Raw genomic sequence first — 54,937 nt, 5'->3', positions numbered from 1 at the left:
TCCTCAGCGGGGACTGGAGAAAGGCAAAGGCGCTGCTAAAAACTGTGATGCCAGAGACGCCGCCCGCAGAAACCGTCCGTATTCTCGATCTCCTTCAGAAGGGCAAAGATGCCCGCAAAGCGATCAGAGAGGGTGACGGTCTTGGACGCTCGGCATTCGGAGCTGACTGGCGCGGCGAAAAATCTGATCCACGTCCACTCGAGAGCCTTGTCCTTTGGATGAGGAGCCTACGAGGCGTGGGATCGGAAGCGCGGGCGATCGCGGGTAGGCTGACAGATAAATCAGCGGTGGCGTCTCGCTGTGAGCAGGTCCGGGCTTTGCTTGATGAAACTCGTCGAGCACTTCTTTCTCTTTGGACAGACATGGGATCGGGTAATACTGACTTTTTCGGCGGTTCGTCGGACGTCGATGAGATATCTTTGCTCCAATCCGCGCCTGCAATTACCGATCTGACGAATGCGGATGCGGCGTTTTCGGACTTGCTTCATGTGCCGCTTACTGATGCCGCAGCCCGGGTGAAAGCCCTGGGGACCCTCGCGACAGCGCAGCGTTGCAAGCAAACGCTGGAAACCAGCAGTGCCGTTGGCGTCGCTGCGTTCGGCTCGCTTTGGTCAGGAGCGACCTCGAACTGGCCGAAGCTCTCCCAAGTCTACGCTTGGTCGACCTCAAATGCTGACATTCGCAAGCTGGCGTCTCGGGTCGATGACCCAAGTTCGAATTACGCTCATGCCAAGGAAGCATATGCCCTCGGGAAAGAGTTCCTTGATCGGATGACGGAACTCTTGGTATTTCTGAAATCGGATACCGAGACGCTGTTCGGCGTGGGCGTGGTAGCTGATGCCCCACTTGATGAGATGATCCGAAAGTTAGGTGATTGGATTGCCAATGAGGAGCAACTTTCGAAGTTTGCGGCCTTTAACAGTAGAGCAAAGGAGGCTGCAGAGGCCGGCGTTGCGGAGATCGTTGCTCGCTTGGAGGATGGACGTCTAACAACGGCGAATGTCATTCCGTATTTCGACATGGCTTACTACGAGGCGTTGCTGAGGGACCAGCACGACAGGACCCCGGAACTCGCGCGGTTCGACGGGGAAGTACACAATCGGCTTGTCGCCGATTTTGCCAACCTTGATCTCGGCCGTATGAAGCACTCGAAGCTGGAAGTCGTCCGCGCCCACCACCGCAAGATTCCTTCTGTCAGTGGTATCGGCCCGGTAGGAGTCCTGCGTGGCGAAATGGCACGCCGTCGAAACCATATGCCGATCCGGCAATTGATGCAGCGCGCGTCTCCCGCAATCCAGGCGCTCAAGCCCGTCTTCATGATGAGCCCGCTTTCCATTGCCCAGTTTCTTCCCCCAGGTGTTATTGAGTTCGACCTTCTCGTGATGGACGAGGCAAGTCAGATACAGCCCGTTGATGCGTTGGGGGCGGTTGCGCGCGCGAAACAGGTCGTGGTCGTCGGTGACGAACGCCAGCTTCCGCCAACGATGTTCTTTTCGAAAATGACATCCGACGGATCGGAACAGGATGACGAAGATGACGGCGCGAAGGTGTCGGATATCGAAAGCATCCTTGGGCTGTTCTCCGCGCGAGGTCTTCCGAGCCGCATGCTGCGGTGGCACTACCGTAGAGAAGTATGAGGGTGCTATCGCATTGATCGGCGATGAGATTCTTCAACTCCATGCAGAATCCAAAAGCCGTGGAGGCATCATCGCAACGATCGCAACGTCCAACAAGCTAAATACCGCCCGGGCGGCCGTCCGGGATATTGCTCTTAGCCTGGAGCAAGATAATCCCGTGATCCATGCCATTGCCACGATTCAGGAATACTGTTGGCGACTTCTTGAAACCGATCTAGTTCGTATCCGGCACGAGATCAGTCGTATTCGGTCCGAACACCTTATTATTGATCCAGCGGCCTTACCTGATGTCGATGGAGTGAACGATTTGGCTCGGCGAGTCAATGAGGCAGTACATCGTAAGTTTGCGACCTTAAACCTGTGGCTGACGCAACCTAAAAACGTCAGCCCTTCAGCACCGTTGTCGCTTCTCTTCAACGCCGTTCTCGTTGAGGTGAAAGAGCAACTTCCCGGTTTCGATCCGACGATAGTATTCAACGAAGAGCGTGCACTCGACCTGTTCGGCCACCGATACCATTATGTCTACGACATGCTCTATATCCTCGTTTACAACGCAGGAAAACACGGGGAAAAGAAGGGTGTTCTTAGCTTCGACGTAACTGTCACAGACGATGGGACGTCAGCGCGAATTTCCATTGAATCCGAAATGAGCGAGAAGGCAACGGTCGAAAAGGTTAAGAAGCGCATTCAAGTCGCCATGGAGGCTGAAATAGAAAACGCCTTCAAAGTGGACAGTTTTAGCGGCATTCGCAAAATCCGGGCGCTGGAGGTTCATCTGGGGGAAGTCTCAAATTTCGGCGTTACCTACAATGGACGTAGAGTTCGGTTTTCCGCATCCCTTGCTCTAACTGCGATCTAACTCATGGCAAAAGTTTTGATTGTTGAAGACGATACCTTCAAATATGGCGAGATGCTTCGTGCGATTGCAGGTTGCTGCGATGTAACCGAGGTGATTTCTGCACTTTCCGTCGGCGAGGCGGTTGCGGCGCTTGCTGAAGCGGAGTTCGACTGCATTCTCCTGGACATCGCGCTGCCGAGTCATGGACTAAAAAAGGGTGAGGGGGCCCCGCATTCATTTCCTTCGGGCGGCGTTGAAGTGCTATTGGAGTTAGACTACTTGGGTCGAAAGGATAACGTCATTATCGTCACGCAATACCCGGAGTTGGAACTTGAAGGGAAACTCTATCCTCTCGGGCGGGTAAAAAAACGGGTCAGTGAACTTATGCGCGTCAACTTAGCCGGCGTCGTGCAGTTCGACAGGTTGTCGGAAGGTTGGAAGAAAGACCTCGATACGTTGCTCAGGAGAATTTTGTGATACGTGCATTGATTATCGAGGACACCGAGTCTAAGCGCAGAATGATCGAAGCTGAAGTCACCCAGTATTTTGCGGGTTATGAGGTGGATTTTACTAAAGTAGATTGCCTCCAGGCAGCAGTGAAGCCTATTTTTGAAACCTCCTACGACCTCATCGTGACTGATCTTCTGCTTCCACGACGGAGAGGAGATAAGGAAATCGATGTCTCGGACGAGATCGTGTCTCACATTCAGGACAGCGCAAAGAATTCACGCGCGGTTGTAGTCGCGCTTTCCCAGTTCGAAGACCTTGTTGACGCGCGTCGGAAACGTTTTGTCGATGCTGGGATAATATTGGTTCACTTCGATGGCAATGGAGGTTCGTGGAAAGCTAGCTTGAACGTTATCCTTCAGCGTATCGAAAGACGCGTGCGGATCGATTTCGTGATCGTATGTGCATTGGAAAAAGAGCGTAGTGGGTTCAAGCACACAGAGGCAACAATTGGCGAGCTTGAGATCATCTCAGAACTAGATTGCCTCCACCTAGAAATCGATGGACTGAAAGGCGTATGTGTTAAACCACCACGAATGGGACTTGTAGACGCGTCCGTCATTTCCGCGCGCGCAATTGAACTGCTCAATCCGAAGCTGATTTGCATGGCGGGCATCTGTGCCGGCTTTTCGGAGGAGGTTGAGGTCGGCACACTCATCGTTTCCGACGTGTGTTGGGAACATCAAGCGGGAAAGTGGTCTGGTGACACATTCAAGCTTGAGCACTACGACATCACACTCGAAAATGACGTGCGTGTCCGCCTCAGCCAGTACATCGAACGAAACGCTCCTTTCGATCATTTAAAGGCCGGCCAAATTGCCAGCGATAAAGTCCTAAAACAGAGTGTGTTGCTTAAACCCACCGTCACCGGTTCGGCCGTGATCGCGTCGGAACAGCGCATTTTAGAAATTCGCGATCAACATCGCAAACTTGGCGGTCTCGATATGGAAATGTACGGGTTATATCGCGCCCGCGAGCTGTCCATGAGCAAACCGATTTGTTTTGGAGCAAAGACCGTCGTTGACTTAGCCGATTCGGCAAAAGCTGACGATGTTCATGAGTACGGCTCTGTTCTTTCGGCGCGCTTCGTTGTCGGGGCGATCAAGGAACTACTGAGAAAGACCTAGAATAGTCACGCTCAAGCTTAGAAGGTGGGTGTCGAATTGCCCCCTCGTTTCAAGCCGCACCCGGGTTAAATTTCTTCTGACGCTTTACAAAAGGAGTGGTGGAAGAATCTCCCGGTCAGCTCATGGACAAAGAAAGCTCGCGATGTGACGAGGGACAGACCTATCGGAACATTTCGCCCCGACCAAGTGAAATAGCGACAAACCTACGGAGCGGTATCACCGAAGAACAACCCACGGGTTGTCGGCTTCGGTGGCGGGTTGTTAAAGCCTAACCGCCTGGCGACGCTCAAGAGTAAATCACGCCTATCGCCATGTGAAAACCGTTCTTCAGAAATGCAGTGCGACCGCAGGACCCTCTGTTGTGAGCGGAAAGTCGAACATGCCCAATTCAAATGCCGCGAGTTGCCCCGATCAGTCAGCGCAGGGACAAACCAAACCCGCGAAATCACGCGATCTGGATCCCGAAAGCGGCAGTTTAGATGGAGATGGCGACCCCTGCAGGATTCGAACCTGCGACATTCGACTTAGAAGGTCGACGCTCTATCCAGCTGAGCTAAGGGGCCGTCGTGCCGGACTATTGTTACTCCGGCTGAAAATCGTTCAGTGCGTCTTCTTCAATGCGTCCAGGGCTGGGTGCGGTTGAAGCGGAAATTATCCGTGTAGGATACAACTTTGCGGGTTGCTTCCTTTGGCTGGATGACGCGGTATTCGATGCCCTTGCGCTGCGCATAGGCTTCGGCCTGTTCCTGCGTCTCGAATGTCAGCTTTACCTGCTGCTTCATGTCGGATGTCGAGGTGTATCCCATGATCGGATCGATCTTGCGCGGGACCTCAGCGTCGAATTCCAGAACCCAGACATTGGTTTTCGCCTTGCCGGATTGCATGGCGGTCTTTGCAGGGCGGTAAATCTTCGCAGACATGTCGAAACTGCTCCGGTTGGGCGGTGGGGCATGCGCCCCGGATTACTATTCACGTACCTGAATAGAATAACCAAATCGTGTCAGGAACGCTGAATTTGAAATGGACCGACTCCATGTGAGAGTCAAGACGATTATCCTTTGCGACCTCTTCACGGTCCCACCGCGTTGCATGAGTTTTCAATAATCGAGACAATGGGCTCAACAAAGATGAATTTCCCTGTTGCGGACTGCGGGTGAACCGTGTATTCCCCAGCCATCGCCTCGGCGGAGTGTAGCGCAGTCTGGTAGCGCATCTGGTTTGGGACCAGAGGGTCGGGAGTTCGAATCTCTCCACTCCGACCATTTAAAGCGAAACATTCGCTTGTCGGTGTAACCCCTTCAAATAAAAGCTTCCGTTCAGTCCGCTGAAGGTCCGGCCAATGTGCTTTCGGCCGTGCCGATCGTCATGACATTGCCGCGCCATGCAACCGCGCTGCCGATCCAGCTGCGTACCCAGACGAATGGCATGATGACATCCCGCGCGACCATTGCCGGAAGGGTATAGAGTGATACCGGCCACCGGTTGAGAGCTGCGAGCGCCAGTTCCGGGCCATACATGATGGCGAGTACGGCAATCGCGGTGACGGCAAGGTTCGCATCCGCGGCAACGGCGGCAGCGAGCGCGAAGAGGAGCGGGGGAAGCGCGCCGGTGAGGATTTCCGGGGCGAAATATTGCGGGAAGGTGACGCGCCGCAGCCGCGCCCAGCGGGTCTGCCGCGACCAGATCTCACCGGCATGGCGCTGTCCGAGCGGCTGCTCGAACGGGGCCGACACCAGGTGTACCTTGCGACCGGCGTTTCTGACCAGTTTCGTGGAAGCGGCATCTTCGGCGATTTCGGCGGCGAGCGCGCGGATGCCGCCGCGCTCTTCCAGGAACGGCTTGTTCCACAACATCGATTTGCCCTGCGCGAAGCCCATGCCGATGGCTTCCGCCGCATATTGCCAGCGGCCTTGCGAGCCGTTGAGGAAGGCGCATTCCACATGCGCCCAAAAGCCATCCGGCCGGGAGCCGAGCGGTGGCGAGCAGACCAGTCCGCTATCCGGCCGCCAGGCCGACATCATGGTTTCGATATAGGATTGCGGCATCAAAACATTGGAATCGGCCAGAATGACCCATTCGTGTCGGGCAGCACGCCAGCCCTTGACGCAATTGTTCAGTTTGGGATTGGCGCTGATGCGATCATCGCCGATGAGCAATTGCGCTGAAACTGCGGGGAAGGCCGCGCTTGCCTTGCGCACTTCCTCGATCACGGGATCGAACTCGTCGGCGACGCAGAACAGAAGCTCATAGTCCGGCCAGTTGAGCTGGAAGGCGCGCGACAGCGTCAGCGGCGTGAAAGTTTCGATGCCGCGCAGCGGCACCACCAGTGATACCGGCGGTTTCTGCCGGACAAGTGCGTTGTCCGTATCGCATCTTTTCAGCCGCCAGCCTGCCAGAACGACGCCGAGAAGATTGAAGGCGAGGAGCAGAATTGCGCAAAGGGCAAAAACAGTTTCCATGTTGGCCAGTTCCACTCCCAAGCTTTCAGCGGTTTACCCGCCAACCGATTCCATGGAATTCGTCATTGCGGATTATAACGTTTGCATGACAGTTACATGTCATGTTCCGCAGGCAGGATACGACTTCGGTCGTTCATGCGACCCTGGCGCACGGGTCGATGCCGCGTTTGTTACCGAGAAAGCGTGAACGGTTTTTGCAGACTACCTCTTCGCTAGGGGAGACGGTCGTTTGCCTGGTTGAATGCCATAACGACGAAGCGGGCGTGTCGCGCTATCAGGAATAGTCACGTCGAAACACCGATTGTAAGACAGAAATCTATCCGAGTATTGACTGCCGGTGCATGGGGAAAATTAAGACGGTGTATCTCACAGCAACCTCCCGATCCCTGTGCACCCGGCCATTTGAATAGGACGAAGTTCAGGCTTCAATCAAACGGGCGATCCACGCAGGTGGATTGCCCGTTGTTTTGACCTCTGGAGCCATGTTGATGACGGCAGATAGACTTGCCGCTCATCCGGTTGTCATCACCGTAAGTGATTGATATGTAGTCGATAATATTCACAAAGCCTTCCGCGTGACGACCTAGTGGATGTTCAGAATATGCGCGTGGCTGCTTGCGACCAGAAACGATTCCCGCGCTTTTTCGATGTCGCATTTTCCAGCGATAGCATCGAGACAGTTCCTGCGTGCGTCCTCATATTCCGGTCCGTGTTCATCCGGCCAGCGGTACATCAGCATGTCCAGCGCCACCAGAGGGCTGTAGATTTCCACCGCTGCGGATAACGGCAGGTGGATCGCCACCGGCTTCATCCACGAGGCGTGGTGACACGGCTCCGTTTTGTTAATCAGCATGTCATTCTCCTCCCTGTTTCATGCGCCTTGACGGCAAATTTCACTCCCATGCGCGAAATGCTCACCTCACGAAATGGTTCCCGATCACCTAAAATGTGATCGGGCAGGGGGTTCCAATTTGCCAAGATGAATGGAAGATGAACGAATTGATGAACCGGAGATGAACAAAACCGTGATTCGGGCGTTGTAATAGCCAAGAAGGAGAACGCACATGTTCAATTTGTCAGGCATTCAGGAAAGCTTCTTTGGAGACCGCATGGCGGGTGTATGCGAGGCCATCACCTCTGCATTGGCTTTCGAAAACGGTCTCGAGAAGTCGCGGATTTCCGCAACCGTCGAAAATGACGTGATCTATCTCGAAGGGACGGCGGATTCGGTCGAGGCAATCGACATTGCCATCAATCTTGCCGCATCTATTTCCAATTGCCGGATTTTGAGCCATATCGAGCCGGTCTACTGAGATCTTGCCGGCCGGGCGAAACGTCGTCCGGCCTTTTCAGACGCAGTAACGCGGCAATGTCATTTCCGGTTGCCGATTTGTGCACTGCGAACCACATCGCCTGGTTTGATGCCGTAGCGTTTGGCAGTGCCGCCATTCAGTTCAAGCACGAATTTGACCGACCCACGGGAGCTGATGATCGCTTCTGAGTGTGGCACGGCGTTCTCGTGGATATGGGTTATGCGCCCGTCCCGGGCGATGAACAGCATGTCGAGCGGAATGAGAGTATTCCTCATCCACATGGCTACATCCCGCTCCTTGCCGAAATCGAACAGCATACCGCTTCCAAGCGGCATTGACTTGCGAAACATAAGGCCCTGTTCGCGCTGGGCGTTGTCCAGCGCCAGTTCCGCAACAAATTCGTGGGTTTCTCCGGAGGCGGTCTCTATCGTCAGCGGTTCGGATTGAAACGTCTGCTGCTGTTGAGCCTGTGCTGCGCTTGAGAGCGTGAAAAAAAGAAGCGCCAGAACGGCGCTCTTCATCAAGTTGCGAAACACAGCGGCCATCAGTGCGACATCCCGATCGGGGCCGGGTTGTCGGGGTGGATTTCCGCCGCCATCAAACCCTTGTCGCCATCGCCAAAGCGCACCAGCACCACCTGGCCCGGACGCAGTTCCGTGAGGCCGAAGCGGCGCAGCGTTTCCATATGCACGAAAATATCTTCCGTGCCTTCGCCGCGCGTCAAGAAGCCGAAACCCTTGGTCCGGTTGAACCACTTGACGATTGCACGCTCAAGCCCGCTTGACGGCGTGACCTGCACATGGGTGCGAACCGGCGGCAGCTGCGACGGGTGAACGGCGGTGGACTGATCCATCGACAGGATGCGGAAGGCCTGAAAGCCGCGGTCACGCCGCTGGATGAGGGCAACGATGCGCGTACCCTCGAGAATGGTCTGATACCCATCGCGGCGCAGGCAGGAGACATGCAGCAGCACGTCCTGCATGCCGTTGTCAGGCACGATAAAGCCGAAACCCTTGGCAACGTCGAACCATTTCACCGCGCCGGTGATTTCGGTCAGGTCCACGGCATCGGCCGAAAGGTCCTCGACATCGACTATCGTTTTCGATGACATCCTATCAGCCATATCCTGCCAACCCCTCGATTACGCGCCACACACCGGTCAACTGATTCCTGTGTACCAGATTAACATCTTGGTAACGGTTCCACGCAAGCCCTAGTTTTTGATTTGCGTAGCTGCTTTTATGTCGCCGTCCTTGTCCGGGGCTTGCGATCATGCGTTTATGGCCCGGAAAAGCGTATTGGAGAGGAAGAAAATGCGGTATCTGCACACGATGGTTCGCGTCAAAGACCTTGGCGAATCAATGAAATTCTATTGCGACCTGATGGGTCTCGAGGAAATACGCCGGATCGAAAACGAAAAAGGCCGTTTCACTCTGGTTTTTCTTGCAGCGCGCGACGATATCTCTGCGGCGCGCGAAAAAAAGGCGCCTTCCCTTGAACTCACCTACAATTGGGACACCGAAGATTACACTGGCGGCCGCAATTTCGGGCACCTGGCCTATGAGGTCGACAATATTTACGACTTCTGTGCCCACCTTCAGCAAAATGGCGTCGTGATCAACCGGCCGCCGCGTGACGGTCACATGGCCTTCGTTCGTTCGCCCGACGGTATTTCTTTCGAAATCTTGCAGAAGGGCGAAAGCCTCGCGCCAGCCGAACCGTGGATATCTATGCAGAATACGGGTTCCTGGTAGGGGTTTTCCCGACCAGAAGCGACGATTTCGGTCACTCTTGCCTTGTCCGGATGGGTTGAGGCATAGTCCGCGAATCGAAACGGCATGTCCTGTTTTGAAAAAGCAGACGATTCCGTTCCCGTGCTGCTGTTGTAAATGCAAGATACGGAGGCCACCCATGAAAGCTGTCGATAGCGCGAAAGGACGCGTTGCCTGTCAGCGTCTTGTTGTCGCGGTTTCGTTGCTCGGGCTTGCCGGATGCGTTTCAGCGGTGACGGATGACGACATGGCTGCCAATAGCAAAAAGCCGGCGATTTCCGCCGAGCAGAAGGCGCAGGCGGCATCGGCGGTTCATAATCCGGCCGCCAAACAGCAGCAGGGGCATTACGTGGATCCCGCCGTGGCCTCCGCAACCGGCGGGGCCGTTGCGGCCCAGCCGCAGGCGCCCGGTGTCCCCGCACAGGGTTACGGTGCCGCCGCCGATATTGGCGGCCTGACGACGCAGCCGACGGCGATTTCCGCGGGTACATCAAGCATATATTCAAGCAGACCTGCCGTTGCGGCGGGGGCTACAGCCGCAGCGGGTGCACCTTCCCAGGGTATCGCACCCGCCGTCAGCAGCGTCTACTCGGCACCAGTGCAGGCGACACAGCCGCAACCGGTATCCGCAACGGGACAAGTGCCGACTGCCGTGCCGGTACCGGCAGAACAGCACAGCGAAAACCGTCAGGCGGTTCCCGTACCAGCGCCGCAAAATGCGTCGGAACAGCTCGCAGCTGCTTCAGCGCAGTTTTCTGGAGCCGGGAAACGGGCAGGCGAGGGGCAGGAAAGTGAGGGCACAGTCGTGCCGCTGGCAGCTTTCTTCGCCGGTGCGGCCAAGAAGCGCCTTCCGAAAATGATCGAAAACGGTACGGCGGAGAATACGCAGGTTGCCGCGCTTTCCGGCGGGTCGGACAGGACGATGGGTATAGCGCTTTCCGGCCGTTCGATGATGTCTGACGAATTCGACGATGCGCATCTCGAAGACGAGGATGACCAGCCGGCCGGCCTGATGAAGCTTGCCTCGCTCTCCGGCCTCACTCGAGTTTCTCCGAACGGGCTTTTCCTGCAGACCGATCATGTTGAAGTCGGTTGTTTCAAGCCGGAACTGGTGCGCATGATCAAGGATGTCGAGCGCCACTACAACAGCCCGGCCATCGTCACCTCGGGTTATCGCCCGCCAAAGGGCATAAGGCAGGGTTCCAAGCACTACACCTGCGATGCAGCCGACATCCAGATCAAGGGCGTTTCCAAATGGGAGCTTGCGTCCTATCTGCGCTCGATGCCGCAGCGTGGTGGTGTAGGCACCTATTGCCACACCGAATCGGTTCACATGGATACGGGCGAAGCCAGAGACTGGAACTGGCGCTGCCGCCGCACCGCCCCGCGTAAATAATCTCGCGCCGCATTCTCGAACCATCAAAGCTTGCGCGTTGCTCGCCCGAAATTCTGCCGGCGTGGAAATCACGGCATGCAGACATGGTGCGCCACATGCTGTAGGAGACGGTTTCCCGACCCTATGCGCATGGTGCTTTCCGAATGCTGCCGATATCCGCTTTTCCCGTTTACATCATCTCCATCGCCAGAGCGCGCGCCCGTCTTGAAAAGATGCTGAACGGAGCATCAGGTCTTGGGCTGGATTTGCGCCCGGTGGAAGGTGTTGACGGTAAGACCATTCCCGCTGCCGAATGGACGGATTTTAACAGGCGCGGCTTTGAGCTTCGCAACGGTCGTCATGCCTTGCCTGGGGAGTATGGCTGTTATGCCAGCCATATCAAGGCACTGGAGATTTTCCTCGCCACGGATGCGCCGGTGGCCGTGATCGTTGAGGATGATGTTGCCTTCACGCCTGACTTCTCCGATCGGGTCAAGGCAATGGTCGCGATCATGCCTGAGAATTCCATCGTAAAGCTGACCAATCACCGCCACAGAGGTTTCAGAGCCAGGAAGACCAGCGCTCTCGGAGACAAGCTGGGGCGCTGCATATACGGGCCACAGGGATCGTCGGCCTGCTATATCATCTCACGCGGTGGAGCGGAGGAGTTTCTGAAAGCGGCAAGGGTGATGACGCTGCCTTTCGACCGGGCGCTGGAATGCGGCTGGGGTTACGGCACGCATGTCTACGTCACCGAAAAGGATTTTCTGCCTTTCGGCGATCCGGACACGCTGGTCGGCACGCGCGCGGAATATCGCGGCAGCAAATTTGCCCGGTTGAACCGGGTGCCAGCCTATCTCTCCAGTTTTTATGACAATATTGCGCGGTATGTGTACGCCTATCTGTAGAGGGAGGCCGCTTAACGCACGAAATCTTCCCTCTGGACCGCTTTGCGGCCCGTGAGGCTTTCTTTTTGGATGCTGAAGAAAATCGGCTTGGTGGAGTCCGTTCCATTTTCGTGCGGATGGATCGTTGAGCCTCCCGGCTCCCACCAGTTCGGGTGTTTCTGGATCAGAGACCAGGCGTAGATCCGCTCGCTTTGCCATTGCTCGTTATCTTCAAGCTCCTGATAGAGGCCATGGAGAATTACGCTTGTCCATGTGCTGGTGTTTTTGACCTCATCAACCTGAAGGCAAACATGAGGGTTCAGGCGCATATTCTCTATCTTGGCTCCCATCATCGAGAAGCTGTAGACTCCACCTTCGTGAAACACGAAATGGATCGGCACCACATAGGGCCTGTCGTGATCGATACAGGCAAGATGCCCGAAGCTCATCCGGGAAAGGAATGCGATGCATTCCGCCGATGTCATTTCTTCCAGATGGACACTTGACGCCATGATGATCACTCCGTTCTGGGCAGGCGACAACGATCATCTGATCGCGCCGCCTTCATTTTCCCATCTCTCGACAGCCGGGCTTCCGGATTTTTGGGTAGACTGAAATATGTCCCGGTTCTTATGGTGAGGAGCCGACGCAGCCGGGATTGGTTTACGCCTGCCGGAACCACGTCGAATGGCGGCGATCAGAACTCGCCTGCACGCGTCGAGTTTCGACGAACCGCATAACGTTGCAGCATCTTTTTCAAGCCTGTCGATCGCCTTGACGAGCAGGGGCGCACGATCTGGATCGACATTTCGTTTTCGATTGATGGAAGACATTTCGTCCTCCTTTGGTTGGGGCCAAGGCAGATGCACCTTCACACAACAGCGCCCGCTTCAAATGCTGCGATTGATTTATTCTGCGCTCTATATGAGGGATGCGCAAGCACATAGCTTGTCTGGAAACCATCCATGAAGTGCTGCAGCTGCTACTGTACCACCGGCACACAAAGCGCGTTCCGTTGCACATGGAATCGGCGCGCGGGCGCGATTTTCCGTATTTTGTCGTAAATTTTCTAGCCTGTTTGTTTCAGCACGAGTTTTGTCAAAAGGTCGATCTGCTGCTGCTGTTTATCGACGAGGGCTTTCAGCTCGATAGAGCGCATCCGATCAAACTTATCGTGCAGCGCCATGATTTCGATCTCTGCCTTCAGATTGACCTCGTAGTCATGTGCGGCATCGATCCGATCCTTGGCCGCATGTCGGTTCTGGCTCATCATGATCACCGGCGCCTGAACCGCTGCGAGCATGGATAAGATGAGGTTGAGGAAAATGAACGGGTAGGGATCGAAGGCGTTCGAAGCCGCGATGATGTTTGCGCTCAGCCATATCGCAAGCAAAGCCGCAAATATAAGGATAAAGGTCCAGGAACCACCGAATTTGGCAACCGCATCCGCAAGCCGCTGGCCGGGCGTCAGTCTCTCGTCGAAAACCGCATTCGCGTCCGTCGAGATGGTGCGCCTTGCTGCAAGACGACGAAATATTGCTTTTTCCCTGTCCGGCAGCAGCTCAAGCGGTTTCCCCAGATAACGGCTCGCTCCCTCCGCCAGATCCTGAGGTATGAGCATGTCACTGTCGTCTTCGATATGGGTTGCCATTGTTCTTTCTCCCTTGGCTCGCGCCAATCCGACAACCGACTCCGGACCGAAGGCCGCCCCTACACGGATCAGGTATTAGCACACGCCATCGTACAATGCTTTGCATTGAGCGGCCTTATCGGCCGGTTCGCGAGCCAGGGGTCGGCGTGTGAGGGAGGGCGGCGATTTGCGTTCTTCTGGGAGGCAGTTTCAGGGACGAGATCTGTCGGGACGCAACTTCATGTCACGCGGCGCAAGCGCATATCGTTACCGCCAGCGAACATATCGATGAGCATTATGCGTCTTAACTTACTGATATCTTTGATGAAGGTGGTGAGAGCGCAGGGATTCGAACCCTGGACCTACTGATTAAAAGTCAGTTGCTCTACCGGCTGAGCTACGCTCTCCCGTGTCGGGGCTGGGATGCCCTTCGGAAGTGCGCGGAACATAGGTAGAGCGATCCGTTCGGTCAACCCAAAAAAAGCGCTTTCTACAATCAATCCGGTTTTTTTTGTCGCACCCCCGAAAAGGTGATTGGAGAGAGGGGGCGGCTGGGGATAAAAGCGGCTTCAGACATGTCTGGCAAACGGGTGAAATCGTTTTGCGGCAATGGCATGCGCCAAAATGAGAGCGTGAAACGCGGCGAATCTCGGGAATCGCGACGTGCCTTGCTGATCTTTTTGCGCGTGACGTTATCCCAAAACCGATTCCCGCTTTTGGGAGACATGCGTCAATGCGGAGTTCTTTCTTGTCGATTGCCGATATTTCCCTGTTCAGCGCGCTTCTGGCCGGTGCCCTGTCATTTCTGTCGCCCTGCGTCCTGCCGTTGGTGCCGCCTTACCTCTGCTATATGGCCGGTGTTTCGGTGGAGCAGTTCAGGACGGAGAATACCGCGCCGCGGCCTGAAATCCGCCGGGCCGTGCTGTTTTCGGCTTTCTTCTTCACGCTCGGTTTTGCCACGGTCTTCGTGGCGCTGGGTGCCGGTGCTTCGACGATCGGCACGCTGTTGCGCCAGAACCTCGATATTCTCGCCAAGATTGGCGGTTTCATCATCATTCTAATGGGTCTGAATTTTCTCGGCGTTTTCCGCATTGGCCTGTTTTCGCGTGAGGCGCGGTTTCAGGGGGCGGGCAAACCGGCCACGCTTTCCGGCGCCTATGTCATGGGCCTTGCCTTTGCCTTCGGCTGGACGCCCTGCATCGGTCCTGTCCTAGGCGCGATCCTCGGCGTTGCCGCCTCGCGTGACACGGTTGGCGATGGCGCGATGCTGCTTGCGGTCTATTCGCTTGGCCTTGCGGTGCCGTTCTGGATTGCTGCCGCCTTTTCCGGTTCCTTCATGCGTTTCCTTGTCCGTTTCCGCCGCCATCTCGGTCTTGTGGAAAAGCTGATGGGTGTGTTGCTGGTGCTCACCGGCCTCGCTTTCATGACCGGTTTCATCACCAATGTGGCGATCTGGTTCCAGGAGACCTTTCCGATCCTGATGAAAATCGGCTAAGCCTCCCCGCGTATTTTATACGCGGGGGAAAGACTGTGGCCGATATCGTCGGATTGCTTTTGCCGTTTTTCGGCCTGATCTTCATCGGCTACGGCGCGGCGCGCATAACGAAACAGCCGGTCGAGGCGATGGGCTGGCTGAACACCTTCATCATTTATGCGGCGCTTCCGGCGCTTTTTTTCAAGCTGGTGTCGAAAACGCCGGTGGAAGAACTGACGCGCATGGATTTCGTTGCCGCCAGTCTTGCCTGCACCTACGGCATTTTCTTGGCTGTGTTCCTGATCGGCCGGTTCGTGAGAAAGAACAATCTCGCCGAAACGACGATCCAGAGTTTCGCGGCAAGCTACGGCAATATTGGTTATATGGGTCCGGGGCTTGCGCTTCTGGCGCTCGGTGAAAAAGCGGCAGTGCCCGTCGCGCTGATCGTCTGTCTCGAAAACGCCGCCCATTTCATCGTCGCACCGGCGATGATGGCGGTTGCGGGCGGTGACAAGCGCTCTGTAGCAAGGCTTGCGCTGGATGTGGCGCGCAAGGTCATTACTCACCCGTTCATCGTGTCGGTAATCGCCGGTTTTCTGGCCGCTTCGCTGTCATGGCAGCCGCCGGAGGCGGTGCAGCGGCTGGTGGATTATCTGGCGCAATCGGCAGCACCATGCGCTCTGTTTGCCATGGGTGTCACGCTGGCGCTGCGGCCAATGAAGCGGGTGCCGGTCGAAATCAGCTATATCGTCCCGGCAAAGCTTATCCTGCATCCGCTTGCCGCTTATCTCGTGCTCTCGTCGCTCGGGCGGTTCGAACCGGTATGGATCTATTCCGCCGTGCTGCTTGCGGGCTTGCCGACCGCGACGAATGTCTTCGTCATCGGCCAGCAATATCACGTCTGGCAGGAGAGGGCGTCGGCGACGATCCTGATCTCGACGGTGCTTTCGGTCTTCACGCTGACGGGCGTGGTTTATTTCATCCAGCCTTTTTGAAGCTGCCGAACAGCAGCGAGGGCAGGGCCTTCAGCCCGCGCCCCGGCTCGATGCCTTCGCGCATGACCATGCTTCTGAGCGTGCCGATGCCGGATAGCACATGCAGACCAGCCGCACGCGCCATCTGCACCGGCAGTAGATCGGAAAGCAGCGACCGGTTGAGGAGATCGACGCTGAGGGTGCGGGTGTAGACATCCGCCCGCCGCTTGCGGTCGAAGCTGCTGCCGGCATCCGCCGCAATCGGGCGGTCGGAGACAGCGCCGAGCAGGTCGGTGAGGGCGATGATGTCGCGCAGGCTGAGGTTCAGACCCTGTGCGCCGATGGGCGGGAAACCATGTGCAGCCTCGCCGATCAGGGCGACGCGGCCCTTGCCGAAGCGATGCGCGGTCATGGAAGACAGTGGCCATGCCTGCACGCTGTCTTCCACCGTAACGGCGCCGAGCATGGATTGCATGCGCTCCTCCACCCTGAGGCTGAGCGCTTCAAGCGGCAGTGCCGTCAGCTCTTCCGCTTGCGCTGGAGTGACAACCCAGACGAGGCTGGAGCGGTCGCCGGGCAGGGGAACCTGCGTGAAAGGTCCCGTGGGCGTATGGAATTCTGTCGAGACATTGCCGTGCGGCCGGCTATGGCTGAAGTTCAAAACGATGGCCGTCTGCGGATAGGACCAGGATTTGACACCGATTGCGGCTGCATCCCGCACCATCGACTTCCTGCCATCCGCGCCGATAAGAAAATCGGCGGAGAGCGCTTCACCATCGCCAAGTGTTACCGATACACGGTCGTTGCCGATATCAATCGTCTCGGCGGTGGTTTCGAAGCGGGTAATATTGTGTTCCTGTTCGACCGCTTCGCTAAGCACGCCAAGCAGCGCCTCATTGGGAATATTCCAGCCGAATGCATCCAGCCCGATTTCAGATGAGCGGAACTGCACGGTGGGCGCGCGCAGCAGGCGGTCGGTGCCGTCAATGATCTGCATGGTGGAAAGACGGGCTGCGGCAGGGGCTATGCGCGACCAGAGGCCAAGACGGTCCATGAAGCGGATCGACTGGTCCATCAGCGCCGTCGTGCGCCGGTCCTTCTTTTCGCTGGGGGGCGCAACAAGCGCCACGTGGTGGCCCGACCGCGCAAGAGCTATGGCGGCAATCTGGCCCGCAAGTCCCGCACCGGTGATGGCGATATCGAAGTGTCTCATGGTCCTGATCCGTTGTTATTTCCAAGGCATCATAAAGGCTTTGCGTGGGTAAATCCACTTTGACCCCGGAACATCCCGGCGTAAACATTCGTTGGTTGTACCGCTATATTAGTCCTAGGATAAGCCAGATCAGCCGGTTGCAAAGCGTGGTGAATGGCCGCATACCGGAATGAACAGGGCGGATGAAAAGCGGGGCGCAGACGCTGACCATGAAAATTTTCAACTACAAGCGTGTTCCCTACGCGGAAATCCGCGCCTTTTCCGTTCATATTTTGACGGCATCCGGGTCCTTTCTGGCTTTTCTTGGCGTCGTCGCCGCTTCCGAACACCGCTTTGTCGACATGTTCTGGTGGCTGGGGCTTGCGCTGCTGGTGGATGGCATTGACGGGCCCATCGCGCGCAAGGTTCGGGTGAAGGAAGTTCTGCCCAACTGGTCCGGCGATACGCTCGACAATATCATCGACTATGTCACCTATGTGCTCTTGCCCGCCTTTGCGCTTTACCAGAGCGGCATGATCGGCGAACCGCTGTCCTTCGTGGCGGCTGGCATGATCGTGGTGTCGAGCGCCATCTATTATGCCGACATGGGCATGAAGACGGACGAATATTTCTTCTCCGGCTTTCCGGTGGTGTGGAACATGGTGGTGTTCACGCTGTTCGTCATGGATGCCAGCGCCACAACAGCCATGACTGTTGTTACCGTTTCGGTGTTCCTGACATTCCTGCCGATCAATTTCCTGCATCCGGTGCGCGTGAAGCGATTGCGGCCGCTAAATCTGGCAATCGTGTTCGTCTGGTGTGCGCTTGGCGGTTATGCGTTGCTGATGCATTTCGAAACGCCGACCTGGGCGGTGATCGGCTTTGTAGCGAGCGGGCTTTATCTCTATTGCATCGGCGGAATATTGCAGTTTTTCCCCGCGCTCGGCGCGAAATAAGAAAAGCGTAAAGCCGTTTATTGCTTGTGCAAATTGCATTTAAGCAACGTCTTTTTCAGTTGTGCGCAGCAGCAAAACAGTTATCAATAAATCATGATCGCGCAGCATTGCATACGTGTTGTAGCCTGATTGGGAACAATGACCACGGTTGCTGAAATGCTTCGAAGAAAGCATGGGTAGCCGGTGTAGAGAGGGAATTCGTGACTGGAACTATGGCGCCGGAGGCCGTGCCTCTCCTGTCCGTTCGCAAGCTGACCAAGCTGTTCGGCAATTTCGCCGCATGCAACGGCATCGACCTCGATATAGCGCCGGGCGAAATCCACGCGCTTCTGGGTGAAAACGGCGCGGGCAAGTCCACGCTCGTCAAGATGCTGTTCGGCGTGCTCTCGCCGAGCGAGGGTGATATCGTCTGGCAGGGTCAGCCGGTTTCCATAGGTTCGCCAAGCGAGGCCCGCAGGCTCGGCATCGGCATGGTCTTCCAGCATTTCTCCCTGTTTGAGGCGTTGACGGTTGCTGAAAACATCGCCCTGTCGCTGGACCCGAAAATTTCATTGAAGGAAATCGCCAAGGAAGCGGAACAGCTTTCGCGTGCCTATGGCCTGCCGCTCGATCCCAATGCGCATGTGGCCGATCTTTCGGTTGGCGAGCGCCAGCGTATCGAGATCGTGCGCGCCCTGTTGCAGAACCCGCGCCTTATCATTCTCGACGAGCCGACCTCGGTTTTGACGCCGCAGGAGGCGGACAAGCTGTTCGAGACGCTGGCGAAGCTGAAGGCCGAAGGCCGTTCGGTGCTTTATATCAGCCACCGGCTGGAAGAGGTGCAGCGTATCTGCGACCGCGCCACCGTTCTGCGCCATGGCAAGGTTACGGGCGCCTGCGATCCGCGCAAGGAAACACCGGCATCTCTGGCGCGCATGATGGTGGGTAGCGATGTCGCAAGCGTTTCGCGACCGACGGGCGATGCCCTCGGTCAACCGCAGATCGAAGTCATGGGGCTTTCCGTTGCGCCACGCACGCCCTTTGCCGTGGCGTTGAAAGCGGTTTCCATGACTGTGCGCGCCGGCGAAGTGCTGGCGATTGCCGGGGTTGCCGGAAACGGGCAGGGCGAGTTGTTCGATGCGCTTTCGGGCGAATATCCCGTCTATAATAATGATGCGATCCATCTCCGCGGCAAGCCGGTCGGTCGCATCGGCATCAATGGCCGGCGGCTGATGGGCGCCGGTTTCGTACCCGAGGAGCGCCACGGCCATGCCGCCGTTCCCGGCATGAGCCTTTCCGACAATCTTCTGCTGGCGCGGGCGCGCTCCGACCGCAAGGCATTTCTGACGGGCGGTTTCCTGCGCATCGTCAGGGGCTCAGCTATCAAGGCGGCGGCGCGGCGCATATCGGAAACCATGGATGTGCGCAAAAGCGGGGCCGATCCGCTGGCGGGATCGCTGTCGGGCGGCAATCTGCAAAAATTCATCGTCGGGCGCGAACTCGATCGTCAACCGGCCGTGCTTGTTGTCAACCAGCCGACATGGGGTGTGGATGCGGGGGCGGCGAGCCGTATCCGGCAGGCGCTTGTCGATCTCGCCAAAGCCGGCTCTGCCGTCATCGTCATCAGCCAGGACCTAGATGAAATCTTCGAGGTCGCCACCAATATCGCGGTCATTTCCGATGGGCAGCTTTCGCAGGCCTATCCGGTGGAAGACATGACGCTTGAAAAGATCGGCCTGCTGATGGGCGGCGTCCACACACAGTCAGGAGCCGCCCAGCATGCGCATTGAGCTTGAAAAACGGGCAGGGATCTCGAAGCTATTTACCCTTCTCTCGCCGCTTCTGGCACTGGTGCTGACGCTGCTCGTCGGCGCCATCATGTTCGCCATACTCGGTAAAAATCCGCTTGATGCGCTTTACGCCTTTTTCATCGAGCCACTGCTGGAGGTCTGGTCGCTGCATGAGCTGGCGATCAAGGCCGCACCGCTGATCCTGATCGCGGTTGGCCTGTCTATCTGTTATCGCTCCAACAACTGGAACATCGGCGCGGAAGGACAATTCACCATCGGCGCGATCACCGGTTCTATCCTGCCGGTGCTTTATCCGGATTGGCATTCGCCACTCATCCTGCCGTTGATGCTGGTTATGGGCGCCATCGGTGGCGCACTCTATGCCGGTATTCCGGCGCTGTTGAAGACGAAGTTCAACACCAACGAAATCCTCGTCAGCCTGATGCTGGTCTATGTCGCGCAGCTTTTTCTCGACTGGCTGACGCGCGGCATCTGGCGCGATCCGGGCGGCTATAACTTCCCGCAGACGAAACCCTTCAACGAGAGCGCAGTGCTGCCGGAAATGCTGGCATCGGGCCGGGCGCATTGGGGTTTCGTGTTTGCCATCGTGGCGGCCATCGCGCTGTGGTTCATGATGCGTTACATGCTGAAAGGCTTCGAGGTCACGGTTCTTGGCCAATCGGCGCGGGCAGGGCGTTTTGCCGGTTTCTCATCGAGCCGCATGGTCTGGTTTTCGATGCTGCTTTCCGGCGCGCTTGCCGGGCTTGCGGGCATTTCGGAAGCCTCCGGCTCCATCGGCCATCTTCAACCCAGCATTTCTCCGGGTTACGGCTTCACCGCCATCATCGTCGCCTTTCTCGGCCGCCTCAATCCGCTCGGTATCATCCTCTCCGGGCTGGTGCTTGCACTGACCTATCTTGGTGGTGAGGCGGCGCAGCTTTCCATCGGTGTGTCTGACAAGGTGACGCGTGTGTTTCAGGGGTTGATGCTGTTCTTCGTACTCTCCTGCGATACGCTGATCTTTTACCGCATCAGGGTCGTCTTCACCGGCAAGGCGCATAACAGCCAAGGAGCGGCATGATGGATATGCTTCAGGCCATCCTTCTCACGGTCATCACTGCCGCCACACCGCTCGTCCTTGCCGCCTCGGGCGAGCTGGTGGCGGAACGCTCCGGCGTCCTCAATCTCGGCGTCGAGGGCATGATGATCATGGGTGCGGTCTGCGCTTTCGCTGCCGCGCATATGACCGGTTCGCCCTATCTCGGCATTCTGGCCGGTATCGCGTCGGGCGCGGTTTTCTCGCTGCTCTTCGGTTTCCTGACTTTGACGCTCGTTACCAACCAGGTGGCGACCGGCCTTGCGCTGACCATTCTCGGTCTTGGCGTTTCCGGCATGCTGGGCGAAAGCTTCGTTGGCCTGCCGGGCGTCAAGCTGCAGCCCATCGTCTTTCCGGTGCTGTCGGAGATACCCTTCATCGGCCCCTTGCTGTTCCGGCAAGACCTGATCTTCTACATGTCCATCGCGCTCGTTGCCGGCATAAGCTGGTTTTTGTTCAAGAGCCGCACGGGTCTCAAGATCCGCGCCATCGGCGACAATCACGGTTCTGCCCATGCGCTTGGCATCAACGTCATCCGCACACGCTATCTGGCTGTCATGTTCGGCGGTGCGTGCGCGGGGCTTGCCGGCGCGCAGCTTTCGCTGGTCTATACGCCGCAATGGGTGGAAAACATGTCGGCCGGGCGTGGCTGGATCGCACTGGCGCTTGTCGTCTTCGCGTCCTGGCGTCCATGGCGGGTGCTCGCGGGCGGTTATCTGTTCGGCGCTGTCACCATCGGGCAGTTGCACGCCCAGGCATTCGGCATTGGCGTGCCGTCGCAACTGCTTTCGGCGCTGCCCTATATCGCAACTATTGTCGTGCTGGTCATCATCTCGCATAATCGCCGCACGACCTTGATCAACACGCCGGCATCACTGGGCAAATCCTTCGTGCCGGACCGGTGAGAAAAACTTCCAGTCTCCAAACCAAACAGGGGTAAAAATGAAAAAACTGGTCATCGCACTTGCTGCTTCCATAGCGGCTCTTGGAGGCGTCGTTTCTTCGGCTGAGGCCGCCGACGCAAAGAAGGTCTGCTTCATCTATGTCGGCAGCCGCACCGATGGCGGCTGGACGCAGGCGCATGAAATCGGTCGCGAAGAGCTGCAGAAGCATTTCGGCGACAAGATCGAAACGCCGTTCCTCGAAAGCGTTCCGGAAGGCCCGGATGCCGAACGCGCCATCGAGCGCATGGCACGTTCCGGCTGTGAGCTGGTCTTCACCACTTCCTTCGGCTTTATGGATGCGACCGTTAAGGTTGCCCAGAAGTTCCCCAAGGTGAAGTTCGAGCACGCCACCGGCTTCAAGACCGCCGAAAACGTCGCGACCTACAATTCGCGTTTCTATGAAGGCCGCTACATTCAGGGCCAGATCGCCGCAAAGATGTCGAAGAAGGGTGTTGCCGGCTACATCGCTTCCTTCCCGATCCCGGAAGTGGTGATGGGCATCGACGCTTTCGTTCTGGGCGCGCAGTCCGTCAATCCTGAGTTCAAGGTCAAGGTTGTCTGGGCCAACACCTGGTTCGACCCCGGCAAGGAAGCCGATGCTGCCAAGGCGCTTATCGACCAGGGCGTCGATATCCTGACGCAGCACACCGACACGACGGCTCCGATGCAGGTTGCAGCCGAGCGCGGCATCAAGGCCTTCGGTCAGGCTTCCGATATGATCAAGGCCGGTCCGGAGACACAGCTGACCGCGATCAAGGACACCTGGGGCGCTTATTACATCAAGCGCACGCAGGCCCTGCTTGACGGCACGTGGAAGTCCGAATCCATCTGGGACGGCCTGAAGGACGGCATCCTGACCATGGCGCCTTACACCAACATGCCTGATGACGTGAAGAAGATGGCTGAGGAAACCGAAGCCAAGATCAAGTCGGGCGAGTTGCACCCCTTTACTGGTCCGGTGAAGAAGCAGGACGGTTCGGAATGGCTGAAGGCGGGTGAGAAGGCTGAAGACGGCGTTCTGCTCGGCCTCAACTTCTACGTTGCCGGCGTGGACGACAAGCTGCCGCAATAATGTGACATGCAGGTACTAGCTGCTAACGGGACCGCGCATGCAATTCATGCGCGGTCTTTGTTATTTTGATGTGTTTTATTGTTCGAACGAAGTTTGGCTTTGCTTTTCACGCGCGTTGATGTTTTTCACTGTATTCTGCGTTGAAAATCGGGCTGCTTTCCTAGATTACACAAGTCAGGCGCGATTTTTACATCTTCAACCGAACGGAAGGACATGGAATTTGCAGCGCGGAATGCTCGATGCGGCGATCGGTTTTCGAAAGTTGCGGACAAATCATGCTCAGGTCGTTCACAAGCTCGGTCTCGATATCGTGTCCGGAGTTTTCAAGACGGGTGACATCCTGCCGGGCGATGCCGAGCTGATGGAGCGGCTGAAAGTCTCTCGAACGGTGCTTCGCGAGGCGATGAAGACGCTGACCGCCAAGGGCATGATCTCCCCCAAGGCGCGCATCGGTACCCGTGTGACGGAGCGCGAAAGCTGGAACATGTTCGACAGCGAGGTGCTGCTCTGGCACTTCGAGGCTGGTGTCAGCAAGGAATTCCTGCTGCATCTCTACGATATCCGCCAGGCGTTCGAACCCTATGGCGCGGGTCTTGCTGCCGCCAGGGCAAAAGACGCCGATATCGCAAGGCTTGTCGCTTACGCCAACGAGATGGGCAACACGGCTTATTCCAAGGAAAAGCGCGCGCTTGCGGATATGAATTTCCACGTTCTCATCACCGAAATGTCCGGCAACCCGTTCATGCGCACCGTCGGTTCGCTGATAAAGGCGGCGCTGGCGGGCATTTTCCGGATGAGCAACCCGGAAGCCGATCCCAACGAGATTTCCGACGTGTCTGCCTCTCACCTGCGACTCGTCGAAGCGTTTCGCCTGCGCGATGAGGGGGCAGCCCGGCGCGAGATGGAAAGGCTGATTGAAAACGGCCGTCAGCAGATACTTGAATTCACGGCCCGTAACTCCCGCCCATAGATCATGCCAGCCTGCCGCTGATCACGTTTGATGAAAATCGGCGTGGAAATTTGGTGGAGATTTGCATGGTTTCTTAAGTGGGGCGCCGTTATAGCAGTGCCGGAAAGAAATCACCCATACGCCCGTCCGCAATGCTGGCCGGCGTAAAGTCAAACATTGCCCCTGTCCGGGCCGCCTGTGGCCGGTGACGGGGTGTTGGAGGTCTTATGGAGCGCAGCTCTCTAGCCGTTATTCTCGCAGCGGGCGACAGCACGCGCATGAAGTCTTCGAAGTCCAAGGTGCTTCATCCGGTCGCTGGACGCCCGATGATCGGGCATGTGGTGGAGGCTGTTGCTGGAGCGGGCGTCGGCGCGGTGGCGCTGGTGGTCGGGCGCGATGCCGACAATGTCGCTGCTGCGGCAAGTCTCAAGGGCCTGCAGGTCGAGGCTTTCCTGCAAAAGGAACGCAAGGGCACCGGGCATGCGGTTCTTGCCGCACGCGAGGCGATCGAACGCGGTTTTGACGATGTCATCGTCGCTTATGGCGATGTGCCGCTCATCACCTCAGCCACGCTCGACAGGGCGCGCGAGGCGATTGCCGACGGTGCCGATGTCGCCGTTATCGGGTTCCATACCGACCGCCCCACGGGTTACGGGCGGCTTCTGGTCGAGAATGGCGAGCTGGTCGCGATCCGAGAGGAAAAGGACGCCACCGACGAGGAGCGCAAGGTCACCTGGTGCAACAGCGGATTGATGGCCATCAACGGCCGCAATGCGCTGGATCTGCTGGATCGGATCGGCAACAGCAATGTGAAGGGCGAATATTATCTGACTGACATCGTCGAGATCGCCCGTTCTCTCGGCCGCCGCGCCATTGCCATCGATGCACCGGAAAAGGAATTGACCGGCTGCAACAACCGCGCCGAACTCGCCTTCATCGAGAGGCTCTGGCAGGAGCGCCGCCGTCACGAATTGATGGTCGACGGCGTTTCGATGATCGCGCCTGAGACAGTATTCCTTTCCTTCGATACGAAGATCGGTCAGGATGTCCTGATCGAGCCCAACGTCGTTTTCGGTCCCGGCGTGACGATCGAGCCGGGTGCGATCATTCATGCATTTTCGCATCTGGAAGGGGCCTATCTGGCCGAGGGTGCGGTTGTCGGTCCCTTTGCGCGGTTGCGTCCGGGTGCAAACCTGCACGCCAACGCCAAGGTCGGCAATTTCTGTGAGGTCAAGAAGGCCGAGATCGGCGAGGGCGCAAAGGTCAACCATTTGACCTATATCGGCGATGCTTTCGTGGGTGCAGGCAGCAATATCGGCGCGGGTGCCATCACCTGCAATTATGACGGTTACAACAAGTCCGAAACGCGGATCGGAGCCAACAGCTTCATCGGCTCGAATTCGTCTCTGGTTGCTCCCGTCTCCATTGGAGAGCGGGCCTATATCGCCTCCGGCAGCGTGATTACCGATGACGTGCCTGCTGATGCGCTGGCTTTCGGGCGCGCGCGCCAAGAGGTGAAACCGGGCAGGGCGGTCGCCTTGCGCGAGCGGGCGAAAGCGCTGAAGGAAGCGAAGAAAAAATCCTCTTAGATGACGTTACCGAGCGATACTGAAAGTGACCGGCGGGATAATTGCCGATTTCAGAGAAACGGTTAAAGCATTTCCAGTAAAGGTGCGCAGCGGTTTTACGTCCGGAAATGCGTCAGAACAAAAAGGTGGTGTATTTTCGCATTCAGGGAAGGCGGAAATACTCTGGAAGTTTCGGTGAAGAGATCGCCGTCTGGAGAAATATATGTGCGGAATTGTCGGAATTGTCGGAACACAGCCCGTTGCTGAACGGCTTGTCGATGCGCTGAAGCGCCTCGAATATCGCGGTTACGATTCGGCGGGTGTCGCCACCATCGACAATGGCGCGATGGACCGTCGCCGGGCGGAAGGCAAGCTGTTCAATCTGGAAAAGCTGGTCTCTGAAAAGCCGCTGCCAGGTGTCGTCGGCATCGCGCATACACGCTGGGCGACGCACGGCGTGCCGAACGAAACCAACGCCCACCCGCATTTCGTCGAAGGCGTTGCCGTCGTTCATAACGGCATCATCGAAAACTTCTCCGAATTGCGCGAGGAACTGAGCGCCGAGGGTGCAACCTTCACCACCCAGACCGACACCGAAGTGGTGGCGCAGCTTCTGGCAAAATACACCCGCGAAGGGCTTGGCCATCGCGAGGCGATGCTGAAGATGCTGAACCACGTGACCGGTGCCTATGCGTTGGTGGTGATGTTTCAGGACGATCCCCATACGCTGCTTTCGGCGCGCTCCGGCCCGCCGCTTGCCGTCGGTTACGGCAGGGGCGAGATGTTCCTGGGGTCCGACGCAATCGCGCTTTCGCCTTTCACCAATGAGATCACCTATCTGGTGGATGGCGACTGCGCCATCGTGACCCGTGACGGTGCGGAAATCATCGATTTCTCCGGCAAGCCGGTGAAACGCGAGCGCCAGATTTCGCAGGCGACGGCTTTCGTGGTCGACAAGGGCAACCACCGCCATTTCATGGAAAAGGAAATCTACGAGCAGCCGGAAGTCATTTCCCATGCGCTTAGCCACTATGTGGATTTCGCCTCCAAAACCGTGAAGGATGCCGACACGGCAATCGATTTCGCCAGGCTTTCCGGCCTTGCCATTTCTGCCTGCGGCACGGCCTATCTTTCCGGCCTCATTGGCAAATACTGGTTCGAACGTTACGCGCGCCTGCCGGTGGAAATCGATGTCGCATCGGAATTCCGTTACCGTGAGATCCCGCTCGTTCCCACGCAGGCCGCGCTGTTCATTTCGCAATCGGGCGAAACCGCCGATACGCTGGCGGCCTTGCGTTACTGCCAGCAAGAGGGACTGAAGATCGGCGCGGTGGTCAATACACGTGAATCGACGATGGCGCGCGAATCGGATGCGATCTTTCCGATCCTCGCCGGCCCGGAAATCGGCGTGGCCTCCACCAAGGCCTTCACCTGCCAGCTTGCCGTGCTCGCTTCGCTCGCGGTTGCCGCGGGCAAGGCGCGCGGTACGCTTAAGCCGGGCGAGGAAAAGGAGCTGGTGCAGCAGCTTATCGAGATGCCGCGCATCATGAGCAAGGTGCTGAACCTCATCCAGCCGCAGATCGAGGCGCTGTCGCGCGATCTGTCGCGCTTCAAGGATGTACTTTATCTCGGCCGCGGCACCAGCTTCCCGCTGGCGCTGGAAGGCGCACTGAAGCTCAAGGAAATTTCCTATATCCACGCCGAAGGATATGCAGCCGGCGAGCTGAAGCATGGGCCAATCGCACTGATCGACGAGAACATGCCTGTCATCGTCATTGCGCCGCATGACCGCTTCTTTGAAAAGACCGTTTCGAACATGCAGGAAGTGGCCGCGCGCGGCGGCCGCATCATCTTCATCACCGACGAGAAGGGCGCCGCTGCGTCCAAGCTCGACACCATGGCGACGATCACGCTGCCCAATGTCGACGAGCTGATCGCGCCGATGGTCTTCTCGCTGCCGATCCAGCTGCTGGCCTATCACACCGCCGTCTTCATGGGCACGGATGTGGACCAGCCACGCAATCTGGCGAAATCGGTGACGGTGGAATGATCATCCGGCCGGAGCGGCAAGGTGATGAAGAGGCGATTGCTCGCGTTACGGAATATGCCTTCCGTAACGTCGACTACAGCGACAAGACGGAACATGTGATCGTCGAACGGCTTCGCAAGGCCGGTGCGCTGACTGTTTCTCTGGTTGCCGAGGACAGCGAAGGCATCATCGGCCATATCGGTTTTTCACCGGTAACACTGTCGGGAGGCGAGACCGGCTGGTTCTGTCTTGCGCCCTTAGCGGTGGCGCCGGACCGGCAAAGGCAGGGTGTCGGCTCAGGGCTGGTTCGGGAAGGGCTTGCCGCGCTGGACCGTCTGAGTGCTTCTGGCGCAGTTGTCGCTGGCGATCCGGACTATTACGGCCGCTTCGGTTTTCGCCATGTTGAGGGCGTGAGCGGCAAGGGGATTCCTGACGAATATTTCACAGTTCTTCGCTTGCATGGCGGAACTCCATCCGGCATTGTCGGTTTTCATCCGGGTTTCGATAGCGACAACGCTTAATTCCGAACGGTAAATGACCGATATTCCAGTCAAAATTTCATTCGCAGCCCGTCTGCGCAACAGCTTCCTCACGGGCGTCCTCATCCTTGCGCCTGTCACCATCACCATGTGGCTGGTATGGAGCTTCCTGCAATGGGCGGATAGCTGGGTTAAGCCCTATATTCCCGCCCGTTACGATCCCGAGCAATATTTCGATGTGGCGATCCCCGGCTTCGGCCTGCTGATCGCCGTCATCGGCATCACGCTCATCGGCTTTCTCGGCAACAACCTCATTGGCAAATGGATCGTCGGCGTCGGCGAATCCGTTCTCAACCGCATGCCGCTGGTGCGACCGATCTACAAGAGCATCAAGCAGCTGTTCGAATCCGTCCTGAAAGAGCATTCGAACTCTTTCAAGAAGGTCGGCCTGATCGAGTTTCCGTCACCCGGCACCTGGGCGATGGTATTCGTATCCTCGGAGGTCAAGGGAGAGCTTGCCCATCGCTTCAACGAGATGGGCCAGGAGATGGTTGCCGTCTTCCTGCCACCGACTCCGGTGCCGACGGCGGGTTTCCTGCTGTTCGTGCCGAAGGACAAGATCGTGATGCTGGACATGACACCGGAAGACGCGGCGAAACTGCTGATTTCAGGTGGACTGGTGGCTCCGGATTTCACGCCGCCGAAAATGATTGCGCCGGTTTGAGCGTCACAGGAGGCCGCTGATATCTGTTTGCGAAAAGTCGTTGCCGACATAAAGCAAAGGGCAGCCTTCAGCTTTTGCCAGTTCATAGGCAAAGCAGTCTCCGAAATTCAGCCCGGCGGGGTGGATACCCTTTCCCCAGATGCGATAGGCTTCCGAAATGCCACGGATTGATTTAGCAGTAACGGGTTTGATTTCGACGCTCAGCCCTTCGATCAGCATCTCGAGTTCCCGGCTGCGGCCACGTCTTTGCGCTACGATAACAGCTTCGGCAAGCGTACCGGCGGATATCAGCAATGGTTCATCCGTATCGAGAGCCATGGCACATGCATCTGCTGTGGGTTCATCAAGCAGGATTGCAAGCAGAGCAGATGTATCGATGACCATCATTTTGGAAGGCCGTGCTCGTCATAAAGGAAATCCTGACTATGCGCGGCATCCGGGCCATCGTCGCTCTTGGTCGCGACGGCCGCGCGCACTTTATCAAGCACGGCCCTGCGGGATTTTTTATCCGCCACAACAACCACTGGAACCAGCCGCACTGCTGCATGACCATGCCGGGTGAGAATGATTTCGTCCCCGGCCTCGGCGCGTCGTACCAATTCTGTCAGTTGGCCTTTTGCATCAGTTACGGATATCTGCATGGCTAACCTTAAGCGTTAAATCTCGCTTCAGATTAGTCTATTGAATGGACCAAATCAATCCTCGTCATCGAGATCATCCACCTCTGTTCCCGTCGTGGTCGCATGGAACACGGGGACGAAAAGCCGCATGTAGACCAGCCGCACGCTCCAGCCCTGTTCCAGTGCCTCGGTCCATGCCTTCTTGCGGCCGGGCTTTTTGAAGGCCTTGCCGATCGCTTTCTTCTGGCTTTTGGCGAAGGTGTCGGGTTGCAGGATGTTTTGCGGCGAGCAGAGCGCGTAGCCCTTTCTGAAGGCGGGCGGTGGGCGGCGTGGGTCGATCATGTTCATGGCGGTTCACTTTCAGCCGGCGTGCAGGAAGCGGATAGCTTCGTCGCGGCGGTGCAGATAGAGCAGGGTGCGCAGGCTTTCGCCGCGCGGGCCGGTCAGTTCGGGGTCGCGCTCGATGACATAGGCGGCGTCCTTGCGGGCGATTTCCAGGAGGTCGGCATGGGCTTCGAGGCTGGCGATGCGGAAGCCCGGGGTGCCGGACTGGCGGGTGCCGAGGAGTTCGCCTTCGCCGCGCAGCTTCAAATCCTCTTCGGCAATCAGGAAGCCGTCCTCGCTGTCGCGCAGGATGGAAAGTCGGGCGCGGCCGTTTTCGCTGAGCGGCCCCTTGTAGAGCAGGATGCAGGTGGAGGCCTCGTCACCGCGTCCAACCCGGCCACGCAGCTGGTGAAGCTGGGCCAGGCCGAAACGTTCGGCATGTTCGATGACCATGATCGTGGCGTCCGGAACGTCGACACCCACTTCCACCACTGTCGTTGCCACCAGCAGCCGGGTTTCGCCGTTCTTGAAAGCCAGCATGGCGGCGTCCTTCTCAGGGCCGCTCATGCGCCCATGGATGAGACCGATATTGGCACCGAGCATCTGCGAGAGAACCGCATGTCGTTCTTCCGCCGACATCAGGTCGGACTCTTCCGTCTCCTCCACCAGCGGGCAGATCCAGTAGGCCTTCTTGCCCTCCTTCAGCGCGGCGCGCAGCCGCTCGACGATGTCGCCGATGCGCTCTGTGGGGATTGTCACGGTCTGGATGGGTTTTCGGCCAGCCGGTTTTTCGGTGAGTTTTGATACATCCATGTCGCCGAAGGCGGCCAGCACCAGCGTGCGCGGAATGGGCGTGGCGGTCATAACAAGCATATGCGGCGTGATGCCCTTGGCGGTGAGACGCAGGCGCTGGTGTACGCCGAAACGGTGCTGCTCATCCACCACGGCCAGCACGAGGTTCTTGTAACTCACGCTGTCCTGGAACAGCGCGTGGGTGCCGATGACGATCTGTGCCTCACCGGAGGCCACGCGTTCTTCGATCTCGCGACGCTCCTTGCCCTTGGTGCGGCCGGTCAGCACCTCAACCGTAATGCCCGCGGCATTGGCGAGTTTGGAGATGGTGGCGAAATGCTGCCGGGCAAGAATTTCGGTCGGGGCCATCAACACCGCCTGTCCTCCGGCCTCGACGGCGGTTGCCATAGCCATCAGCGCCACCAGCGTCTTGCCCGCGCCGACATCGCCCTGTAACAGCCGCAACATACGGTCCTCGCTGGCCATATCGGTCAGGATATCTTTCACCGAGGCATTCTGGCTCGGCGTCAGGGAGAAGGGCAGTTGCGACAGGATTTTTGCAGCAATGTCCCCCTTGGCGCGGATCGGCTGGCCCGCGACCTTGCGCAGTCTTTGCCGCACCAGCGCCAGTGACAGCTGCCCGGCCAAGAATTCGTCGTAGGCGAGCCGTCTGCGTGCCGGGGCCTGAGGATCGATATCGGCGCTGTCGCGTGGGTCGTGCAACTCACGGAAGCTCGATGCCACGTCGCCGAACCCCTGCCGGGTCTTCAGCGTTTCGTCGATCCATTCGGGAAAGACCGGCAGTTTCGAAAGTCCGCCTTCAATTGCCCGCCGCAGCACCTTCGGAGACAGCCCGGCTGTCATCGGATAAACGGCTTCGACCAGCGGCAGGTTCTCGGCCTCGGAGAGTTTCACCATGAAATCCGGATGCACCATGGAGGCGCGGCCGTTGAACCAGTCCACCTTGCCGCTGACGAGAACCTCTTCATCGACGGGCAAGGCCTTGGAAAGCCAGTCTCCCTTGGCGCGGAAGAAGGTCAGCGCCAGTTCCCCGGTCTCGTCATGCAGGAAAACACGGTAGGGCGCGGAACGATTGCCCGGTGGAGCTGGCTGATGCCGGTCGACACGTCCCTGGATGGTGATAATGGCGCCGGGAGCGGCAAGCGCGATGCCCGGGCGGTTGCGCCGGTCGATGACGTTTGATGGTGCGTGGAACAGAAGATCGATCACGCGGGTGTCGTCGGCATTTTCCCGGCTCAGCAGTTTGGCCAGAAGGTCGGCAAGCTTCGGCCCCACACCGGAAAGGGTGGAGACGGAAGCAAATAGCGGATCGAGAATGGCGGGACGCATGCTCAGCAAAATCGGGGAAGGGGACGCGTTATGCAAGACGTGGCGCCCGACAAAGGCTGTTTATCACCGGCAGATTTTAGCCGCCGTGGCATTATTTCGATAAAAACCGGTTCCAAGCGTTCGCCTCCTGTTCTATAGGAGGGCGCAATCAACATCCTGTTGAATAGCCAACCGAAAGGTGAATGCGATGACTGGACTGGTGCGCACGAGCGCCGACCTCGATCCGAGGCGCAGGCGGATACTTTACCGCTGCTGGCACCGGGGCATTCGCGAGATGGATCTGGTGCTCGGGCAATTTGCGGAAGACAATATTGCCGGGCTTTCCGACGATCAGCTCGACGAGCTGGAAATCATCATGGCGGAAGAGGATAACGACCTCGTCAAGATGGTGACGGGTGCCCTGCCGGTGCCGGAAAAATTCCAGACCCCGTTGTTCGAGAAGATCGCCTCTTACCGTCCCGATTTCGATCTCGTCACAGCCGAAACCCTGAAGGCCTGAAACATGATAGCCGGATTCGATGCAAAGCTGGTGGCGTCGGCCGATACGCCGCTGACCATCGGAAACGTGCCCTCCGGCATGGAAGCCCTGCTGCTCGCCGATATGGCGCGGGCGGGAACATCGGTGGCTTACGTGATGTCGGACGGCCAGCGGGTCGCCGATCTCGAACAGATTCTTGGTTTTGTCGCGCCGGATATTCCGGTGTTGACGCTGCCGGCCTGGGATTGTCTGCCTTATGACCGCGTGTCACCGAGTGCGGACACCTCGGCGCGCCGGCTCGCGGCACTTGCCGGCCTCATCAATCACGCCAAGAAACCGCATCCGGCCATCGTTCTCGTCACCGTCAACGCCATGCTGCAGAAGATGGCGCCGCGCGACGTTATCGAGAGCCTGGGCTTTTCGGCCAAGCCCGGCAACCAGATCCGCATGGAGGACATCGCCGCGCGGCTGGAGCGCAACGGTTTCGACCGGGTGGCGACGGTGCGTGAAGTGGGTGAATTCGCCGTGCGCGGCGGCATTCTCGATGTCTTCGTGCCGGGCACCGAAGAGCCGGTGCGGCTCGATTTCTTCGGCGATACGCTGGAAAGCATCCGCACCTTCGATCCGGCCAGCCAGCGCACCATCGCACAGGCGCGCTCGCTTGATCTCAATCCGATGAGCGAAGTGACGCTGACGCCGGATACGATCGGCCGGTTCCGAAAGAACTACCTGTCGCTATTCGGTGCGGCGACGCGCGACGATGCGCTTTATCAGGCCGTCTCCGAAGGCCGCCGTTATGCCGGCATGGAGCACTGGCTGCCTCTGTTTTATGAAGAGCTGGAAACCGCCTTCGATTATCTCAGCGGTTTCCGTATCGTCACCGACCATACGGCGCGAGAGGCGGCGAAGGAACGCTCCAAGCTGGTCCTCGATTATTACGAGGCGCGGCGGGCTTCCGGAGAGACCAAGGGCTCGACGCAGGGCGCACCATACAAGCCGGTATCGCCTGGGCAAATCTATCTCGACGGCAAGAGCTTCGAGGCGGCGCTTGCGAGCGTCAATGCGGTGCGGCTGACGCCCTTCAACGAACACGATAGCGAAGGTCGCCCGGTCGCGACGCTTGATGCCCATGTTGGTCCGCGCTGGGCACGTCCACCGACGGAAGGCGACAGCGAAGAGCGGGTCAATGTTTTCGATCTGGCGGTAAAGCACATTGCCGAGCGCCGGGCCAAGGGCTGGAAGGTGTTGATCACCGGCTGGTCGGAAGGTTCGCTCGACCGGCTGTTGCAGGTCTTGAACGAACACGGGCTTGAAAAGATCAAGCCGGTGACATCGCTGAAAGAGGTGGAGAAACTCGGCAAGGGTGAGGCGGCTTCTGCGGTGCTGAGCCTCGAAGCCGGGTTTGAGACCGGAACGCTCGCTATCATCGGCGAGCAGGATATTCTTGGCGACCGCATGGTGCGCCGTTCCAAGCGCCGCAAGCGCGGCGCGGATTTCATCGCGGAAGTGGCGGGGCTGGACGAAGGCTCGCTCGTGGTTCACGCCGAACACGGCATCGGTCGCTTCGTCGGTTTGCAGACCATCGAGGCAGCGGGCGCGCCGCGCGCCTGTCTGGAACTGCATTATGCCGACGACGCCAAGCTGTTCCTACCGGTCGAAAACATCGATCTTCTCTCGCGTTATGGTTCTGATGCCGCGGAAGCCACGCTCGACAAGCTCGGTGGCGGCGCATGGCAGATGCGCAAGGCCAAGCTCAAGAAGCGCCTGCTCGATATGGCCGACGAGCTTATCCGCATTGCAGCCGCGCGTCTGGTGCGCCACGCGCCGGCGCTTATCGCACCGGACGGGCTTTACGACGAGTTTGCCGCCCGTTTCCCCTATGACGAGACCGAGGACCAGCTGAACGCCATCGACGCTGTTCGCGACGATCTCGGTGCCGGGCGGCCGATGGATCGCCTGATCTGCGGCGATGTCGGTTTCGGCAAGACCGAAGTGGCCTTGCGCGCCGCTTTCCTTGCCGCCATGAATGGCGTTCAGGTGGCGGTGGTGGTGCCGACCACGCTTCTGGCGCGACAGCATTTCCGTACCTTTTCCGAACGGTTTCGCGGTCTGCCGATCCGGGTGCAGCAGGCCTCGCGCCTTGTGGGTTCGAAGGAGCTTGCGCTCACCAAGAAAGAAGTGGCTGATGGAAAGACCGACATTGTCGTCGGCACCCATGCGCTGCTCGGTGCGGGCATCAGCTTCGCCAATCTCGGCCTGCTGATCATCGATGAGGAGCAGCATTTCGGTGTGAAGCACAAGGAGCGGCTGAAGGAGCTGAAAAGCGACGTGCATGTGCTGACGCTGTCGGCGACGCCCATTCCGCGCACCTTGCAGCTGGCCATGACCGGCGTGCGCGAGCTGTCGCTCATCACCACGCCGCCAGTGGACCGCATGGCGGTTCGCACCTTCATTTCGCCCTTCGATCCGCTGGTAATCCGTGAAACGTTGATGCGCGAGCATTATCGCGGTGGCCAGAGCTTCTATGTCTGCCCCCGCCTTGCCGATCTCGCCGATATCCATGCATTCCTGCAGTCGGATGTGCCGGAACTGAAAGTGGCGGTGGCGCATGGCCAGATGGCGGCGGGTGAACTCGAAGACATCATGAACGCCTTCTATGACGGCAAATACGATGTGCTGCTTTCGACCACCATCGTCGAATCCGGCCTCGACGTGCCGACCGCCAATACGCTGATCGTGCATCGTGCCGACATGTTCGGTCTCGCCCAGCTTTACCAGCTGCGTGGCCGTGTTGGTCGTTCCAAAGTCCGCGCCTTTGCGCTGTTCACCCTGCCGGTCAACAAGGTGTTGACGACGATGGCGGAGCGGCGGCTGAAAGTGCTGCAATCGCTCGACACACTCGGCGCCGGTTTCCAGCTTGCCAGCCACGATCTCGATATTCGCGGCGCTGGCAATCTGCTTGGCGAAGAACAGTCCGGCCACATCAAGGAAGTCGGCTTCGAGCTTTACCAGCAGATGCTGGAGGAGGCCGTGGCCGAAGTGAAGGGTGACGAAGAGGTGCGCGACAGCGGCTGGTCGCCGCAAATCTCTGTCGGCACCTCGGTGATGATCCCGGAAGACTACGTGCCGGATCTGCATCTGCGCATGGGTCTCTACCGCCGTCTCGGCGAGCTTGCGGATATAGGCGAGATCGACGGTTTCGGCGCAGAAATGATCGACCGTTTCGGCCCGCTGCCGAAGGAAGTGCAGCATCTCCTCAAGATCGTCTACATCAAGTCGCTCTGCCGCACGGCCAATGTCGAGAAGGTGGATGCCGGGCCGAAAGGCGTGGTTGTGCAGTTCCGCAACAAGGAATTCCCCAATCCGGCAGCGCTTGTCGGTTATATCGGCAAGCAGGGCTCGATGGCGAAGATCCGCCCGGACCACAGCCTGTTCCTGAACCGCGATCTGCCGACGCCGGAAAAACGGCTGGCGGGTGCGGCGATGGTCATGACGCAATTGGCGGAGCTGGCTCGGTCGTAGATTTAAGCCTTTGGCGGGGGCGGTGGGTGTGGCTTACCCCACCTCTGCCCTGCCGGGCATCTCCCCCACAAGGAGGGAGATCGGCAAGACGCGCTGTCACCACTTCATTCTCTAACGTTGATATAGGCAAAACCTTGCCGCATATCGATCTCCCCACCTTTGGGGGAGATGCCCGGCAGGGCAGAGGGGGTAAACCACACCCATCTTCGGCTCATTTCCGTTAGCCAATCCCTCGAAAACTACACTCACTGCCTTCAGCGAAAGTTACCGCGATGTAACGAGACGGACATGTATCGGTAGTCTTCGCGGGCGTAATCTTTCCTTCATACCCGGTGCGGCGGATCGGAAAGCCGCCGGGTCTTGAAGGAGCAGGACGATGTGGACCAACATCAACAGGTTTGCCACCGCTGGTCTGGTTGCTTTGACAATTGCGGGCACCACAATTGCCACCACCAGTCAGGCGGAAGCGCGCAATAATTTCGGCCGCGGCCTTGCCGCCGGGATCGCAGGAACGATCATTGGCGGAGCGCTCATCGCCGGGGCAAGGCATCCCGGTTACGCTTATGGCCCCGCCTATTATGCACCGGCCTATGGTCCACCCGTCTACGCCGCGCCAGCTTATGGACCGCCTGTTGTTTACCAGCCGGTTTATCCTCGCTGCCACGTGGCCTGGCGACAGAACGCCTGGGGCGACATGTATCGGGTCAGGGTTTGTGATTGATCGAATGCCATGCCAGCGACGCAAACATGCGTCGCTGGTTCTCATGCATTTTCGACTTTAGCGCTCGTCTTCCGGCGTGATCCCGACAGCCACATTCTGGTCGGTTGCGGCGATGGAGGCGGGAAGCGGCACTTTTCGCTGCTTCTCGCGGATCAGCGTCAGCAGGCCGGAGCCGACGATCAGGGCGATGCCCATCAACATCCAGCCATCAATACGGTCGCCGAAAATCAGGTAACCGAACAGGATGGCCCAGAGCATCTGGCTATATTGCGTTGGGCCGATCATGGCGGCGGGTGCATATTGGGCAGCATACATGACAAGCACGTTGCCAAGCGCGCCGAGCAGGCCGTATCCCGCCAGCAGCAACCATTGTTCGCCGCCCGGCATGATGAAGGTCGGCACCATGGCGATGCCGCTGATGGTAAGACAGCCCAGTACGCCGGCCCCATACAGCGAGACGTTCTTTTCCGACGGACCCATGGCGCGGAAGATGACGATGCTGAGTGCGCCGCTGAAGCCACCGATGATGGCGCCGATATGGCCGATGCCGAGTTCACGGAAACCCGGCCGCAGGATGACCAGCACCCCGAGGAAACCGATGATGACCGCAGACCAGCGGCGGATGCCCACCTGTTCCTTCAAAAACACCACCGACATGATGGTGACGAACGAGGGAAGCAGGAAGATCAGCGCAAAGGCTTCGGCCATGGAAAGATGGGTGAAAGCGGTGACGCTGCCGACGGCACCCGTACCGGCGGCAAAAAATCGGATGATCCATAAAGGCCGGTTGGTCGTCTTCACCACATCCACCCAGCGATCATTGCGCTTGCGGATGAAGGGCAGGGCGATGAGGCCGAACAGGGCGCCGAAGAAGGCCGATTCGATCGGCGAAATCTGGCCTTCTATGAGTTTAACGCTCGCGTCGCTCCAAGCGTAGGCAGCGAAGGCGGCAAAGGCAAGCAGAATGCCTTTCAGGGTCTGGTCGGACACGGGAAAACACCAACAGTTTATCGATTACGGCAAGCTGCCGGTGTTCGACCGTCAGTTCATCGATTTATGCTCGTCCGCCTTGATTTTTGCAATATCCCGCAGTGCAGCAATCAATACATCAGGCGTTTGTGCACCGCTGATGGCGTATTTCTGGTCAACGATAAAGAACGGTACGCCGGAAACACCCATTTGCTGCGCCGCGTCAATTTCGGCAATCACCGTGTCCTTGTCTGCATCCGACGCCAGAAGCCGTGTTACCACCTTGGCGTCCATGCCCGCCTTTTCGGCGATATCGGTCAGCACGGCGTGATCGCCGATATTGCGGCCTTCCTCGAAATTCGCCTTGAACAAAGCGGTGACGATCCTCTCCTGAACGTCACGGCCTTCAGCATGGGCCCAGAGCGACAGGCGATGTGCGTCGAGCGTGTTCGGGCCAATCTTGATTGCATCGAAATCGTAGTGGATGCCGACCTGTTTGCCGAGTTCAACCAGCGAGGCATGGGCCTGCTCGAGACGCTCCTTGCCGAGCTTTTCCTCAAGCGCGGCCTTCTGGTCAACGCCTTCAGGCGGGTAATCCGGGTTGAGCCGGTAAGGTCGCCAGTTCACGTCGACGCTGATTTCGTCCTGCACCTCGGCAATGGCAAGATCGAGCCTTGCCTTGCCCAGATAGCACCAGGGGCAGACCATATCCGATACGACGTCGATAACGATGCGTTCCATGGCTTTATCTTCCGTTGTCTTGGACCGGGCAGGGGCGGGTTATTGCGCCCTCGCATCCCACCAGGTCTGTTTCTGATTGCCTGATATCGGGGTCATATCCGGGCGGTCGATATATTTCCAGCGGGCTATCCATTGCGCGCCGATGTAGTAGAGCGGAATGACATAGTGGCCGGCGACGAGAAGACGATCATAACCACGCACTGCCGCCTGAAAATCCTCCGTGGATCGGGCCTGCAACAGGGCCTCGATCATGCGGTCGATGTCGGGGCTGGCCGCACCCGCATAGTTGAAGCTGCCCTGCGCATCCCGCGACAATGAACTCCAGCGGTTGAGCTGCTCGGCGCCGGGCGAGAGCGATGAGGGCAGGGACCGGATGATCATGTCGTAATCGAAGCTGTTGGAGCGTGCCTGATATTGGCCATCGTCAACGGAGCGGATGCCCATGGCGACGCCGATCAGGTTCAGCGAACGCTGATAGGCAAGCGCTATGCGTTCCTGCGCCGGGTTCTGCGTCATGATTTCGAATGCGAGCTGGCGGCCATTGGCGTCGGACATCCTGCCGTTCTTGATGCTGTATCCGGCCTCTTTCAGCTTATCGACGGCGAGCTTCAGGACCTTGCGGTCCGCGCCGGTCCCGTCGGTGGTGGGCATGGCATAGGTTCCCGCCAGAAGTTCCGGCGGCATGCTCTTGGCCGCATCGCCAAGCAGCGCAAGTTCGCGCTCATCTGCGGCATTGCCATAGGCGCCGAGCGCTGAGTTCTGCCAGTAGCTTTGCGTACGCTTGAAGGCGCCGCCGAGAATGTTCTTGTTCATCCACTCGAAATCGAGCGCATAGGACAGGCCCTCGCGCACCTTTTCGTCAGCAAAGACCGCGCGGCGGGTGTTGAAGACAAGGCCGAACATGCCCGATGGCAGGCGCGGCTGGAACACATCCTTGACGATATCGCCGCGATGAACGGCGGGGAAGTTGTAGGCCTGGCCCCAATGGGACGTATCGGAGGTGCCGTTGATGGCGTCGCCTTCGGGATAGATGTCGATATCGCCTTTCTTGAAGGCCTCGAACATGGTGGTGACCTGAAGGAAATAGGTGATGCTGATCTCGTCGTAATTCTCGAAGCCGACCTTGCTCGGGATATCCTTGCCCCAATAGTCCGGGTTTCGCTCCCAGATGATTCGTTCACCCGGCCGCAATGTCTTGATTCGGTATGGACCCGACCCGACAACAGCGCCGAGGCCCGCCTGCTCGAATTTTTCCGGATCGATCGCGTGTTTCGGCAAAATCGGGGTGGAAGAGGCGAGAATGAGCGGCGTTTCGCGGTTCGCCTTGTCGTTAAAGGTGAAGCGGACGCCGTGTTCGCCGATCTTTTCCAGCTTCGCCACGCCGTCGAGGCGGCTGTTGAACGGCGGACGGCCTTTTTCCTTCAGGAGATTGAATGTGAAGATAACATCGTCAGGCGTCACCGGCTCGCCATCCGACCACTTGGCCTTGGGATTGATGTTGAACTGCGTGAAGGTGCGCTCCTCGTCCCACTCCACGGTTTCCGCAAGCAGGCCGTAAAGGCTGAAAGGCTCGTCGCTCGAGCGCTGCATCAGCGGCTCGTAGAGGAGATTGCCGAATTCAGGGTCCCAGACGCCGCGCGCCGTGGTGCGCATTCCCTTGAGAACAAAGGGGTTGAGGCTGTCGAAGGTGCCGACGACACCGTATGATATGCGACCACCTTTTTTCACGTCCGGATTGACATAAGGGAAGTGCCGGAAGTCGGCGGGAAGTTCCGGCGTGCCGTGCATGGAAATGCCGTGAAGCGGCTGCGCTACGGCAATTTCCGGAGAAAGCAGGGCCGTTCCCCAAAGAAACAATGCGGGGATGAGGGCCGCAAGCTTGCGCATGTCACTATCCTGTCTCAACTGTCGGTCCGTTTTGTCGTCGTGGTCGGTTATCGTCATGATTGGTTTTTTGTTATGATTCTGGCGAATATGTAGCACAAGCCCATGGCTGGACCCATGCGAGGGCGGGAAATCTTGGGTTGCCTCAAGAAAAAGTTAAAGAAGTGCTGGATATCGCCGCGAACGGCATGTAACAGGGTGGCCGGAAGAGACGGGTCACGCATTTGCCTCATTTAAACGACAGTTGAACGGGCAGAAGGATACCGCCATCGGCGAGCAGGACCCGCGGTTCTGTTCTGGCAGACATTCAGGAGACGGAACTCTTATGATGCAAAAGGCAAACACATTCACCCGGACAGCTCTGTCCGCTCTCGTTCTTTCCCTGGGCGCGGTTTCCGCTCCGGCCATCTCGCAGGCACAGGATGCTCCCGCCAATCAGGGCGCTGGCGCTCCGCCGCTCGGCTGGTTCAAGACCTGCTCCAAGCAGGAAGACAACGATGTCTGCGTCGTGCAGAACGTGGTTCTTGCCCAGAACGGCCAGATGATCACTGCCGTCGGCCTCATCACTGTCGAGGGCAAGGTCAACCGCAAGCTGCTCCAGGTTTCCGTTCCGACCGCGCGCCTCATTCCCCCGGGTGTGATGATGCAGATCGACGGTGGCAAGGGTCAGAAGCTCGATTACGCTGTTTGCCTTCCCGACAAGTGCACGGCTGAAGTTCCGCTGACGGACGCCATGATCGCGTCGCTGAAGAAGGGCAACGAGATCGTCTTCACCTCGATCAACTTCCGCCGCGCGCCGAACCCTATCAAGATCGCGCTTACCGGCTTTACCGGCGCTTATGACGGCGCGGCTATCACCCAGTCGCAGCTCGCAGAAAGCCAGCGCAGCCTTCAGGAAGGCATGCAGAAAAAGGCCGAAGAGGCTCGCAAGAAGCTGGAAGCTGCTCAGGACGCCGCAAAGGGCGCGCCGAAGCCCTGATCTCTTTACGACAACACGAAAAAACCGGCCTGTTTTCAGGCCGGTTTTTTTATGCGCGGTTTTGATCCGACGTATTTTCAGTCAAAGCGCACAGCGCCCTTATGACTGTTGTCAAATCGGGCGTGCGCTAATGCGCCAGCGACATCTTCGGCCGCCACTCGCCGTTGGGCGCCTTGTCGAACATCCGCTCGATATTGCGGTTGCGGAGCGGCGCCTCGTTTTCATCGTGGACGAGGTTCTGTTCGGAAACGTAAGCGACATATTCAGTCTCATCGTTTTCCGCCAGAAGATGGTAGAAGGGCTGGTCGCGCTCCGGGCGAATATCGGCGGGGATGGCGTTCCACCACTCTTCCGTATTGGCATATTCCGGATCCACGTCAATCACCACACCGCGGAACGGAAACACCTTGTGGCGGACGATCTCGCCAAGCGTAAATTTTGCGTCTCTTTGTTTCATGGTATGAACTTCCTTTCCCACTAATAGTTGGGTGCGGAATGGGAAATATCAAGGGCTAGCGGTATCCGGCCCTTTTTCCCGTGATGCTCTTAAGCGACCCTGCGGCCGATCGTTGCGGTGGCGATGACGACGCCGCCGGTAACCAGTACGATCCCGATGGCGTGATATGTTTCAAACGTTTCACCAAGGAAAAGCGTGGCCATGACAATCGAGACGGGTGGCATCATGTAAAGCGTGATGCCTGCCGTGGCGGGGCCGAAAACGCGGACCGTATGGGTGAAGCAATAAAAGGCAAGCAGTGAGGCGAACAGGATGATGCCGCCGATCTTGGCCCAGGCGATGGCCGTGGCCGGCAGCAAGCCACCATGCGCCAGTTCGACCGCTGCCGGCGGGAGCAGGACCAGCGCGCCGGAGAAGGCGATGAGGCCGAAAAGGCTGAACGAGGCCATCTGCCGCGCCGCGGGATCGCGCAATAGTAGCGAATAGACCGCAAACGCAATCGCTGCCGTCAGAATGGCAAAATCGCCAATGTTGAATTTCATCTGCCAGAGAGCGGACATATCGCCCTTGAGCACGATTGCCGCCACGCCCGCAAAAGCGATGATCATGCCCGCCACTTCGAGCCTGCGGATCGGGCGGCCCTGAAAGATGCGCTGGAACAGGATGATGAATAGCGACGAAGTCGTATAGATCAACGTACCGTTGGCAGCCGTCGTCATTGTGAGGCCCCAATAGACCACGCCACCGCAAACGCCCATGCCGAGAATGCCAAGAACGAGCCAGAGCAGCGTTTTCTGGCGCACGAAGGCGAGGCAGTTCCGCCAGTCGGCGATCATGAACGGAGCGATGATGAGGCTCGATCCGATCCAGCGAATGAAGGCGGCAATGAAGGGCGAGACCTCTCCGATGACGCCGCGGCCGAAAATGATGTTGCTGGAGAAAAAGAACGGTACCGCCAGAAAGATGAGCCAGTCCGTGAGGCGCGTTTGCTGAGAGGCTGGCTTGATCGACATTGTTCGCGACATGGCTGGGCATCAAAAGAAAACGGCGGCTTTCCAGGGGAAAACCGCCGAGCGGGAAGGGACGCCTCTAAAGGCGTCCCAAATGCCGGTCAGGCAGAGTAGTACATGTCGAATTCGACCGGATGCGGGGTCATTTCGAAGCGCATGACTTCCTGCATCTTCAGCTCGATGAACGAGTCGATCTGGTCGTCGTCGAACACGCCGCCGGCGGTCAGGAACTTGCGATCCTTGTCGAGGCTTTCCAGCGCTTCGCGCAGCGAGCCGCAGACGGTCGGGATCTTTTTCAGTTCCTTGGCAGGAAGGTCGTAAAGGTCCTTGTCCATCGGCTTGCCGGGATGGATCTTGTTCTTGATGCCGTCGAGGCCGGCCATCAGCATGGCTGCAAAACCGAGATAGGGGTTCTGGGTCGGGTCCGGGAAGCGGACTTCGACGCGCTTTGCCTTCGGGTTGGAGCCAAAGGGAATGCGGCACGATGCGGAGCGGTTGCGGGCGGAATAGGCCAGCAGAACCGGAGCTTCATAACCCGGTACCAGACGCTTGTAGGAGTTGGTGGTGGGGTTGGTGAAGGCGTTGATGGCCTTGGCATGCTTGATGATGCCGCCGATGTAGTACAGGCAGTTTTCAGACAGGCCGGCATATTCGTCGCCAGCAAAGGTCGGCTTGCCGCCCTTCCAGATCGACTGGTGCACGTGCATGCCCGAGCCGTTGTCGCCGAAGATCGGCTTCGGCATGAAGGTTGCCGTCTTGCCATAGGCATTGGCGACCTGGTGCACGACGTACTTGTAGATCTGCATCTTGTCGGCGCTGGATACCATGGTGTCGAACTTCACGCCCAGTTCGTGCTGCGCGGAGGCGACTTCGTGGTGGTGCTTTTCGACGACGACGCCCATTTCAGCGAGAACCGTCAGCATTTCGGAACGCATGTCCTGCAGGCTGTCGATCGGCGGAACCGGGAAGTAACCGCCCTTGACGCGCGGACGGTGGCCAAGGTTGCCGGTTTCGTAATCCGTGTCGTCGTTGGACGGCAGTTCCGATGAATCCAGCTTGAAGCCGGTGTTGTAAGGGTCTGCCTTGTACTTCACGTCGTCAAAGACGAAGAATTCTGGCTCGGGGCCAACGAAGATGGTGTCGCCGATACCGGAGGCCTTGAGGTAGGCTTCGGCCTTCTTAGCGGTGCCGCGCGGGTCGCGGTTATAGGCTTCGCCGGAAACCGGGTCGAGAATGTCGCAAAGGATGACGAGGGTCGACTGGGCGAAGAACGGATCGGTATGGGCAGTTGCCGGATCGGGCATAAGCACCATGTCGGATTCGTTGATGGCCTTCCAGCCGGCGATCGAGGAGCCGTCGAACATGACGCCATCGGCGAACATGTCTTCGTCTACGCAGACAACATCCATGGTGACATGCTGCAGCTTGCCCTTGGGGTCGGTAAAGCGCAGGTCCACGAACTTGATGTCGTTATCCTTGATCTGCTTCAAGATATCGTTTGCGGTCGTCATTTAAACGTTTTCCTTGAGTGTGGTGGTGACGAGGTGAAAAACCTGAGCCTCCCCGGCTCAGGACCTGGTTCCGATTATATGGCGTCCACGCCTGTTTCACCGGTACGGATTCGGATGACTTCCTCGACGTTGGAAACGAAAATCTTTCCGTCGCCGATACGTCCGGTCTGTGCCGCATTGCGGATAGCCTCAATGACGGCTTCCGCATTTTCGTCCGCCAGTACGACTTCGACTTTCACTTTCGGCAAAAAGTCCACAACGTACTCTGCTCCGCGGTAGAGTTCCGTGTGGCCCTTCTGACGACCAAAGCCTTTTGCTTCCGTGACCGTGATTCCCTGAAGTCCGACTTCCTGAAGGGCTTCCTTCACTTCATCGAGCTTGAAAGGCTTAATGATCGCTTCGATCTTTTTCATGAGAAAATATCTCTCCGCTTCTCCCGTTAAAGCAGGTTATTCCCGCTCTGCCACAAGAATGCACGTATTGTGCCAGATCGGAAGCGGGCTTGAAGAAAAAACTTCGCTTGCCCGGCTTTCTGGCACAAAATGCATTCGCTTTTTGTGGTTTTCCAGCCAATTTCTCGCCAAAACCCGAAAAATCCGTCATCAATTCTGTCGGTTTTCCTTATTTTAGTTATGTTGAATATTTCGGAATGCACTGACGGCGTTTTGTTGATTTGTTTATATTTTATGCATTTGATTATTATTTCGCCGTAGCCATTTGCTTATTTTTGTATCGATTGCCTTTCCGGCGTTTTGAAGGGATGATCGCTCCATGAAATCCCTATTGAATCTCTCTCTTATCGACCCTGCTGTGATGGCCCGCATCGATGCGGCCTCAGGCCAATCCGGCATTCCCCTATACGATCTTATGGAGCGGGCAGGGCAGGCGGTCGCTGCTTCGGCCCTTCGCTACTATCCGGACGCGCTGCGTTTCGTCGTGCTCTGCGGAGGCGGCAATAATGGCGGTGATGGTTACGTTGCGGCACGCTCGCTTGTGCAAAGCGGGGCGACAGTTGCGGTTCATCATCTTGGCCACGTTACGGCCATGAAAGGCGATGCCCGCACGGCTTTCGAGGGCAGCGGCGCCACAGCCCTGCCGCTTGGCGACTATGTGCCCATGGCTGGTGACGTGGTGATTGACGCGGTGTTCGGTGCCGGATTGTCCCGCGAGATTCCGTCGGAGCTTCGGCGCTTGATCGATGCGGTGACGCATGCGGCCGTGCCGGTTCTCGCCGTCGATCTGCCGTCTGGTCTTTGCGGCAGGAGGGGCGTGCCTCTGGGCGCATCGTTCAAGACGGAGCGGACCGTAACCTTCATGGCGCGAAAACCCGGCCATCTGTTGATGCCGGGGCGGGAACTGTGCGGGACGCTTGAGGTGTTCGATATCGGTATCCCCTCCCGTATTCTCGCCGCTCATGCGGGATCGGTTGCGGAAAACGATCCACTTGTCTGGCGCGACGCCTTGCCCCGCTCCGAAATGGAAACGCATAAATTCCGCCGTGGGCATCTGACCGTTTTTTCCGGACCGCCACATGCGACGGGAGCAAGCCGCATGACGGCAATTGCTGCGCTGAAGGCGGGGGCGGGCATCGTCACCATCGCCGCGCCGAAGCAGGCGCTCGACGTGCTTTCGGTGACATTGACGGCGGTGATGAGCTCCGGTCTGGATGATGCGGACGATCTGCGCCACTGGCTGGACGACAAACGCCACGGCGCTTTCGTCCTCGGTCCCGGTTTCGGCGATCTCGAAAAGGCGCGGCAATTCGTGTCCCTGCTCGGGGAAAAGATGGTGGTGCTGGATGCCGATGCGATCACCGCTTTCAAGGACTGCCCGGAAACCCTGTTCGACCGGGTGATTTCAGGCGCGGGGAAATTCGTATTGACGCCGCATGAGGGCGAGTTTGCTCGGCTGTTTCCCGATCTCGCCGCTGACACGTCACTGAGCAAGATCGAGAAGGCGCAGACCGCATCGGCGCGCAGCGGCGCAGTGCTGGTCTACAAGGGTGCGGATACGGTCATCGCCGCGCCGGACGGCCGCGCGCTGGTCAATACCAATGCGCCGTCGAGCCTTGCGACGGCGGGGTCAGGCGATGTGCTGGCTGGCATCATCGGCGCACTGCTTGCGCAGGGAACGCCTGCCTTTGAGGCCGCCGCTGCCGGTGTCTGGCTGCATGGCGAGGCGGGCAGCAGGGCGGGTGCAGGTATGACGGCAGAGGATCTCGCCCACGCGGTGCGGCCGTTTGCGTGACCTTGAGTTGGTGTCCACTCCGTCACCCCGGACTTGATCGCAGGAGATACCTTTCGCTGCGCAGACGCGTCGTGGCTGGATGCCGGATCTAGTCCGGCATGACGGGGGGAGGTTTTCATCACTGAGGTGAGGGCTTTTTTCGCGCTCGAAGTTTAAAGCCGCGTCAGTGCGCGGCTTTGCCCTGGCTCGCGGTTGCCATCCGCGAAGCGCTGATCAGCAGCTTGCGTTCCGCCCGTTCCTGTTGCGGCGTGCGATTGTAGATTTCGCGATAACACTTTGAGAAATGCGAAGCGGAGACGAAACCGCAGGCAACGGCAACCTCGACCACCGGCATGGCCGATTGCACCAGCAGGTGGCGGGCGCGGTCCAGGCGGATTTCAAGATAGTAGCGGGCTGGAGAGCGGCCCATTTCCTGCCGGAAGAGACGCTCCACCTGTCGGCGCGACAGATCGGCCGCATCGGCGATGTCGAGCAGCGACAGCGGCTCGGACAGATTGCCTTCCATCAATTCGATGATCGACAGGACCTTGCTATTCTGAACGCCGAGGCGCGCACGCAGCGGCAGGCGCTGGCGGTCGTTGGGGCTGCGCACCCGGTCCGTCAATTGCTGCTCGCAGACGCGGTTGACAAGATTTTCGCCGAAATCCTGACCGATCAGGCTCAGCATCATATCGAGCGATGCGGTGCCGCCGGCGCAGGTATAGATGTTGCTGTCCACCTCGAAGAGATCGGCATAGACTTCCACCTGCGGGAAGGCTTCGGAAAAACCAGGCAGGTTCTCCCAGTGGATCGCACAGCGTTTGCCGTTCAAGAGACCAGCCTGCGCGAGGATATGCGCGGCGGTACAGAGGCTGCCGATGGCGATGCCGCGATTATAGGCTTCACGCAGCCAGGCATTGACGGATTTGTTGATGTGCTGGTCGACATCGATGCCCGAACAGATGATCGCCATTTCAACGCGGTTTTCGCCGCTGACATATCGGCGCTCATCGGCAAGACAGGTGTCGACCTCAAGACAGATGCCGCTTGATGACATGACCTTCTGGCCGTCGAGCGAGGCAAGGCGCCATTCGTAAGCCTGATACCCCAGCATGCGATTGGCGATGCGAAGCGTTTCAACCGCTGCGGCGAACGGCAGCATGGTAAATTGCGGAATGAGAAAAAAGACGATTGAGCGTTTCTTCTGGGAGTTCCTGCTCATTTGCCCGTGCTCCGTTGCGAATACGCAATTCCTCCCTTGGAATCGGTCTTCTGGATGTCCTGTTTCCGACATCTTTAACGAAAAATACGCCGTGAAATCCGGGCTGTCAAAAAATAGCTTTTGAAATATGCAAAATTTGCGACAAGCCTTTTTAAAGGGCGTCGTGTCGCATGTAAAACAGGCAGGTCATTTTACGCCTATGCCGGCGCGTCTCGGGATTGACGGGGATGGCTCGCAAGTCCTGAGACGGTGGCGAGCCATGGGGTTGCGCATCATTTGCGGACGACCCTGATGCGGTTGCTGTCGGTTGTCGGCCATCCAATGTCCTTCAATGTTTCAGGCGGCAAACCTTCCAGCGCGCGGAGCATTCTTGCGCGCTTCCATGACGTATGGAGAGCGGAAATCTGTCCGGACAGGCGCTGGAGCCAGCTACCGGTCGAGGGGCGTTGCGACGAACGGCTCGCTGCGGGGTGATAATGTATCATGGCCATGTCTTGATCCTTTCGTGAACCACGATCCTGTTTACGACTTCGGTATGCGCTTACATATCTCATCAAACAAGAGAATGAATTTTATGTAATTCATCAATTTTAGGAATGAATTGCGTTCGCCGCCTGCCGGACTTTCTGTCTATCCGTGATGGGCCAGCGCTTCATTCCGACAAGGTGTTAGTTGCCCTGTCATTCGATGTCCCGGATGGTGCGCCTGTGTTGACATTCAATCAAACGAAATGATATCCATCTATAAATCAAAATATTTGAAGGTTCGTGCCATGACCGTAACTTTCCGCCAACCGTTGCCGCTGCTGGATAACGACATTCTGAGAACCTTCGTCGCGATTGCCGAGACCGGGAACTTCTCCACCGCTGCAGAGGTGGTGTTCAGAACGCCGTCCGCCGTTTCCATGCAGATAAAGAAGCTGGAGGAACAGCTGAAGACGACGTTGTTCCTGCGCGATGCCCGCTCGGTGACTTTGACGGCGCATGGCGAAACGCTTCTTACCTATGCGCGCCGCATGATCGCGCTGTCTAACGAGGCCGTGTCGCGTTTCGTCATGCCTGAACTGTCTGGCGTCGTCAGGCTCGGTGCGCCGGAAGATATTGGCGAGCGCGGTTTGCTCCCGGGTATCCTCAAGCGTTTTGCCGAGGTTTTCCCCGGCATCATGATCGATGTCACGATCGATTCCAGTTCCAATCTCTACAAGCGCATGGATGAACGGCGGCTGGATCTGGCACTGGTCAACTGTGCGTCGCATCCGCTGCGGGATACGGGCGAGGTGCTGATGCGCGAACGTCTCGTCTGGGCCGGGGCAAAATGCGGTACGGCCTATCTGCGCGATCCGCTGCCCATATCGATCTGGGAAGAGGGCTGCATCTGGCGTTCGGAAGCGATCAACTCGCTTGAAAAGCGGGGTCGCAATTTCCGCGTGGCCTATCTCAGCGGCCATACCATGGCGCAGCGCGCAGCAATTGCCGCCGATCTCGCCATCGCGCCCCTGCCGCGCTCCTATGTGCAGAACGACATGGTCATTCTGAGCGACAAGGAGGGCCTGCCGGAACTTGGTTATTTCGATATTCGCCTGATCACGGGCGAAAGACCCTCGCGCCCCATCCTTGCGGTCGCGGAAAGCATCCGCAACGCCTTTGTCGAGGTCGCCAAGGCGGCCTGAGGTAGATCTTTATAACGGGAATGCGCGACGGCGAGCGTCCGTCGCGCCATAGGCAAAGGTGGGCTTAGATCGCTACCGTGCCCCGTTTTGTGGAAAAGTCCGCATCGCCGGTTTGCCAGCTTCCACGACCCGCCAGCCAGTCTGCCGAATTCTGGAGCCCACCAAATGGGAAAACGTGGATTTGCCGGATCGGCCCTGCCGGATTTGCCTGCCAGTGCCGTTCGATAGGGCCGACCACGCTTTCCGGTGAATGCCCCTTGGCCAACGTCGTCAGGGAGAGCGCGTTCTTTTTCAGATAGGCAATGGAATTGCCGACACCGCAGAGAGCTGCATATTTCAGCAGCGTCGTTATCCTGGCCGGACCGGAGACGCCGATATGCACCGGCAAGTCTATGCCGGAGGCGGCAAGTCCTTCCGCCCAGGCGATGAAGCGCGTGGGGTCGAAGCCGAACTGGGTGACGATGCGCATTGCTGCATCGCTTCTTTCGGCAAAATCACACTTCAACTTCAAGGCGGCCGTCGCCGTCTCATCGCTGAAATCGGGGCTGCCTTCGGGATGGCCGGCGATTGCAATCTGATTGATCCCGCAGCGATCGAAGATGCCGGTCGACAGCATATCCATGCTGGATGCGAAGGGACCAGCCGGCGTGGCGACGCCACCGCCGACTACCAGCACATCCGACACACCCGCTTCGCCTGCCAGCCGCTTCACCTGCTCCTCGAATTCCACGCGAGACGATATGCGCCGTGCCGCGAGATGCGGCACTGGTGTGTAGCCGAGATCGCGAAGGTGTTTTGCAGCGTCGACCAGCCTGTCCTGCGAGGCCTGTCCGGTGTCTGTCAGATAAACACGCACGCCCTGTGGAAAGATACCGGCAAGACTTGCCGGGCCGAGCACCTGTGCGGGTGAGGCTTCAATGGAGGCGGCAATGGCGGGAGAGGTCGAGATATCGTGCAATTTGAATTTGGTCCTTTTCCTTATCATGCATCGGTTTTTTGCCCACGTCTTTGCCTGTTGCGGCAAGACAGCCCTGCATCTGCGACGAAGCTTGATTTCATGCGTTTGGCTGGCGGCAATGGCTGGTTGTTCTCACCAGACACGTTTGGTGAGGCCGTTCCACAGCCATGTCCAGATCGTCGGCGGAAACCGCAGCACCGATTTGCCAGGCAAGGGCGGTTGCGGCGCAAGGCTGCCGGAAAGGGCGTCCTCGATAGCGCTGACCGCAATATCGACCGAGGCGGCGGTCAGAAGCAGGGGGTAGGTGGCAATGGTATCGGAAGGCGAGGGCTTCAGCCGCTTTTCGTAAAGGGTTGCGCCGGTATCCACGCCCTTGTCGACCAGATGCACGGTCGCGCCGAAATTACCCCGGTCCTTTTCCACCAGCGCCCAATAACCGCCCATCTGGCCGCGATAGGCGGGATTGATGCCGGCGTGGAAATTGATGACCGGGCAGCGCAGGGCTTGAAGGGTTGCCGGTGTCAGAAGGCGGCAGGAAATGGTGAAGATCGTCGCCGGTTGCAAGGTGTTGATGGCCTTGTGGCACTCTTCGTCGTTCAGGGAGGCAACATGTGTAACAGGAACTGCCTGGCCGAGATCGGCAGAGAGGCCATGTTCGGCAATGATCTCATTGGTGCGCCGAACAGTGAAGCGTTTGCCGAGCCGGGAGGCGATCATCGTCGCCATCTGGCCTGCGGCTGTCATCCAGCCGAGCCGCCGCGCCCGTCTTTTCAGAATGGCCGATTTGCTTTCCGCCTGCTCCACGATGACATGGATATCCGGAAACCGGGCGGCCAGCGCATTGATCATGACATTGGGGTTCAGCCCCCCCGCCGTCATCACCAGTAGCCGATTGTTTATCTCAGTCATGTCACCCACACGATTTTCCCGATCATGATCCCTGCGCCCGAGTTTCCCTCGCGAAGTTCAAAACCATGTTAATTTTCACCGACGGGATTTTTTCAAACGCCGGTGGAACCGATTTCCAATGCTCACGTTATTGTGACGCATATCACATCGGCGCTTGCCTTTGGACGGCAAGTCATAGGGGAGTTATTTCAAATGATCACACGTATTCTTTCGACAGTTTTCGTGGCTTTGTTGACCGTCGTGACCTTGAGTTCCTGCGGTAATACCATTCGCGGCGTTGGCCGGGATACGGCAAATGCAGTGGACGCCACGCAGGACGCAGGTCGTAGCGTAGACCGCGCCGCGCGTCGCTAAGTCTCTCCCCTCCAAGGTCTGGCGTCTCCCTGAATGAAGGGGACGCCTTTTCTTTTACCTGATTTCACCGTCACAGTTCATGAAGTAAGAATCGCGCCGTATTAAGATGGGGCGAGAGGGCATGAGCGGGCGTTGATGAAAAGACTGGTGACGAAAAGACTGATTAGCTTGCTGCTGCCATTGCTTTTGCCGTTTTCGGCTAAGGCGGGCGGACAGGTGGATTTCTGCAAAACCATGGAGCATGCGGGCGGACGTTACATCGTCTGCAGTTTCGATCCGGCGAAAAGCATGATTCGGATTTACGACCGCGATCATGTTTCGGGTGAGGGATATCGCTCCTTCTCCGATCTCTCCTCCGCCCTGTGGCGGCAGCACATGTTCAGCGTTTTCGCCATGAATGGCGGCATGTATCATTCCGACTATTCTCCCGTTGGCCTCTTTGTCGAAAACGGCGTCGAACGTTCGCCGATTATTACCGCCGGCGGGTGGGGCAATTTCCATCTTCTGCCGAATGGCGTGTTTTATCTGAAGGGTGCAATGGCGGGCGTTCTGGAAACGCAGGGCTATGTCTCTGCCGGCTTGAAGCCTGATTTTGCCACCCAGTCCGGCCCGATGCTGGTGATCGATGGAAAGCTGCATCCGCGATTTCTGCCCGATAGCGACAGCCTGAAACGCCGCAACGGCGTCGGCGTGTCGCGCGATGGCATGGTGCATTTCGCGATTTCGGAAAACACCGTGCGTTTTTACGACTTCGCGACGTTGTTCAGGGATGCGCTGGATGCGCCAAACGCGCTGTATCTCGACGGGACGATTTCCAGTGTCGACATTCCCGCGATGAAAAGGCGCGATTCCCTGTTTGCCATGGGGCCGATTATCGCTGTCGTCGACAGGGTGCCTGACTAAGTCAGATCGGCGCCTTGGGGTAGGCTTTTTCGAGGCCTGCCGATGCCGTCAGTCCCTTGCGGAAGGCCAGATAGGCAGGATGCTGGCTGGCCTTGGCCGCTTCCGTGATGCGTATCTGCAGGCGGGCAGGGGCATTACAGCCCAGCCATTCGCCTGATGTCTCGAGTTTCAGACTGTTGAGGAAGCGGGCATTGGCCTGTTGATCGAGATAGAGATTGAGGCCGGCCAGCAGGTTTTCATCCTGCAACACGTTTTCCATCAAAAGCAGCACCCACGCCTTGTCCTCGCTTGCAAGCGAGGCAAGTTTCGATGCGACCGTCTCGCGGTCCGGAAAAGATGATGCCTGCTGCATGTAATGACGAATCCCGTTGCCGTTTTCTGTCGATAAGGCACAGCCGAAAGGCTTTCAAGGCACAACAGTCCGGACACTGAAATTCAACTCTGGAATGCCGATTGCCGCTGGCTTCAACAGGCGTTTGTGCGAAACCTTCATAAACCAGTTACACTTTGGTTCAAATTGAGGCTAACGGCAAAAAGGGGTAACCCGAAAGCCCCGATCTAAAGCCTTGTTTTTTCACACACCTATGCAACTGACGAATGGCAGCCCGTCAAAAACGCCTTCATTTAGCCGCTTTTTGCATTTGCGTTCTGCGCCGGATTTTAATAAATGCTTCCCCCAACGGGCCCGGTCTTGAAGATCGCCCGGAGAGTGAATAGCTGGAGTAATCATGGAAGAAACCGCTCAGAAATCCTGTTGGGCCGTCACCTTGCGCGCGCTTGCAGGCTTTGCCGCATTTCTCGCATTGACGTACATTTTTGGCAGCCCATAAGCACTTCTCATGAATGACGGGTTTTGAAACGGCGCGGTTTCCTCTGGAAACCGTGCTGTTTTCGTTTCTGCGGCCCGCATGTCGCAGCTGCAAAAGCCGGTGCCGCTCTTTTGTGGCGATCCGTCGCGGCTTTGGATATGATGGCGGTGGAATCCATTCTTATTCAAGGTAAGCCTCATGTTTCTTTCGGTCTTCGACGTCTTCAAGATCGGTATCGGTCCTTCCAGCTCGCATACGATGGGGCCGATGACGGCGGCGAACCGCTTTCTTGCGCTTATCCTCGGTGATGAATGGCCGCGTCCGGCGGGTGCTTCCGTGTCGCGCCTGAAGGTCAGCCTGCACGGTTCGCTTGCCTTTACCGGCATTGGCCACGGCACCGGCCGTGCGGTCATCCTCGGCCTGACGGGCGAGCGGCCGGATCTCGTCGACCCCGACGCCATGGACCCGATCATCGAAAAGGTTGAAAAGGCCGGTACCGTGTCGCCACCCGGCCACCCCTCCTATGAGTTCAACCCAGCCGAGGATCTGGTCTTCGACAAGAAGAACCCGCTGCCCGGCCATGCCAACGGCATGACCTTTTCCGCCTTCGACAATCAGGGCAGGCTGCTTCTCAAGCGCATCTATTATTCCGTCGGCGGCGGTTTCGTCGTGACCGATACGGAACTGGAGGCGATCAAGCAGCGCGGCAAGACCATCGATAATGGTCCGCGTGTGCCTTATCCGTTCGCCACGGCGCGGGAAATGCTTGAGATGGCGGGCCGCTCCGGCCGCACCATCGCCCAGATGAAGCGCGCAAACGAAGAAACGGTAATCTCCCGCGACGAGCTGAACGAGCGCCTCGACCAGATCTGGGAGGCGATGAACGGCTGCATCGAGCGCGGGCTGAAGGTGGATGGTATCATGCCGGGTGGCCTGAAGGTGCGCCGTCGTGCCCGCTCCATCTACGAGAAGCTGAATGAGGAATGGCGCAGCAACCGGCTCAATCCTGTCATGGCGAATGACTGGTTGAGCGTCTATGCCATGGCCGTGAACGAGGAAAATGCTGCGGGCGGGCGCGTGGTGACAGCGCCGACCAACGGTGCTGCGGGTGTCGTTCCGGCCACGGTCCGGTATTTCCGGCATTTCCACGAGGATGCGACCGTTGACGATGTTCGCGATTTCCTGCTGACGGCGGCCGCAATCGGCGGCATCATCAAGCATAATGCATCTATTTCAGGTGCCGAGGTCGGCTGTCAGGGCGAGGTTGGGTCCGCTGCCGCCATGGCGGCCGCAGGCCTTGCCGCCGTCATGGGCGGTTCGCCAGAACAGGTGGAGAATGCCGCCGAAATCGCGCTCGAGCATCACCTCGGCATGACCTGCGACCCGATCGCCGGTCTGGTGCAGGTGCCCTGCATCGAGCGCAATGCGCTGGGTGCGGTGAAGGCGGTAACGGCGGCTTCCCTGGCGCTGAAGGGTGACGGCCAGCATTTCGTGCCGCTCGATGCCTGTATCGAAACCATGCGCCAGACCGGCAACGACATGAGCGACAAGTACAAGGAAACTTCCACCGGTGGTCTTGCCGTCAACGTTGTGGAATGCTGAGCGGGCAGGGCGTCAGGCATGGTCCACATGCTTGACGCCCGACGCAAAAAGGCATTGATAAGCATATGCCTCTACATCTTATAAAACTTTGCGTCGGAGCGGATTCACTCCAGGATTTGAGAGACTGGGTCGCGCATCGCTCGCTGACCGCGATCG

General features: G+C 58.2%; 57 protein-coding genes and 3 tRNA genes (2 of these 60 cut by a window edge). 32 read left to right on the top strand and 28 right to left on the bottom strand.

Annotation, left to right across the window (positions count from 1 at the left end; genetic code table 11):
- The 4 genes in view from ASD46_RS20145 to ASD46_RS20130 are tightly spaced (at most 13 nt apart) and all read left to right on the top strand, a layout consistent with a single transcriptional unit that may run on beyond the window.
- A protein-coding gene (locus ASD46_RS20145) for an AAA domain-containing protein (protein WP_323455133.1) crosses the window boundary here: on the top strand, positions 1 to 1,637 show its 3' portion. Its footprint begins 25 nt before the window's first position; only the last 1,637 of its 1,662 coding nucleotides appear in the window; its start codon lies beyond the left edge, outside the window; the stop codon is at positions 1,635 to 1,637.
- A 13-nt stretch (positions 1,638 to 1,650) separates the two neighbouring features.
- Positions 1,651 to 2,496: a hypothetical protein gene (locus ASD46_RS20140; RefSeq protein WP_060642573.1), complete on the top strand. Its 846-nt coding sequence runs from the start codon at positions 1,651 to 1,653 to the stop codon at positions 2,494 to 2,496.
- A 3-nt stretch (positions 2,497 to 2,499) separates the two neighbouring features.
- Positions 2,500 to 2,952, top strand: coding sequence for a response regulator (locus ASD46_RS20135; protein WP_060642572.1), 453 nt, complete (start codon positions 2,500 to 2,502; stop codon positions 2,950 to 2,952).
- Positions 2,949 to 4,109, top strand: coding sequence for a hypothetical protein (locus ASD46_RS20130; protein ID WP_060642571.1), 1,161 nt, complete (start codon positions 2,949 to 2,951; stop codon positions 4,107 to 4,109). Before ASD46_RS20135 ends, ASD46_RS20130 begins: the two co-directional genes overlap by 4 nt.
- Before the next feature lie 486 nt (positions 4,110 to 4,595).
- On the opposite strand, the gene ASD46_RS20125 is transcribed toward ASD46_RS20130, so the two are convergent.
- Positions 4,596 to 4,672, bottom strand: a tRNA-Arg gene (locus ASD46_RS20125).
- A gap of 51 nt (positions 4,673 to 4,723) precedes the next feature.
- Entirely contained in the window at positions 4,724 to 5,029 is a 306-nt protein-coding gene (locus ASD46_RS20120; protein WP_003495468.1) for an ETC complex I subunit, read from the bottom strand.
- A gap of 265 nt (positions 5,030 to 5,294) precedes the next feature.
- Here ASD46_RS20120 and ASD46_RS20115 point away from each other — a divergent pair.
- Positions 5,295 to 5,371, top strand: a tRNA-Pro gene (locus ASD46_RS20115).
- A 54-nt stretch (positions 5,372 to 5,425) separates the two neighbouring features.
- On the opposite strand, the gene ASD46_RS20110 is transcribed toward ASD46_RS20115, so the two are convergent.
- Both ASD46_RS20110 and ASD46_RS20105 read right to left on the bottom strand, forming a co-directional pair.
- The gene (locus tag ASD46_RS20110) at positions 5,426 to 6,568 is read right to left on the bottom strand and encodes a ceramide glucosyltransferase (protein ID WP_035198932.1); all 1,143 of its coding nucleotides are present in this window, start codon (positions 6,566 to 6,568) and stop codon (positions 5,426 to 5,428) included.
- A 583-nt stretch (positions 6,569 to 7,151) separates the two neighbouring features.
- Complete coding sequence (locus ASD46_RS20105) at positions 7,152 to 7,421, bottom strand: DUF982 domain-containing protein (RefSeq protein WP_003515956.1); 270 nt, start codon at positions 7,419 to 7,421, stop codon at positions 7,152 to 7,154.
- A gap of 211 nt (positions 7,422 to 7,632) precedes the next feature.
- On the opposite strand from ASD46_RS20105, the gene ASD46_RS20100 reads away from it, so the two are divergent.
- Complete coding sequence (locus ASD46_RS20100; protein ID WP_003515953.1) at positions 7,633 to 7,881, top strand: BON domain-containing protein; 249 nt, start codon at positions 7,633 to 7,635, stop codon at positions 7,879 to 7,881.
- 59 nt (positions 7,882 to 7,940) lie between these two features.
- Here the strand turns inward: ASD46_RS20100 and ASD46_RS20095 are convergent, their stop codons facing one another.
- Complete coding sequence (locus ASD46_RS20095) at positions 7,941 to 8,426, bottom strand: DUF192 domain-containing protein (protein WP_019567113.1); 486 nt, start codon at positions 8,424 to 8,426, stop codon at positions 7,941 to 7,943.
- Positions 8,426 to 9,004, bottom strand: a complete 579-nt coding sequence (locus ASD46_RS20090) for a cold-shock protein (protein ID WP_013636345.1) — start codon at positions 9,002 to 9,004, stop codon at positions 8,426 to 8,428. The genes ASD46_RS20095 and ASD46_RS20090 overlap by 1 nt, the downstream gene beginning before the upstream one ends.
- A gap of 190 nt (positions 9,005 to 9,194) precedes the next feature.
- On the opposite strand from ASD46_RS20090, the gene ASD46_RS20085 reads away from it, so the two are divergent.
- From ASD46_RS20085 to ASD46_RS20075, 3 genes are all read left to right on the top strand, one after another.
- Complete coding sequence (locus ASD46_RS20085) at positions 9,195 to 9,635, top strand: VOC family protein (protein WP_003515949.1); 441 nt, start codon at positions 9,195 to 9,197, stop codon at positions 9,633 to 9,635.
- Positions 9,636 to 9,792: 157 nt separating this feature from the next.
- Positions 9,793 to 11,049, top strand: coding sequence for a YcbK family protein (locus ASD46_RS20080; protein WP_025593864.1), 1,257 nt, complete (start codon positions 9,793 to 9,795; stop codon positions 11,047 to 11,049).
- A 143-nt stretch (positions 11,050 to 11,192) separates the two neighbouring features.
- Entirely contained in the window at positions 11,193 to 11,936 is a 744-nt protein-coding gene (locus tag ASD46_RS20075; protein ID WP_003515947.1) for a glycosyltransferase family 25 protein, read from the top strand.
- A gap of 11 nt (positions 11,937 to 11,947) precedes the next feature.
- On the opposite strand, the gene ASD46_RS20070 is transcribed toward ASD46_RS20075, so the two are convergent.
- The 4 genes from ASD46_RS20070 to ASD46_RS20060 all read right to left on the bottom strand — a co-directional run bounded on the left by ASD46_RS20070 (position 11,948) and on the right by ASD46_RS20060 (position 13,952).
- A complete protein-coding gene (locus ASD46_RS20070; RefSeq protein WP_236735813.1) occupies positions 11,948 to 12,457 on the bottom strand; it encodes a pyridoxamine 5'-phosphate oxidase family protein in 510 nt (169 codons plus the stop codon).
- Positions 12,458 to 12,460: 3 nt separating this feature from the next.
- Entirely contained in the window at positions 12,461 to 12,748 is a 288-nt protein-coding gene (locus ASD46_RS27170; RefSeq protein ID WP_156390073.1) for a hypothetical protein, read from the bottom strand.
- A gap of 236 nt (positions 12,749 to 12,984) precedes the next feature.
- Positions 12,985 to 13,566 (bottom strand): DUF1003 domain-containing protein, encoded by a 582-nt coding sequence (locus ASD46_RS20065; RefSeq protein ID WP_025593860.1) that lies wholly within the window; start codon positions 13,564 to 13,566, stop codon positions 12,985 to 12,987.
- Positions 13,567 to 13,876: 310 nt separating this feature from the next.
- Positions 13,877 to 13,952, bottom strand: a tRNA-Lys gene (locus ASD46_RS20060).
- Positions 13,953 to 14,293: 341 nt separating this feature from the next.
- Here ASD46_RS20060 and ASD46_RS20055 point away from each other — a divergent pair.
- Together ASD46_RS20055 and ASD46_RS20050 are read left to right on the top strand one after the other, a co-directional pair.
- A complete protein-coding gene (locus ASD46_RS20055; protein WP_025593718.1) occupies positions 14,294 to 15,040 on the top strand; it encodes a cytochrome c biogenesis CcdA family protein in 747 nt (248 codons plus the stop codon).
- Positions 15,041 to 15,075: 35 nt separating this feature from the next.
- The gene (locus tag ASD46_RS20050) at positions 15,076 to 16,014 is read left to right on the top strand and encodes an AEC family transporter (RefSeq protein ID WP_025593716.1); all 939 of its coding nucleotides are present in this window, start codon (positions 15,076 to 15,078) and stop codon (positions 16,012 to 16,014) included.
- Here ASD46_RS20050 and ASD46_RS20045 read toward each other — a convergent pair.
- Positions 15,998 to 17,206, bottom strand: a complete 1,209-nt coding sequence (locus tag ASD46_RS20045) for a UbiH/UbiF family hydroxylase (protein ID WP_060642570.1) — start codon at positions 17,204 to 17,206, stop codon at positions 15,998 to 16,000. The two genes, ASD46_RS20050 and ASD46_RS20045, sit on opposite strands and share 17 nt — an antisense overlap.
- 209 nt (positions 17,207 to 17,415) lie before the next feature.
- Between ASD46_RS20045 and pcsA the strand changes: the two genes are divergently transcribed.
- The 10 genes from pcsA to ASD46_RS19995 all read left to right on the top strand — a co-directional run bounded on the left by pcsA (position 17,416) and on the right by ASD46_RS19995 (position 28,771).
- Positions 17,416 to 18,141 (top strand): phosphatidylcholine synthase, encoded by a 726-nt coding sequence (gene pcsA / locus ASD46_RS20040; RefSeq protein WP_025593712.1) that lies wholly within the window; start codon positions 17,416 to 17,418, stop codon positions 18,139 to 18,141.
- A 212-nt stretch (positions 18,142 to 18,353) separates the two neighbouring features.
- Complete coding sequence (locus tag ASD46_RS20035) at positions 18,354 to 19,910, top strand: ABC transporter ATP-binding protein (RefSeq protein WP_003515765.1); 1,557 nt, start codon at positions 18,354 to 18,356, stop codon at positions 19,908 to 19,910.
- The gene (locus ASD46_RS20030) at positions 19,900 to 20,991 is read left to right on the top strand and encodes an ABC transporter permease (protein ID WP_013636336.1); all 1,092 of its coding nucleotides are present in this window, start codon (positions 19,900 to 19,902) and stop codon (positions 20,989 to 20,991) included. Before ASD46_RS20035 ends, ASD46_RS20030 begins: the two co-directional genes overlap by 11 nt.
- Positions 20,991 to 21,911 (top strand): ABC transporter permease, encoded by a 921-nt coding sequence (locus ASD46_RS20025; RefSeq protein WP_019566110.1) that lies wholly within the window; start codon positions 20,991 to 20,993, stop codon positions 21,909 to 21,911. The genes ASD46_RS20030 and ASD46_RS20025 overlap by 1 nt, the downstream gene beginning before the upstream one ends.
- Before the next feature lie 37 nt (positions 21,912 to 21,948).
- Positions 21,949 to 23,022 carry a BMP family ABC transporter substrate-binding protein gene (locus ASD46_RS20020; RefSeq protein ID WP_003515759.1) on the top strand — a complete coding sequence of 358 codons (1,074 nt, stop codon included), beginning with the start codon at positions 21,949 to 21,951 and terminating at the stop codon, positions 23,020 to 23,022.
- Positions 23,023 to 23,254: 232 nt separating this feature from the next.
- Positions 23,255 to 23,992, top strand: coding sequence for a FadR/GntR family transcriptional regulator (locus tag ASD46_RS20015; RefSeq protein WP_025593710.1), 738 nt, complete (start codon positions 23,255 to 23,257; stop codon positions 23,990 to 23,992).
- A 206-nt stretch (positions 23,993 to 24,198) separates the two neighbouring features.
- The gene (gene glmU, locus ASD46_RS20010) at positions 24,199 to 25,560 is read left to right on the top strand and encodes a bifunctional UDP-N-acetylglucosamine diphosphorylase/glucosamine-1-phosphate N-acetyltransferase GlmU (protein ID WP_003515755.1); all 1,362 of its coding nucleotides are present in this window, start codon (positions 24,199 to 24,201) and stop codon (positions 25,558 to 25,560) included.
- 202 nt (positions 25,561 to 25,762) lie between these two features.
- Positions 25,763 to 27,589, top strand: a complete 1,827-nt coding sequence (gene glmS, locus ASD46_RS20005; RefSeq protein ID WP_025593708.1) for a glutamine--fructose-6-phosphate transaminase (isomerizing) — start codon at positions 25,763 to 25,765, stop codon at positions 27,587 to 27,589.
- Entirely contained in the window at positions 27,586 to 28,089 is a 504-nt protein-coding gene (locus tag ASD46_RS20000; protein ID WP_025593706.1) for a GNAT family N-acetyltransferase, read from the top strand. The genes glmS and ASD46_RS20000 overlap by 4 nt, the downstream gene beginning before the upstream one ends.
- Before the next feature lie 13 nt (positions 28,090 to 28,102).
- Positions 28,103 to 28,771 carry a DUF502 domain-containing protein gene (locus ASD46_RS19995; RefSeq protein WP_003515749.1) on the top strand — a complete coding sequence of 223 codons (669 nt, stop codon included), beginning with the start codon at positions 28,103 to 28,105 and terminating at the stop codon, positions 28,769 to 28,771.
- 3 nt (positions 28,772 to 28,774) lie between these two features.
- Here the strand turns inward: ASD46_RS19995 and ASD46_RS19990 are convergent, their stop codons facing one another.
- From ASD46_RS19990 to recG, 4 genes are read right to left on the bottom strand one after another with little or no spacing between them, the layout of a single operon-like run.
- Positions 28,775 to 29,158 carry a type II toxin-antitoxin system VapC family toxin gene (locus ASD46_RS19990; RefSeq protein ID WP_035198363.1) on the bottom strand — a complete coding sequence of 128 codons (384 nt, stop codon included), beginning with the start codon at positions 29,156 to 29,158 and terminating at the stop codon, positions 28,775 to 28,777.
- Positions 29,155 to 29,412 carry a type II toxin-antitoxin system Phd/YefM family antitoxin gene (locus ASD46_RS19985; RefSeq protein WP_003515745.1) on the bottom strand — a complete coding sequence of 86 codons (258 nt, stop codon included), beginning with the start codon at positions 29,410 to 29,412 and terminating at the stop codon, positions 29,155 to 29,157. The genes ASD46_RS19990 and ASD46_RS19985 overlap by 4 nt, the downstream gene beginning before the upstream one ends.
- A 54-nt stretch (positions 29,413 to 29,466) precedes the next feature.
- Entirely contained in the window at positions 29,467 to 29,739 is a 273-nt protein-coding gene (locus ASD46_RS19980; RefSeq protein ID WP_003515743.1) for a hypothetical protein, read from the bottom strand.
- 12 nt (positions 29,740 to 29,751) lie between these two features.
- On the bottom strand, positions 29,752 to 31,857 hold the full coding sequence (recG, locus tag ASD46_RS19975) for an ATP-dependent DNA helicase RecG (RefSeq protein ID WP_025593701.1): 2,106 nt from the start codon (positions 31,855 to 31,857) through the stop codon (positions 29,752 to 29,754).
- 187 nt (positions 31,858 to 32,044) lie between these two features.
- Here recG and ASD46_RS19970 point away from each other — a divergent pair, with 187 nt between their 5' ends.
- From ASD46_RS19970 to ASD46_RS19960, 3 genes are all read left to right on the top strand, one after another.
- The gene (locus ASD46_RS19970) at positions 32,045 to 32,356 is read left to right on the top strand and encodes a succinate dehydrogenase assembly factor 2 (protein WP_003515739.1); all 312 of its coding nucleotides are present in this window, start codon (positions 32,045 to 32,047) and stop codon (positions 32,354 to 32,356) included.
- Between the two features lie 3 nt (positions 32,357 to 32,359).
- Complete coding sequence (mfd, locus tag ASD46_RS19965) at positions 32,360 to 35,857, top strand: transcription-repair coupling factor (RefSeq protein ID WP_019566117.1); 3,498 nt, start codon at positions 32,360 to 32,362, stop codon at positions 35,855 to 35,857.
- A gap of 376 nt (positions 35,858 to 36,233) precedes the next feature.
- Positions 36,234 to 36,578: a hypothetical protein gene (locus ASD46_RS19960; RefSeq protein WP_013636325.1), complete on the top strand. Its 345-nt coding sequence runs from the start codon at positions 36,234 to 36,236 to the stop codon at positions 36,576 to 36,578.
- A gap of 57 nt (positions 36,579 to 36,635) precedes the next feature.
- Here ASD46_RS19960 and ASD46_RS19955 read toward each other — a convergent pair whose 3' ends face one another.
- The 3 genes from ASD46_RS19955 to ASD46_RS19945 are packed head-to-tail and all read right to left on the bottom strand — an operon-like array spanning position 36,636 to position 40,175.
- Complete coding sequence (locus ASD46_RS19955) at positions 36,636 to 37,568, bottom strand: DMT family transporter (protein WP_003515734.1); 933 nt, start codon at positions 37,566 to 37,568, stop codon at positions 36,636 to 36,638.
- Positions 37,569 to 37,619: 51 nt separating this feature from the next.
- On the bottom strand, positions 37,620 to 38,288 hold the full coding sequence (locus ASD46_RS19950) for a DsbA family oxidoreductase (protein WP_003515731.1): 669 nt from the start codon (positions 38,286 to 38,288) through the stop codon (positions 37,620 to 37,622).
- Positions 38,289 to 38,327: 39 nt separating this feature from the next.
- Positions 38,328 to 40,175 (bottom strand): extracellular solute-binding protein, encoded by a 1,848-nt coding sequence (locus ASD46_RS19945; protein WP_025593697.1) that lies wholly within the window; start codon positions 40,173 to 40,175, stop codon positions 38,328 to 38,330.
- Positions 40,176 to 40,497: 322 nt separating this feature from the next.
- On the opposite strand from ASD46_RS19945, the gene ASD46_RS19940 reads away from it, so the two are divergent.
- Complete coding sequence (locus ASD46_RS19940) at positions 40,498 to 41,151, top strand: invasion associated locus B family protein (protein WP_013636323.1); 654 nt, start codon at positions 40,498 to 40,500, stop codon at positions 41,149 to 41,151.
- Between the two features lie 127 nt (positions 41,152 to 41,278).
- Here the strand turns inward: ASD46_RS19940 and hspQ are convergent, their stop codons facing one another.
- From hspQ to ASD46_RS19920, 4 genes are all read right to left on the bottom strand, one after another.
- Positions 41,279 to 41,608, bottom strand: a complete 330-nt coding sequence (gene hspQ / locus ASD46_RS19935) for a heat shock protein HspQ (protein WP_003515726.1) — start codon at positions 41,606 to 41,608, stop codon at positions 41,279 to 41,281.
- Between the two features lie 89 nt (positions 41,609 to 41,697).
- On the bottom strand, positions 41,698 to 42,621 hold the full coding sequence (locus ASD46_RS19930) for a DMT family transporter (RefSeq protein WP_025593695.1): 924 nt from the start codon (positions 42,619 to 42,621) through the stop codon (positions 41,698 to 41,700).
- Positions 42,622 to 42,719: 98 nt separating this feature from the next.
- Positions 42,720 to 44,129 carry a type I glutamate--ammonia ligase gene (gene glnA, locus ASD46_RS19925; RefSeq protein WP_003515722.1) on the bottom strand — a complete coding sequence of 470 codons (1,410 nt, stop codon included), beginning with the start codon at positions 44,127 to 44,129 and terminating at the stop codon, positions 42,720 to 42,722.
- Between the two features lie 74 nt (positions 44,130 to 44,203).
- A complete protein-coding gene (locus ASD46_RS19920; protein ID WP_003515720.1) occupies positions 44,204 to 44,542 on the bottom strand; it encodes a P-II family nitrogen regulator in 339 nt (112 codons plus the stop codon).
- 89 nt (positions 44,543 to 44,631) lie between these two features.
- Here ASD46_RS19920 and ASD46_RS27505 point away from each other — a divergent pair, with 89 nt between their 5' ends.
- Complete coding sequence (locus ASD46_RS27505) at positions 44,632 to 44,787, top strand: hypothetical protein (protein ID WP_003515718.1); 156 nt, start codon at positions 44,632 to 44,634, stop codon at positions 44,785 to 44,787.
- Between the two features lie 113 nt (positions 44,788 to 44,900).
- The gene (locus ASD46_RS19915) at positions 44,901 to 46,376 is read left to right on the top strand and encodes an NAD(P)H-hydrate dehydratase (protein WP_025593692.1); all 1,476 of its coding nucleotides are present in this window, start codon (positions 44,901 to 44,903) and stop codon (positions 46,374 to 46,376) included.
- Positions 46,377 to 46,539: 163 nt separating this feature from the next.
- Here the strand turns inward: ASD46_RS19915 and ASD46_RS19910 are convergent, their stop codons facing one another.
- Positions 46,540 to 47,577 carry a GlxA family transcriptional regulator gene (locus ASD46_RS19910; RefSeq protein ID WP_003515714.1) on the bottom strand — a complete coding sequence of 346 codons (1,038 nt, stop codon included), beginning with the start codon at positions 47,575 to 47,577 and terminating at the stop codon, positions 46,540 to 46,542.
- Positions 47,578 to 47,849: 272 nt separating this feature from the next.
- Positions 47,850 to 48,068, bottom strand: a complete 219-nt coding sequence (locus tag ASD46_RS19905) for a hypothetical protein (protein ID WP_025593690.1) — start codon at positions 48,066 to 48,068, stop codon at positions 47,850 to 47,852.
- 239 nt (positions 48,069 to 48,307) lie between these two features.
- Here ASD46_RS19905 and ASD46_RS19900 point away from each other — a divergent pair, with 239 nt between their 5' ends.
- Complete coding sequence (locus ASD46_RS19900) at positions 48,308 to 49,246, top strand: LysR family transcriptional regulator (RefSeq protein WP_003515711.1); 939 nt, start codon at positions 48,308 to 48,310, stop codon at positions 49,244 to 49,246.
- Positions 49,247 to 49,310: 64 nt separating this feature from the next.
- Here ASD46_RS19900 and ASD46_RS19895 read toward each other — a convergent pair whose 3' ends face one another.
- Both ASD46_RS19895 and ASD46_RS19890 read right to left on the bottom strand, forming a co-directional pair.
- Positions 49,311 to 50,231: a methylenetetrahydrofolate reductase gene (locus tag ASD46_RS19895; protein WP_025593688.1), complete on the bottom strand. Its 921-nt coding sequence runs from the start codon at positions 50,229 to 50,231 to the stop codon at positions 49,311 to 49,313.
- 105 nt (positions 50,232 to 50,336) lie between these two features.
- A complete protein-coding gene (locus ASD46_RS19890) occupies positions 50,337 to 51,113 on the bottom strand; it encodes a formyl transferase (RefSeq protein ID WP_025593687.1) in 777 nt (258 codons plus the stop codon).
- Positions 51,114 to 51,305: 192 nt separating this feature from the next.
- Here ASD46_RS19890 and ASD46_RS19885 point away from each other — a divergent pair, with 192 nt between their 5' ends.
- Positions 51,306 to 51,467 (top strand): entericidin A/B family lipoprotein, encoded by a 162-nt coding sequence (locus ASD46_RS19885; protein WP_003515706.1) that lies wholly within the window; start codon positions 51,306 to 51,308, stop codon positions 51,465 to 51,467.
- A 135-nt stretch (positions 51,468 to 51,602) separates the two neighbouring features.
- Complete coding sequence (locus ASD46_RS19880) at positions 51,603 to 52,370, top strand: phosphodiester glycosidase family protein (RefSeq protein WP_029658772.1); 768 nt, start codon at positions 51,603 to 51,605, stop codon at positions 52,368 to 52,370.
- Between the two features lies 1 nt (position 52,371).
- Here the strand turns inward: ASD46_RS19880 and ASD46_RS19875 are convergent, their stop codons facing one another.
- Positions 52,372 to 52,722, bottom strand: coding sequence for a hypothetical protein (locus ASD46_RS19875; protein ID WP_003515702.1), 351 nt, complete (start codon positions 52,720 to 52,722; stop codon positions 52,372 to 52,374).
- Positions 52,723 to 53,112: 390 nt separating this feature from the next.
- Positions 53,113 to 53,379: a hypothetical protein gene (locus ASD46_RS27165; protein WP_025593682.1), complete on the bottom strand. Its 267-nt coding sequence runs from the start codon at positions 53,377 to 53,379 to the stop codon at positions 53,113 to 53,115.
- On the opposite strand from ASD46_RS27165, the gene ASD46_RS19865 reads away from it, so the two are divergent.
- Both ASD46_RS19865 and ASD46_RS19860 read left to right on the top strand, forming a co-directional pair.
- On the top strand, positions 53,378 to 54,781 hold the full coding sequence (locus tag ASD46_RS19865) for an L-serine ammonia-lyase (RefSeq protein ID WP_013636313.1): 1,404 nt from the start codon (positions 53,378 to 53,380) through the stop codon (positions 54,779 to 54,781). The genes ASD46_RS27165 and ASD46_RS19865 overlap by 2 nt on opposite strands.
- A 65-nt stretch (positions 54,782 to 54,846) precedes the next feature.
- Positions 54,847 to 54,937, top strand: partial view of a DUF1489 family protein gene (locus tag ASD46_RS19860; RefSeq protein WP_013636312.1) — the 5' end (the start) only. It continues 347 nt past the right edge of the window; the window shows 91 of its 438 coding nt (coding positions 1–91); the start codon lies at positions 54,847 to 54,849; its stop codon lies off the right edge, out of view.

Source organism: Rhizobium sp. Root491 (genome assembly GCF_001427205.1).
Lineage (GTDB): Bacteria > Pseudomonadota > Alphaproteobacteria > Rhizobiales > Rhizobiaceae > Agrobacterium > Agrobacterium tumefaciens.
Note: the sequence above shows the minus strand (reverse complement) of the source record. Positions and strands in the feature narration are given on the sequence as shown.

What these genes read in the sequence shown, in the direction of transcription:
- ASD46_RS19915 (WP_025593692.1), top strand. Translation starts at nt 44,901, where the DNA reads ATGAAATCCCTATTGAATCTCTCTCTTATCGACCCTGCTGTGATGGCC.
- ASD46_RS19985 (WP_003515745.1), bottom strand. Translation starts at nt 29,412, where the DNA reads ATGCAGATATCCGTAACTGATGCAAAAGGCCAACTGACAGAATTGGTA.
- ASD46_RS19905 (WP_025593690.1), bottom strand. Translation starts at nt 48,068, where the DNA reads ATGGCCATGATACATTATCACCCCGCAGCGAGCCGTTCGTCGCAACGC.
- ASD46_RS19900 (WP_003515711.1), top strand. Translation starts at nt 48,308, where the DNA reads ATGATATCCATCTATAAATCAAAATATTTGAAGGTTCGTGCCATGACC.
- ASD46_RS20035 (WP_003515765.1), top strand. Translation starts at nt 18,354, where the DNA reads ATGGCGCCGGAGGCCGTGCCTCTCCTGTCCGTTCGCAAGCTGACCAAG.
- ASD46_RS20100 (WP_003515953.1), top strand. Translation starts at nt 7,633, where the DNA reads ATGTTCAATTTGTCAGGCATTCAGGAAAGCTTCTTTGGAGACCGCATG.
- ASD46_RS20080 (WP_025593864.1), top strand. Translation starts at nt 9,793, where the DNA reads ATGAAAGCTGTCGATAGCGCGAAAGGACGCGTTGCCTGTCAGCGTCTT.
- ASD46_RS19875 (WP_003515702.1), bottom strand. Translation starts at nt 52,722, where the DNA reads ATGCAGCAGGCATCATCTTTTCCGGACCGCGAGACGGTCGCATCGAAA.
- mfd (WP_019566117.1), top strand. Translation starts at nt 32,360, where the DNA reads ATGATAGCCGGATTCGATGCAAAGCTGGTGGCGTCGGCCGATACGCCG.
- ASD46_RS20065 (WP_025593860.1), bottom strand. Translation starts at nt 13,566, where the DNA reads ATGGCAACCCATATCGAAGACGACAGTGACATGCTCATACCTCAGGAT.
- glmU (WP_003515755.1), top strand. Translation starts at nt 24,199, where the DNA reads ATGGAGCGCAGCTCTCTAGCCGTTATTCTCGCAGCGGGCGACAGCACG.
- ASD46_RS20025 (WP_019566110.1), top strand. Translation starts at nt 20,991, where the DNA reads ATGGATATGCTTCAGGCCATCCTTCTCACGGTCATCACTGCCGCCACA.
- ASD46_RS19880 (WP_029658772.1), top strand. Translation starts at nt 51,603, where the DNA reads ATGAAAAGACTGGTGACGAAAAGACTGATTAGCTTGCTGCTGCCATTG.
- ASD46_RS20075 (WP_003515947.1), top strand. Translation starts at nt 11,193, where the DNA reads ATGCTGCCGATATCCGCTTTTCCCGTTTACATCATCTCCATCGCCAGA.
- ASD46_RS19920 (WP_003515720.1), bottom strand. Translation starts at nt 44,542, where the DNA reads ATGAAAAAGATCGAAGCGATCATTAAGCCTTTCAAGCTCGATGAAGTG.
- ASD46_RS19970 (WP_003515739.1), top strand. Translation starts at nt 32,045, where the DNA reads ATGACTGGACTGGTGCGCACGAGCGCCGACCTCGATCCGAGGCGCAGG.
- ASD46_RS19895 (WP_025593688.1), bottom strand. Translation starts at nt 50,231, where the DNA reads ATGATAAGGAAAAGGACCAAATTCAAATTGCACGATATCTCGACCTCT.
- ASD46_RS20120 (WP_003495468.1), bottom strand. Translation starts at nt 5,029, where the DNA reads ATGTCTGCGAAGATTTACCGCCCTGCAAAGACCGCCATGCAATCCGGC.
- ASD46_RS19990 (WP_035198363.1), bottom strand. Translation starts at nt 29,158, where the DNA reads ATGATGGTCATCGATACATCTGCTCTGCTTGCAATCCTGCTTGATGAA.
- ASD46_RS27170 (WP_156390073.1), bottom strand. Translation starts at nt 12,748, where the DNA reads ATGTCTTCCATCAATCGAAAACGAAATGTCGATCCAGATCGTGCGCCC.
- ASD46_RS19885 (WP_003515706.1), top strand. Translation starts at nt 51,306, where the DNA reads ATGATCACACGTATTCTTTCGACAGTTTTCGTGGCTTTGTTGACCGTC.
- ASD46_RS20015 (WP_025593710.1), top strand. Translation starts at nt 23,255, where the DNA reads ATGCTCGATGCGGCGATCGGTTTTCGAAAGTTGCGGACAAATCATGCT.
- pcsA (WP_025593712.1), top strand. Translation starts at nt 17,416, where the DNA reads ATGAAAATTTTCAACTACAAGCGTGTTCCCTACGCGGAAATCCGCGCC.
- ASD46_RS19890 (WP_025593687.1), bottom strand. Translation starts at nt 51,113, where the DNA reads ATGACTGAGATAAACAATCGGCTACTGGTGATGACGGCGGGGGGGCTG.
- glmS (WP_025593708.1), top strand. Translation starts at nt 25,763, where the DNA reads ATGTGCGGAATTGTCGGAATTGTCGGAACACAGCCCGTTGCTGAACGG.
- ASD46_RS19865 (WP_013636313.1), top strand. Translation starts at nt 53,378, where the DNA reads ATGTTTCTTTCGGTCTTCGACGTCTTCAAGATCGGTATCGGTCCTTCC.
- ASD46_RS19940 (WP_013636323.1), top strand. Translation starts at nt 40,498, where the DNA reads ATGATGCAAAAGGCAAACACATTCACCCGGACAGCTCTGTCCGCTCTC.
- ASD46_RS20085 (WP_003515949.1), top strand. Translation starts at nt 9,195, where the DNA reads ATGCGGTATCTGCACACGATGGTTCGCGTCAAAGACCTTGGCGAATCA.
- ASD46_RS20105 (WP_003515956.1), bottom strand. Translation starts at nt 7,421, where the DNA reads ATGCTGATTAACAAAACGGAGCCGTGTCACCACGCCTCGTGGATGAAG.
- ASD46_RS19945 (WP_025593697.1), bottom strand. Translation starts at nt 40,175, where the DNA reads ATGCGCAAGCTTGCGGCCCTCATCCCCGCATTGTTTCTTTGGGGAACG.
- ASD46_RS19995 (WP_003515749.1), top strand. Translation starts at nt 28,103, where the DNA reads ATGACCGATATTCCAGTCAAAATTTCATTCGCAGCCCGTCTGCGCAAC.
- ASD46_RS19950 (WP_003515731.1), bottom strand. Translation starts at nt 38,288, where the DNA reads ATGGAACGCATCGTTATCGACGTCGTATCGGATATGGTCTGCCCCTGG.
- ASD46_RS19980 (WP_003515743.1), bottom strand. Translation starts at nt 29,739, where the DNA reads ATGAACATGATCGACCCACGCCGCCCACCGCCCGCCTTCAGAAAGGGC.
- ASD46_RS19960 (WP_013636325.1), top strand. Translation starts at nt 36,234, where the DNA reads ATGTGGACCAACATCAACAGGTTTGCCACCGCTGGTCTGGTTGCTTTG.
- hspQ (WP_003515726.1), bottom strand. Translation starts at nt 41,608, where the DNA reads ATGAAACAAAGAGACGCAAAATTTACGCTTGGCGAGATCGTCCGCCAC.
- ASD46_RS20000 (WP_025593706.1), top strand. Translation starts at nt 27,586, where the DNA reads ATGATCATCCGGCCGGAGCGGCAAGGTGATGAAGAGGCGATTGCTCGC.
- ASD46_RS20090 (WP_013636345.1), bottom strand. Translation starts at nt 9,004, where the DNA reads ATGGCTGATAGGATGTCATCGAAAACGATAGTCGATGTCGAGGACCTT.
- ASD46_RS20045 (WP_060642570.1), bottom strand. Translation starts at nt 17,206, where the DNA reads ATGAGACACTTCGATATCGCCATCACCGGTGCGGGACTTGCGGGCCAG.
- ASD46_RS20020 (WP_003515759.1), top strand. Translation starts at nt 21,949, where the DNA reads ATGAAAAAACTGGTCATCGCACTTGCTGCTTCCATAGCGGCTCTTGGA.
- glnA (WP_003515722.1), bottom strand. Translation starts at nt 44,129, where the DNA reads ATGACGACCGCAAACGATATCTTGAAGCAGATCAAGGATAACGACATC.
- recG (WP_025593701.1), bottom strand. Translation starts at nt 31,857, where the DNA reads ATGCGTCCCGCCATTCTCGATCCGCTATTTGCTTCCGTCTCCACCCTT.
- ASD46_RS20030 (WP_013636336.1), top strand. Translation starts at nt 19,900, where the DNA reads ATGCGCATTGAGCTTGAAAAACGGGCAGGGATCTCGAAGCTATTTACC.
- ASD46_RS19930 (WP_025593695.1), bottom strand. Translation starts at nt 42,621, where the DNA reads ATGTCGATCAAGCCAGCCTCTCAGCAAACGCGCCTCACGGACTGGCTC.
- ASD46_RS20135 (WP_060642572.1), top strand. Translation starts at nt 2,500, where the DNA reads ATGGCAAAAGTTTTGATTGTTGAAGACGATACCTTCAAATATGGCGAG.
- ASD46_RS27165 (WP_025593682.1), bottom strand. Translation starts at nt 53,379, where the DNA reads ATGAGGCTTACCTTGAATAAGAATGGATTCCACCGCCATCATATCCAA.
- ASD46_RS19910 (WP_003515714.1), bottom strand. Translation starts at nt 47,577, where the DNA reads ATGAGCAGGAACTCCCAGAAGAAACGCTCAATCGTCTTTTTTCTCATT.
- ASD46_RS20095 (WP_019567113.1), bottom strand. Translation starts at nt 8,426, where the DNA reads ATGGCCGCTGTGTTTCGCAACTTGATGAAGAGCGCCGTTCTGGCGCTT.
- ASD46_RS20110 (WP_035198932.1), bottom strand. Translation starts at nt 6,568, where the DNA reads ATGGAAACTGTTTTTGCCCTTTGCGCAATTCTGCTCCTCGCCTTCAAT.